Source organism: Thermoanaerobaculia bacterium, from assembly GCA_018057705.1.
Lineage (GTDB): Bacteria > Acidobacteriota > Thermoanaerobaculia > Multivoradales > JAGPDF01 > JAGPDF01.
The window spans coordinates 1-56,472 of sequence record JAGPDF010000025.1 but is presented as its reverse complement, the minus strand read 5'-3'; the positions used below and the strand labels follow the sequence as shown (position 1 = coordinate 56,472).

Genomic DNA, 56,472 nt, shown 5'->3' with positions numbered 1-56,472 from the left:
AGGCGATGGCGAGCACCAGGCCGAAGGGCCACCAGTAGAGACCGGCGCGCAGGGACTGCGCTCCCGCTGCGGAGTTGAGCGCGGTCAGAGACAGCGCCGGGTCGGTCGACGACTTGAGCATGGTCGGAAAGATGGATGCCGCGGTCGCCGCCAGGATTCCGAGCAGGAAGGCTGCAGAGCCGAGGAACGCCATGAGATCGCGTCCACTGCGCCGCGCGGCGAAGCTGGCGACGATCCCGGCGACCGCGAGCGCGGTCGCGAGCCAGGCGAGCGGGCGGCCTGGAATACCGGCAAAGACTTCGGGAGCGACGCGCGCCGTCGCCACACTCGCCGCCAGCCAGAGGACGACCGTCGCCGGAAAGAGGCGTCCGGCCCAGGCGAGGCTGCGCTCTCGCACCGCTCCGTCGGTCTTCCAGGCGAGGAACAGGGCACCGTGATGCGCGAGCGCGACGAGCGCGAGGACTCCGGCAACGACGGTGTACCAGTCGAGGATGCCGAGCGCTCCGGTCGGCGAGAAGGAGTCGAAGAGCGGCAACGCGAACCACCCCTTGTCGGAAAGCGGCACGCCGCGCAGGAGATTTCCGAGCGCGGCGCCGAAAAGGACCGGCGCGAGGAGCGAGGCGAGGGCGAGAGTGCCGTCCCAGAAGCTCCGCCACATGCCGTCGGCGACGTGCGAACGGAACTCGATCGAGATCCCGCGGAGAATGAGCACCCAGAGCACCAGCATGATCGCGAGATAGAGGCCCGAGAGACCCGAGGCGAGCACCTTCGGGAAAGCGAGGAAGAGGACGCCTCCAGCCGCGAGCAGCCAGACCTCGTTGCCGTCCCAGAACGGACCGATCGCGGCCAGCACCTGTCGGCGCTCGCGGTCGGTCCTGGCCACGTCGAGGTAGAGAGCGCCGGCGCCGAAGTCGAAGCCGTCCATCACCACGTAGACCGCCACCATCACCGCGGCAATCCAGAACCAGAGCATTTCCATGGGAATCTCCTCAGTGCCCTGCCACTGGCGATGGCGGCGACGTCGGCGCGCCGAGCGGGCGCGGGCCATGGCCGACCTCGCGCAAGACGAGCAGCACGAACAGGATGCCGAGCACGAAATAGAGCCCGGCGAAGCCGAGGGTGGTGAAGAGAGTCGAGCCGCCATGCACCGTCGGCGAGCCGCCCTCGGCCGTGCGCAGAAGGCCATACACCAGCCAGGGCTGGCGTCCCATCTCGGCGGTCATCCATCCGGCGGTGTTGGCGATGAACGGAAAGGGAAAGGCGAGGGCGAGCATCCAGAGCAGCCAACGGCTGGTCGCGAGCTTCCGGCGCGCGAGCTGGAGCGCGGCCAAAGCCATCAGCGCAATGAACAGCGACCCCAGCCCGACCATGACGTGGAAGCCGTAGTAGAGCAGCTCGATGTTGGTCGGCCACTCGTCTTCGGGAAAGGAGTCGAGACCCTTGACGTTCGCCGAGAAGTCGCCGTAGGCGATGTAAGACAGGAGCGCGGGCAGCTGCAGCGGATTGTCCAGCCTGCGCTCCGCGACGTTCGGCTGGCCGATGACGGCGAGCGGCGCGCGCGGCCCGCTCTCGAAGCGACCCTCCATGCCGGCGAGTGCTGCCGGCTGATGCTCGGCAACGAGACGTCCCTGGAGGTGGCCGGTGGGCATGGCGACGAGAATCGCGGCGGCGAGACCAACGACCACTCCGGTCGCGAGCGAGACCCGGGCGGCATCGCGGTGCTCGCCGCGCAGCGTCCAGAAGGCGCCGAGCGCCGCCATCGCGAACGCGCCCGTGACCACGGCGCCCATCATCGTGTGGGCATACTGGGCGACCGCCCACGGGTTGAACAGGAAGACCGAGAGATCGACCAGGTGAAAGACGCCGTCGGGGCCGATCTCGTGACCCACCGGGTGCTGCATGAAGGCGTTGGTGGTGACGATGAAGTAGCCGGAGAGCCAGCTTCCGACCCAGAGCGCGACCGCGGCGAAGAAGTGCCGGCGCTCACCCAGCCGGCGTTCACCCCAGATGAGAAGCGCCAGAAAGCTCGACTCGAGGAAGAAAGCGAAGATCCCCTCCATGGCGAGCGTCTGACCGATCACTTCGCCCGTCAGGGCGGAGAAAGCCGCCCAGTTGGTGCCGAACTGGAACTCCATCGGAACGCCGGTCACGACGCCCATCGCGAACGACAGCCCGAAGATCCGGATCCAGAATCGCGCCGCGTCGTTCCACTCCGGCCGACCCGTGCGCAGACCGATCCCCTTGAGGACGACGATCAGCAGGGCAAGGCCCATCGTGAGCTGGGGAAAAATGTAGTGAAAGGTGATCGTGAATCCGAACTGCAAGCGGTGCCAGAAGAGCGGATCCGAAACGGCATCGGTCATGACAGGCCCACTCCCTCAAGGCCGCAGATTCGCGGTTTCGGGCTTCGCGAGAGGTCTTCGCTGGACATGGATTTCTAGGCTCCCCTGCTCACCCGCGCTGGCCGCAGAGTCTCGCGCCAGGAAGGTGCGGCATTCCTTCGATAAGAGTCACGAAACGGCGCGAAAGTTCCCGGTTCCGGTCCTCGCCCCCCCCCGCAGCTCAAGGTCGTGTGGTCGCGAGAACCCGGTCGCGCAAGCCCTCCGGAAGCGAGTCGCGACCGAGCGCGCCGCAAACCGAAGCGGACAGGGCGAGGGTCGCAAAAACGGTCTGACACCGCTCGCACATCGACGCGTCGGAATACGAGAAGTCCACACCATGATCGAAAGCCGCGAGACGTGCCCGCAGGAGGTCGAGGCAGATCTCCTGCGCCTGCGAGGCCGGGCCGGCTTGGCGCTGCGGCAGCCCCTGGGCAAGAACGGCGCGCAGTTTCAGGCGGGCGCGGTGGACGCGGGTCTTGACCGTGGCCTCCGGGAGGTCGAGGATCGCCGCGATCTCGGCGAGCCGAAGGCCGGCGATATCTGCCAGCAGAAGCGGGATCCGAAAAGCCTCCGGTAGCGCCGAGATTCCCCTCTCCACGAGCTCGCGCGCCTCGGTGCGCAGGCTGTCGCCTTCCGGACCTGCCTTCTGCCCGGAAAAATCCGGAACGGTCGCTCCCGGATGCGGCAGCAGCTCGTCGAACTCTTCGAGGTGCTGCGGTTCGCCGGCTCGGCGCCGTCGCATCCGTGAGCAGGCCCGATGTGCGATGGCATAGAGCCACGGTCGTGGATTCGCCAGATCCTTCAACTGATCGATGGCCCGGAAGGCGTTGAGGAAAGTGTCCTGCACGAGGTCGTCGGCGTCACGGTCGCCGCAGAGCCTGCGAGCCAGCGCGTGGACCCGCCCGCCCTCGCTCTCGAAAAGAGCGGCAACGGTCGCTGCCCCGGAGCTGTTTTCTGAGCCTGACCTCTCCATCCTGCATACTCTACTTCGCCGGCCACGAGTCAGCGCCAGGCGGAGCCAATCGGCGCCAATCAGAGCCAGGCGGAACCTTCTCGTCCGAATCCGGCTCTAGCCCATAGGAACAGCGCGGCATCGACGTGCGGCCTGTCCAAGACAACTCCGAAGCCAGCCTGGGAGGGTCGTCCAGATGCCCGAACTGCACAGCACCTATGCGCTCTCGATCCGATCGACCGGAGGGAAACAGGCGATCGCAAGCTCGCCGGATGGACTGCCGGACCTCGGGCTCGCTTCACCGCCGCAATTTGGCGGCCCCGGCGGACAATGGACGCCGGAACACCTCTACGTCGGCTCTGCGGCGGCCTGTTGGATGACGACGTTCCTCGCCGTCGCGGAGCTCTCCAAGCTCGAGTTCCTCGGACTCTCCGTCGCCGCCGAAGGGTTCCTCGAGAAGGGAGACGACCGCAAGTTCTCGATCGCCAGGATCGTCCTGCGTCCGCTCGTCACCGTCGCTCTCGAGGCGGACCGCGAAAAGGCGCTGCGGCTGATCCAGAAGGCCGAGGATGCCTGTCTCGTCGCGCGCTCGATGCGCACGACCGTCGAGCTCGAACCGCAGGTTACGGTGGCAGTAACGGCTTAGGAGAGGGCAGAGAGAACTCTCGGCAGGGCGTCGCGCAGCACGAAGATCGCCAGCAGAACCAGCGCGACGGCGAACGCCCGGCGGAGCGCGCGATCGTCGAAACGCCTGGAGAGATGGCGGCCGGCGAGGCTGCCCACCATGCCGACCAGAGCGATCGCGCCGAGAACCGGCCAGTCGAGCACCCGGAGCAGTTGCGGGCTGAGCATGAGGTGCCAGGCGAAGCCGGTGCCGGCGTTGGCCGCGATCACGGCCAGACTGGTGCCGGTCGCGAGATACATCGGTAGCCCGCCCAGCAGCGTGAGAGCCGGTACGATGGCGAATCCGCCACCCACTCCGACGTAGCCCGTCAGGCCTCCGACCAGAAACCCGTCCAGCACCAACTTGCCGGCGGAACGCTGGCCGGAGAGCGATGCGCTTGCCGCGAGAACCTCGGAAGGCGATGGGACGCGACGCAAGGCCATCGCCACGGCGGCCGCGATGAGGACCAGGCCGAAGAGCGCCAACTGAATCGTCCCCGACGAGCGCGTACCCAGCAGGGCCCCCAGCGAGCTGCCGAAGAAGCCGGCACCGCCGAAGAGCACCGCCGCGCGCCAGGCGATCGCGCCACGGCGCGCGGCGTCGATGGCCCCCGCCGCCGCGACGGCGCCCACGACGGCGAGCGAGCCGGCGATCGCCACTTTCTCCTCCTGCCCCAGGAGATAGATCAGCACCGGAACGGCGAGAATCGAGCCGCCCGATCCCAGGAAGCCGAGCGCCAACCCGATCGCGAGCGCGCCGAGAGCGGCTGCGATCAAGCGCTGCCCGAGCCGCCGCCGAAGCGCGCCACCGGCCTGCCGGAGGCGGTCCAGGCCATGAGGCCGCCCTCGAGGTGCCGGACGGAGACTCCGGCATGGGCCGCGATCCGGGCAGCGGCATTCGCCGACCGGCTGCCGGAACGGCAGTAGAGAACGAGCTCGCCAGCCTCTTCCGACAACTGCTCGACCGGCAGGGAAGAGAGCGGCGCCAGCCGCGAACCCGCGATGTACGCCAGCCAGTGCTCGACCTTCTCCCGCACGTCGACCAGCACGATCGTTTCACTCGCCAGCAGGCGTTCCAACTCCTCGGGCGAGAGTCCGACGACGCCCGGGCTCTTCATCTCAAGGCACCTCCGGAGCGGCAGCCGCCGGAAACACCTTCGGCAACGCTACGCGCACGCTGACCGCGCCACGCAGGTCGCCGGCGGAATAGCCGGTCGCGAGGTCGCCCGGATAGCGCTCTGCGAGGATCGCGGCGACGCCCGGAGCGAGCTCCGCGACCTTGCCATGGCAACTGAGGCATGGCGCCGCCAGCACGATCGGCCGCAGGTAGCGCAGCTCCGACCCGCCGTCCGGGCCGGCCGTCACCTGGGCGATCTCGGCCGGCGGACTCCCCTGCCGCGCCCCCGCCGCCAGCCGTTCGAGCGCTGCGCGCTCGAATTCGTCCGGCGCATCGGCAGGATTGCGATATTGCAGCGAAACCCGCCGCAGCGCGACCCCGTGGCGGGCGGCTTCCTCAAAGGTGGCCTCCTGGGCCTGCGCGGCGCAGGCTTCGACCGCCCCCTGCGGGCCGCCACGCGCCAGTTCCGCCGTGAGCAGAGTGCGCAGGCGGGCGCCGAGACCGTCGGCCGCCGTTCGGGCGACCGCCAGTTGCGCCTCCGGCACCGCCGGCAGTTCGCCGGAAGTGCCGGGCGCGACGCCGATCACGATCGCCACCCATACCGTCGGGAGAAGCCGTCGCCATCGCCCCGAACGGATCCTCCGCGAACCCTCAACCGGCATTGGCTGCGCCGCGGTCCTTGTGCATCGGGCAGGCCATCCCGGCGCCGGCCCAGCGCGGCTTGCCTTCGGCATCGCGCAGCTCGAAAGTGGCGTCGCCCTTGCTGATCGAGCGCGCCAGGAAGTCGGCCGGCGCGGCGTTCGAGGGCTTCGCGCCGATGACCCGGATCTCGTCCTGCGGCAGGAAGGCGGCGCCGATGTCGGCGAGGTACTGGCTCGGTCCGAGCGCGACCTCGATATCGCCGTCCGCCGTCGTGAGGCGCAGATGCAGGCCACCGCAGGCACAGGGCTGGGGGAGGAGCTCGGCGACCCGGCCGGCCACCGTCGTCTCGGCAGCGCGGTCGTAGGCCGGCGGTCCGCCAGCGTGACGACCCTGACAGTTGTGCTGCCCGGTCCCGGATCCGGCCCCGGCTCCGGGGCCGCCCTGCGCAAAAACGACAGACGAAGCGACGACGGCGGCGATGGCAAGGGTTGCAAACGGGATGCGTACTTTCATGGGAGCCTCCAGCACGATGGAGCGGCATCGCACCAGGCGATGCCGGGCACTACACCTGCGAAGAGACCCGGCTCGGGGAAAAGGTTCCCGCACTCGACGGCCCCCATCGTCCTGGGCCGGTCAGGCCCTTTCCCAGGCGGAAATGTCCTGAAAGCTCCCGAGGGCGAAAGGAAAGAAACCGCGGGGTTGGAGCTGCCGCGCCCAGTTCTCCCGCAGGTAGGCCTCGGAATGGAATGCCGACTGTTCGTTGAACGGTCCGACGCTCGGGCGGAAGAGGAAGCCGGTCCGCTCGAGAAGCTCGAGCTCCGGCGCGGTGACTCCGGGGCTGGTGCGGGCGATCTCCGGGGCGTGGGTCGTCGCGAGAAGGAGTCCGCCGGGGCGCAGGAGGCGGGTGAGCTCGGCCAGCCAGGCGTCCTGCATGGCCTCGTCCAGGTGAGTGAAGACGGAGATCGTGAAGATCAGGTCGTAACTGCCGCTCGCCAAAGCCGTCGGGGGCGCCGTGGGAATGACCTCGAATCGGCCGCCGAGATGGCGCGCCGCCCAGTCGATCTGCGAGCGGTCCACGTCGACGCCACTGTAGTCGATCCCGGCCTGGCGAGAGGCTTCGTTTCCGATCAGATGCCGCGCGACTCGGCCGCACCCGCAACCGAAGTCGAGCCAGCGACGGTCGCCCTCGGCAGGCCGCCCCAGTTGCGCGTAGACCTTCATCAGGTCGGCGGCGCAGAGCGCTCCGACGTGCAGGAACTCGGCGCGCGAGCTGTTGGGCCCGACACGATGCCGGAGCCGGGCCGGGGGCAGCGGCAGACCGGGCGCGGGGAAAAGGCGCTCCCGCAGGTCGGGGACGAGGTCCCGCCGCCGGTGTCCCAGGTCGGCGACGGTGCGGCGCAAAGCCGCCCGCATCGGCCCGGGAACGATCCGCCGGACGAAAGCGCGCAGCCGTGGGCAGCAGTCGGCACTCCGCCGATTCAATTCACCGATCCGGGAACGGCGAGCGTGAACGGAGCGATTTCAGCCGGGAAGGTCTCGCCGGTGTCGACGAGACGCATCTCGTAGTGCCCTTCCATGGCGCCCACCGCAGTCTTGAGCGGGCAGAAGCTCGTGTACTCGAAGGTCTCACCGGGGGCGAGCACCGGAGTCTCTCCGACCACTCCTGGGCCCTCGACCGTCTGCACCTCGCCGTCGGAGTCGGTGATGATCCAGACCCGCGAGAGCAGCTGCGCCGTCGCCTCACCGAGATTCGAGATCCTCACATGGTAGGAAAAGAAGAAATAACTCTCGAAAGGCGAGCTCCGTTCGGGCTCGTATTCGCTCTCGACCTCGATGCGGATGCCGCGTGTCGTCGTATCGCTCACGGATTCTCCTGACAAACGAGGATAAACTCCCCTCTTGGGTTCGAGCAAACCGTCCCTGCCCGGGACCTGCGCCATCCGAGCCATCCGAGCCTTCCGAGCCATCTGAGCCTCCAGAGCCATGCCCGTCTCCGCCGATGCCTTCCGCGACGCCCTGCGTCACTTTCCCGCCGGAGTCACGCTCGTGACCCTGAAGTCGGGCGGGGAGATCCATGGCCTGACGGTCTCGGCCTTCGTCTCCGTGTCGCCGGACCCGCCGCTCATCGCGGTCATCATCGACCACAAGCATCGCGCCCACCAGTTCCTCGAGATCCCGGGAGCGGTGTTCGCGGTGAACATCCTCTCCGCTTCCGACCAGGCGCTCTCCGATCGTTTCGCCTGGGGGAAGGACTCGGAGCGCTTCGCGGCCGGTCGCTGGACCACCGCCGTGACCGGCGCGCCGGTGCTCGCAGACGCCGTCGCCTGGCTCGACTGCACGATCGACTCGCGCCACGCGGCCGGCACCCACACGATCTACATCGGCGCCGTTCAGGCGAGCGCGGTGCCCCGACCGGACGGAGCGCCGCTCCTCTACTGGAATCGCGACTACCGCCGCCTCGCACTCGGCGACCGTTGAGCGCCGTCCGAGACCGGGCCGGGACCTGACTGGAGTGAAGATGCGCTGGATAGCCACCTGCGGCCGCGGGCTCGAGGAGCTCCTCGAGCGCGAGCTGGGCGAGCTCGGAGTCGAGGTCCGTTCCCGGGAGACCGGCGGCGTCGCCTTCGACGGATCGTTCGCCGACGGCCTGCGGGCGAACTGGCGGTTGCGCACCGCGAACCGGGTCCTCGTCGAGCTCGCGAGCTGGCCCGCGGCAGACAACGACCAGCTCTATACCGGAGCCAGGGAGCTCGTCGAATCCGCTCCGGACGCCTTTCTGAAGCGCGACGGCGGGGCGACGTTGCCGCTCGCCGAGCTCTTCTCGCCCGATCGCACCTTCTCCATCCAGGCGACGTCCTCGCATTCGCAGATCCGCGACACGCGCTGGATCGCAATGAAGGCGAAGGACGGCATCGTCGATGCGCAGCGCGAGCGTTTCCAGGCGCGTTCCGACATCGAGCGCTCGAGCCCGGACGTCGCGCTGCGGCTGCGGCTCTTTCGCGACCGCGCGACGCTCCTCCTCGACACCTCGGGCGAGCCGCTCGACCGCCGCGGCTACCGCGTCAGCTCGACCGCGGCGCCGCTGCGCGAGCAGCTCGCTGCGGCGGCGCTCCTCGCCTCCGGCTGGAACGGGCACGGTCCGGTCGTCGACCTCATGTGCGGCTCGGGGACGTTTCTCGCCGAAGCGGGCGCCATCGCCCTCGGTCTGGCGCCGAACCGCCTGCGCAATCTCTGGGCCTTCGAGCGCTTGCCCGGCTTCGACCGCGAGCTCTGGCGGGGGATCCGCGAGGAGCCGATCCGGGCGCCCGACCCGGAAGTCCGGATGATCGGCGTCGATCTGGCGCGCGAGGCGATCGTCGCCTCGCAGCGCAACCTCGCCGCGGCTGGCCTCCTCGGGCAGACCGATCTCATCGAAGGTGACGCCTTCGCCTTCGACCCTCCGGCCGGTCCGGGCCTGGTGGTCGCGAATCCGCCGCACGGCGAGCGGCTGGTCGATTCGCCGGAGCTCTGGAAGGAGCTCGGCGACACCCTGAAGCAGAAATACCGCGGCTGGAAGGCGGTCATCTTCGCCGGCGGCGCGACGCAGGGCAAGCTCCTGGGCCTGAAACCCACGCGCCGCATCCCGGTCTGGAACGGACCGCTCGAAGCCCGCGTGCTGGTATTGGACCTGTGGTGAAAGGCTTCGCGAGCGGCGATCTCGAAGGGCTCGGCGATCTCCTGATCGACGCCGCGGCGCATCCCGAGATCGCCGACTGGTTCGCGGTCTGGGACACGATCCTCCCTCGGGGCCTCGCTGGAGAGCGGCGCGAGCCGCTCTTCGCCTCGCGCTTCGGCACGCTCTTCTACGCCCGCCAGGACGGCACCTGCTGCATGCTCGACGTCTTCTTCGGCGACGTGCAGGAGCTCGCGCCCGACAGCGCGACGCTCGCCGGGTTCGCCGCCAATCCCGCCTGGCAGGAGACCTACCTCCTGGCCGCCTCGGTGCGGGCTCTGCACGCCGCCGGTGTCGTCGCCCGCGGCACCGAGTGTTACGCCATCGCGCCCCATCCGGCGGTCGGCGGCCCCGATCCCTGGGCCGAAGACCGCCTCGATCCGGCCGCGATCATGGTCCTCGAAGGCGGCCCCTGGCAGGCGCTCTGCGTCGACTTCCTTCGCCGCGCCCGGCAGGCGAGCGGCGCGGGCGAGGTTGAGCACAACTGAAATCAGCGGCAGGCCCGGCCGCGCAAGAGGCTAGAATCGAGCCACGATGACTCTGACTGCCGACTTGCTCACCGCCGCCGTCGCGCTGCTGCACGTCTACTTCCTGGTTCTCGAGATGTTCCTGTGGGAGAGTCCAGCGGGCCGGCGCGCTTTCGGACTCTCGGCGGAGATGGCGAAGGCGACGCGGATGCTCGCCGCCAACCAGGGGCTCTACAACGGATTCCTCGCCGCCGGCCTCGGCTGGGCGCTCTGGCGCGGCGAGGCCGGCTTCGAGATGCGCGTCTTCTTCCTCGCCTGCGTCATGGTCGCTGGCGCGTTCGGCGCGGCGACGGCCAGCCGGAAGATCCTCTGGATCCAGGCCCTGCCGGCGGCGCTCGCTCTGGCCACGAGCCTGCTGGCTCGCGGCTAGCCCGGGCTCCCTCCGCGACGCGAAAAGCGCACACAATGAAAACAAGCACAGGCGTCGCTCTCGGGCTCGCTGCCGCTTTCGGACTTCTGTCTGCGCTTCACGTCGCCTGGGCGCTCGGCGGCAAGCTCGCGAGCGGCTCAGTGATCCCGGTCGTGGACGGAACGCCTGCCTTGCGGCCGTCGGCGGGCACCACCCTCGCCGTCGCGGGACTGCTCGCCGCCGCAGCGCTCGTCGTGCTGGTGCGCGCCGGAGTTCTCCTGCCCTCCTTCCCGCCCCGGCTCGCGACTTTCGCAACCATCGTCCTGGGAGCGATCCTGGTGCTCCGCGCCGTCGGTGACTTTCGCCTCGTCGGCTTCGGGAAGACGGTGCGCGGAACAGCTTTCGCGTATTGGGATTCCGTGCTCTATTCGCCGATCGCTCTCGTGCTCGGCCTCTCGGCGCTCTGGCTCGCCAGCACCGCGCGTCCGAAGTGATTCGAGGCTCCTTCACCCATGATCCGACTCACCGATCTCGCTCTTCCTCTGGGGCACTCGACCGCCGAGCTCGAGGCGGCGATTCGGCACCGTCTCGGTCTCGGCAGCGGAGATCTCACCGGCTACTCGATCTTCAAGCGCAGCCTGGACGCGCGACAGCGCCGCGGCATCCGGCTGGTCCATACCGTCGACCTCGAGAGCCCGCGCGAGTCCGAGCTGCTGCGGCGCTTCGCCGACGACCCGCATGTCGGCCCGACGCCCGATTCCACCTACCGCTTCGTGGCGCAGGCGCCGCCCGGCTTCGTGGGTCCACGGCCGGTGGTCGTCGGAGCCGGGCCCTGCGGCCTGTTTGCCGCGCTGACGCTCGCGCAGATGGGCTTTCGGCCGATCGTCCTAGAGCGCGGCAAAAGGGTCCGCGAGCGCACTGTCGACACCTTCGGCTTCTGGCGCAAGGGGATCCTCGATCCGGAGTCGAACGTGCAGTTCGGCGAAGGTGGCGCCGGGACCTTCTCCGACGGCAAGCTCTACAGCCAGGTGCGCGATCCCCGCCATCTCGGGCGCAAGGTCCTGACCGAGTTCGTGGCGGCCGGTGCGCCGGAGGAGATTCTCTGGATCCACCGGCCGCACATCGGCACTTTCAAGCTCGTGAAGGTGGTCGAGAGCCTGCGCGCGAGGATCGAAGGCCTCGGCGGAGAGATCCGGTTCCAGAGCCGCGTCGAGCGCCTCCATCTCGAGGACGGTCGCATCCGCGGCGTGCAGCTCGCCGGCGGCGAGCAGATTCGCACCGACCAGGTCGTGCTTGCGGTCGGCCACAGCGCGCGCGACACCTTCAGGACGCTGCTCGACCAGGGCGTCACCATCGAACCCAAAGCCTTCTCGATCGGCTTCCGAATCGAGCATCCCCAGGCCATCATCGACGCCTGCCGGTATCGCGCCGAGGCCGGAAACCCGTTGCTGGGCGCCGCCGACTACAAGCTCGTGCACCACTGCACGAACGGTCGCACCGTCTACAGCTTCTGCATGTGCCCGGGCGGCACGGTGGTCGCGGCGGCGTCGGAGCCGGGACGGGTGGTGACCAACGGCATGAGTCAGTACGACCGCAGCGAGAGGAATGCCAACGCCGGAATCGTGGTCGGCATCACACCGGCCGACTTTCCCGCTGGCCCCCTCGCCGGGATCGAGTTCCAGCGACTCTGGGAGCAGCGCGCGTTCGAAGCCGGCGGTTCGGACTACGACGCTCCTGCGCAGCGCGTCGGCGACTTTCTCGCCGGGCACCCCTCGACGGCTCTCGGCAGCGTCCTGCCCTCGTACACTCCGGGAGTGAAGCCCGCCGATCTCTCGACCTGCCTCCCGGACTGGGCGATCACCGCGATCCGCGAGGCGATTCCGGCCTTCGATCGCAAGATCCCCGGATTTGCGATGCCCGATGCCCTGCTGACCGGCGTCGAAACCCGCACCTCGTCACCGATCTCGATCCGCCGCGACGCCCTGAGCTTGCAGAGCATCAGCACTCCCGGCCTCTACCCCGCCGGCGAAGGCGCCGGTTACGCCGGCGGCATCCTCTCCGCGGCGATCGACGGCATCCAGGTCGCCGAAGCCGTCGCCCTGGCCTGCCTCGGTTCCACGGCCGGCGCTCACCCCTGATGTGTCCCGGGATCGAAGCCCCGAGCCCGCGCGCGCGCCGCCTCGAACACCGCGCTGGCCGAAGTTTCGAACGATATGTGGCGATCGGCGACAGCTCGACCGAAGGCCTCGACGATCCGTCCGGCGACGGCAGTTTCCGGGGCTGGGCGAACCGGCTGGCCGAGCATCTCGCGCGCGTCCAGGCCGGCCAGGGAGGCCTTCTCTACGCCAACCTCGGCGTGCGCGGCAGAAAGACGCGCGAGATCCGCGACCAGCAACTGGCCTGCGCACTCGCCATGCGCCCCGACCTCGTCACCCTCTTCTCCGGCACCAACGACGTGGTGTCTCGGAGCTTCGATCTGCCCGCGGTCGCCGCCGACCTCGAGGAGATGATGGCGGCGGTGCGCGCGACCGGCGCCGCCCTCCTCACCTTCACCATGCCCGACCTCGTGCCGGTGATGCCGATGGCACGCCGACTCGCGCCGCGCCTCGCGGCGCTCAACGCGGCGATTCGCGCCGCCGCCGCGCGGACCGATACGTTGCTGGTCGATTTCGCCGTTCACCCCGTCGCCTCCGATCCGCGCCTCTGGAGCCCAGATCGGCTGCACGCCAATGCCCTCGGGCACGCGCGCATCGCTGCGGCGCTCGCGCATGCGCTCGGGATCCCGGACGCCGACGAGGATTGGCGCCTGCCGCTGCCGCCGGCCGCGCCGCGCTCTGCGGCGCGCCGCCTGCGTGACGAGCTCGTCTGGGGCAGGGACTATCTCCTTCCCTGGCTGCTCCGGCACTCGCTCGGCCGGTCGTCCGGCGATCGGCGCCAGCCGAAGCGCCCCGTGCTCGCCCCGGTCGAGGTGAGGGCGAGCGGCGAGGTCACGGCATGAGCCGCACCCCGACGCTGCTCGGCCTGCCCTACGACGCGAGCTCGTCGTTCTTGCGCGGACCGGCGGCCGCCCCACAGCTCATCCGGAAGCAGCTCTGGTCGGAGGCGACGAATCCGTGGAGCGAAGCGCTGATCGACATCTCCGTAGCGGGAGCGCTGGCCGACGCCGGCGATCTCGAGCTGCCGCCCGACAGCACCGGAGCGCGCGAACGCATCCAAGCCGGCGTCGCCGCGGTTTACGCGGCCGGCGGCAGGGCGATCGCTCTCGGCGGCGACCACTCGGTGTCTTTTCCCGTGCTGCGCGCCGTCGGACCGCGCTTCCCGGAGCTCACGCTGGTCCACGTCGACGCCCATCCCGATCTCAACGACATCTTCGAAGGGGATCGCTTCTCGCATGCCTGCCCCTTCGCGCGCATCCTCGAGGAGGGTCTCGTCGCGCGACTGGTCCAGATCGGCATTCGCACGATGAGCGGCCACCAGCGTGCCCAGGCCGACCGATTCGGGGTCGAGGTGATCGACATGCGCGCCTGGGAGGAGGGCCGGCGCCCTGCTCTTGGAGGGCCGGTCTACCTCTCTCTCGACCTCGACGGGATCGACCCCGCCTTCGCCCCCGGAGTGTCGCACCAGGAGCCGGGGGGACTTACGGTGCGCGACGTGATCTCGCTGATTCAGCGTCTTCCCGGTCCGATCGTCGGCGCCGATGTCGTCGAGTACAACCCGCTCTGCGATGTCGGCGGGACGACCGCCCGGGTCGCGGCGAAGCTGGTGAAGGAGATCGTCGGCCGGATGCTCGCCACGGGGGCCGCCGCGCCGGATCGCTAGCGGCCGTACACTAGGCGCGCCATGGATCCGCTCCCCGCATTCGCACGGCGCCGCGTTTCGAAGATGATCCGTTGGCTTCAGCTGCTGGCGATCCTGGCGATCCTGGCGATACCGGCGACGACGCCGGGGATCCTCGCGGCGCTCTCGACGCCGGGGATCCTCGATCCCCTGCCGACGCCGCACTCCCCGCCCCTGTTTCCGGGGGTGCAGTCGGTCCTCTGGGTCGCCGCCCATCCCGACGACGAGGTTCTGGTCGCGCCAGCAATCGCCAAGCTCTGCCGCCTCGAGCGGCTCGCCTGCCACTTCCTCGTGTTGACGCGCGGCGAAGCCGGGGTCTGCCTGCGGCCGGAGGGTTGCCTGCCGGATCTCGCCACGGTGCGCACCCAGGAGATGCAGCAGGCGGCGGCCCTCTTCGGCGCCGAGCTCACCCTGTGGACACTGCCGGACGGCGGCGGACTCGCCGGGTGGGACGCAGCTTCGGGCGGCCACGGGGCGCTCGTCACGCGGCTCGAAGGCTTCCTGCGCGGCTTGGCTCCCGACCTCATCCTGACCTTCGATCCCCGGCACGGCGCCACCTGCCACGGCGACCACCGGGCGGCGGGCGAACTGCTCCTCGCGGCGCGTGACCGCCTGGACCCGATGCCGGCGACTTTCCTGCTCGAGACCCTTGTCGAGGTCACCGCGGCGCCGCCCTTCATCCGCTACTCCCCAGCGGCGGGCGCGCGCGCCGGCACGTTCGGCTATACGGCGACACCGGACATCGCCGGAGTTCCGGGCACCTGGAGCTACTCGGTCGCCGCCGCCCGCCTGCATCGCAGCCAGTTCTCGGCGGCGACCGTGCGGGCGCTCGCCCGCCGGCCCGGCGTCGAGCGCGTCGTCTATCTGGCCCCGGCGGAACCGGTTCTCGCGGACGACAACGTCGCGACCTGTCCGTAGGTCGCGTCGAGACGGGAAAGCGCGCCGGCGCTACTCTTCCGGCAGGACGTCGGGCCACCACTCGTTCGGCACGCTGAGTGACCAGGGGCAGGTCGCCTGCAGTCCGAGATCCTCGAACATCGGCGAGGCGGCGCGCAGGGGGATGCCGACGGCTGCCCGCCCTCCGCAGCGGAAGTTGTGGCCACCGACGGCGAGCGCGATGTGCAGCAGGAGCGCCGCGGTCGCCGTCGCCGCGAGCGCACGCCGGGCAGCGAGGGCGTGGACGGGAGCGTCGAGCTTGCGCCCGAGCCAGAAGACGACCGGCAGGACGGCCGCCTGGAAGAGCGGCACCGCTTGCCAGCTCTGCGGCGTCGTCGGCGCCGCCGCGAAGACCACCACCGCCGACACGAAGCACCAGAAGGCGTAGTCCTCGACGAAACGGCGCGGATCGGGATGGAGCGGCCGGGCGAATGCCGCGCGCGCGCCGGCGGCGAAGCGGCGGCGGAAGAAGTCGATGTTCGCCATCAGCACGGCGAACATCGACGCCGCTCCGGCGACGCCGACGAACCCCTTCGCGAGCGGCGCCAGCAGGCGGTCCGCGCCGGCGCCGAGCAGCGCGCTGAAGTCGAAGATGGCACTCTGCTTGTTGATCAGCAGCGAGGGGTAGCGCAGCCAGTAGGAGAGCCCCTTGATCCACGGCTGGAACCAGATCAGGCCGCGGAAGGGGAAGCCTTCGCCGGCGGCGACGATCGCCGGCTCCGCGGCCGCCGCCTGCCACCAGGGAACGAGCAGGAGGACGGTGACGAAGACACCGGCCGAAACTCCGCCCCAGTGCACGTGCACGGCGCCGCGCCGCCAGAGCAGGAGCGAGGCGACGATGAGCAGCAGCATCGCCGGATGCAGCTGCGCACCCACCCCGAGCGCCAGGATGTGCAGGAAGGAGGCGCCGAAGCGGGCCCGCTCGCGCTGATCGAAGCCCGTGGCGAAGTGCAGCGCACCGGCGAAATAGAGGAAGTTCGGATTCCAGAGATAGGCCGACGCCTCGAGGCGCCAGGGATTGAGCCAATAGACGACGGCGAATGCGGCGCGCTCCCAGGGCGTGAATACCGTACGCAGCCGCCGGTCGAGCATCACCCAGGCCGCGAGATGGAGGATCCAGAGGAGGACCACCGGCGCACGGTGATGCGACCAGACGTAGAGCGGCGCGGCGACGGTGAGGGTGGTCGCGATCCCCGGTCCGTCGCCGCCCGAGGAAAGTGGATTTCCATACGGAATGAGCTCGCCGCGCTCGGCGAGCAGCCAGCCGCGCGCCAGCAGATTGAGCTGGTCGCCGCCGGCCTGCGACCGCGCGACCATGACGATGGAGACGAGCAGGCCCAGGACCACCGCGAGGCGTCGCAGCAGATCGGGCGAGAGAGCCTTCCGTAGGGGCATGGGGCGTCGGTCGGCGGGTGGAGGCGTCGCGTCAGGCGTCTCGCGAAGCGATCGGGGATTCAGTCCGCGAGCGGCTTCGAGATCACGCAGGCGTTGATGCCGCCGACTCCCATCGAGAGCTTGCCGGCGGCGCCCGGAGGCACGGGACATCCCTCGTTGAAAGCAAAGCGTTCGTGGACGCGGGCAATCTCCGGATTGAGCTCGGTGCGAGCGAGCGGCGTCGGAAAGATCACGCCCCGTTGGTAGCCCAGGTACTGGGCGGTGAGCTCCCAACCGCCGCTCGCGCCCATGCCGTGGCCGAAGGTCCCCTTGCGCGCCGTGACCAGGACGTTCTCGTGCAGGACGCTGCGCATGTTCTCGACTTCGAGGAAGTCCCCGGGCGTCGCGGTGGCGTGCAGGTCCCACGACCCGATCTCTTCGGGCGGCACCCCCGACTCCCTCAGGGCCTGCAGGATCGCCGTCGTCGGCCCCGTCTTCGAGGGCGTGATGATGTGCTCGGCGTCCGACGAGACACCGACCGCGAGCGGCTCCATGCCGATCGGGTGGAAGCCCCGGGCGCGCAGGAAGTCGAGGTCACCGACGATCCAGACCGCCGCGCCACCGCCGGCGTGAGTGCCGCGCAGGCCGGTCATCGGTTTGGAGACCGACCCGTCGGCCGCCCCGACCCGCGCGTTGTGGAACGCCCCGACCATCAGGCGCAGTGGCGGCGGATCGGTGGCACCGATGACCACGGCCTTGGCCTCGCCGCGGCGGATGGCATCCATGGCGAGCTTCAAGGTCACGCCGAAGGTCGCGCAGGCGGCCACGGGAGCGAAGGTCAGCCCGGTGATCCGGCCCATCATCGAGATCTGCGCCGCCGGTGCGTTGTGGATGTTCCACAGCAGGTTCGCCGGTACTTCGCGCCAGGGCGGCGACGGACAGGCCCAGGCCTTCAGCATCCGCTGAATACGCCGCTGCTTCTCCTTGATCAGGCCGAGCTTGCCGGTCTCGACCGTGCCCTGCACGGCGAGCGACTCGATCTCTCGCATCTCGACGAGAAAGGCCCGGAGCTCGTGCGAATGTCCGGCCCAGAAATGCCACCACTGCTCTTCCACTTCTTCGCGATCCTCGTCGGGGAGGGTCGCCGGATCGACCGGCGGAAGGCTGCCTTCCGGGGCACCCTGACCGGCGAGGAAACGGCGCAGCGGCTCGTTGCGCTCCGGCGCTGCCCAGAAGCGGTCCCAACGGCGCTGCGCGCGGTGCAGCTGCAGCGAAACCGACTCGATCGTGCCGAGCGCTCCGAGGCCGGTGCCGACATAAACGTGGGCCTGCGAACCGAGCTCGTGCAGGAGCTGCTCGATCCCGGGGTTCTGCGCGAGCGCCTGAATGAAGGCGCCGACCGCGAACAGGGTCGGCAGGTCCATCTTCTCGGTGAGCTGCGCGAAGCGGCTGGGCGGGAATCGGGCGTCGATCCACGGCTTGTAGTCCGCGAAGTCGAAGTCCGGCTGCCCGACGAGGAAGTTCGAGGGGCCGAAGCCCTCGAACGGCGTGAGCCAGCTCTCCTTCGACTGCAGGTGGTGCTCGAACGCCTCGATGTTCTTCGAGAGCGGCGCGACGACTCCCCAGCCGAAAACTCCGATCCGCGTCACGATTCACTCCTCACGGGCTGCGCTCCGCCGCCGGAGAGCAGGAAGAGCAGGTCCACGACCCGCTGCGAATAACCCCACTCGTTGTCGTACCAGGCGACGACGCGGGCGAAGCCGTCGCCAAGGCTCTGGGTCGACAGGGCGTCGAAGATGGACGAATGCGCGTTGCCGATGATGTCGGTCGAAACCAACGGTCGCGTGCTGTACTCGACGATGCGCACGAGGTCGGAGGCGGCCGCGCGCTCCACGGCAGCGTTGATCTCGGCGACAGTCGGCCGCTTCGCCAGCCGGCAGCTGAAGTCGACCAGCGAGCCGTCGGGCACCGGCACCCGCAGCGCCACGCCGTCGAGCCTGCCCTTGAGCCGCGGCAGCACCTTGCCGACGGCCCGCGCCGCGCCGGTCGAGGTCGGGATGATGTTGGCCGAGGCTGCACGGCTCCGCCGCAGGTCCTTGTGCGGGACGTCGGCGAGCCGCTGGTCGTTGGTGTAGGCATGGACGGTCGTCACGAAACCCTCCTCGATGCCGAAGGCCTCGTCGAGGATGCGGGCAATCGGCGCCAGGCAGTTCGTCGTGCACGAGGCGTTCGAGACGATACGGTCGGTCGGCTCGAGCTGCCCCTCGTTGACTCCCATCACGATCATCCGGTCGATCTCGTCCTTGGGCGGCACGGTCAGGATCACCTTCCTCGCGCCCCCTGCGAGGTGCCGTTCGAGCTTCTCACGGCTCCTGAAGACGCCGGTCGCCTCGATCACGACGTCGACTCCGAGCTCGCCCCAGGGGATCGCCGCCGGATCCTTCTCCGCCGTCATGCGGATCGAGTGCCCGGCCACGACCATCGTTTCGTCGTCGAAAGTCACCTGCTTGCCGAACGGTCCCATTACCGAGTCGTACTCGAGCAGGTAGGCGAGGTGCTCGTTCTCGAAGAGATCGTTGATGCAGACCACCTCGACGTCCGCCCGGTCGCTCAAGATCCGGAAGACGGAGCGCCCGATACGTCCGAAGCCGTTGATCCCGACCCGAATGGTCATCGCTGCTCCCCCGCGGCGAAGGTCGAGAGCCGGCGCAGGAGGTCGATCACGCGATGGCAGTAGCCCCAGCCGTTGTCGTAGAAGGTAAGTGTCTTCGACACTTTGCCGCCGATGACCATGGTCGACAGCGAATCGAAGGTGCCCGAATAGGTCGAGCGCAGAATGTCCGAGGAGACGATCGGCTCGGTCTCGTAGGCGAGGACACCGTAGAGGCCCTGATCGGCCGCGCTCTTCAGGGCGGCGTTGATCGCCTCGACCGTGACCGCGCCGGGGTGCCAGCAGGTGAGGTCGACGATCGAGCCGTTCGCCACCGGCACATTGACCGCCAATCCCGAGATTTTCCCGGCGAGCTCGGGCACCAACTCGGCGATCAGCTCGTCGGCGTTGGTCGGCTGAGGAATGATGTTCTCGGCCGCCGCGCGCCCGCTGCGCATGTCCTCCGCGGGCACGTCGGCGAGGCGCAGGTGGTTCGAGTAGGCGTGCACCGTGGTCAGGAAGACGCGCTCGAGGCCGAACTCCGCGGCCAGGACCTTGAGGACCGGCGCGGCGCAGTTGGCCGTGACCGAGCCCGCCGAGACGATGCGGTGCTCCGCCGCGAGGCTCCGGTCATTGACCCCGATCACGATCGTGGCGTCGGGCGGCTCGACCGGCGGCGAGCAGAGGAGCACGCGCGACGCGCCGTTCGCGAGATGAGCTTCGAGTGCCGCCCGACTCTGCAGACTCTCGCTCGCCTCGATGACGATGTCCACGCCGAGCGCCTTCCAGTCGGGCGCCCCCGCCCCACCGGCGCCCACCGGCGGAGCGAGCAGGGCGACCTCGCGGCCGTCGATCTCGAGTATGCCGTCACGCCGGGAGATCGGCGCCGGGAACCGTCCGAGAAGGGTGTCGAACCGGAGCAGGTATTCGATGCCCTCCGGATCGGCCGGATCGATGATCGCCCGCAACTCGATCCCGGAAGAGCGTCCGAGAATACGCACCAGGTTGCGACCGATTCGACCGCAACCGACGATACCCACCCTGATTGCACCCATGTATCGAAGATCCTCGAGAGCTCGCGGAGGGGCCCGCATCCATGGACTCCGGTTCGAAATCCCACCTGGAATCCGTCCTAGAATCGTGATTATGGCAAAACTGACCCCATTCCGCGCGTTGCGTCCGACTCCACAGGGGGCACCGCTGGTCTCCTCGGTGCCCTACGACGTCGTCAGCACCGCGGAGGCGCGGGCGCTCGCGGCCGGCAATCCCCTCTCCTTCCTGCACGTCACACGTTCCGAAATCGACCTGCCCGAAGAGACCGACGTGCATTCCGACGCGGTATATGCCCTGGCGCGAACGAACCTCGACGCCCTGCGCCGAGCCGCGCCGCTCGAGACCGAGGCTGAGCCTGCGCTCTACGTCTATCAGCTGAAGATGGGAAATCACACGCAGACGGGGGTCGCCGGTACCTGGAGCGTCGACGAGTACGAGAACGGCCGGATCAAGAAGCACGAGAAGACCCGCAGGGACAAAGAGGACGACCGTACGCACCATATGTGCGAGCTGCGCGCCCAGACGGGAAAGGTCTTCCTTACCTACAAAGCTTCAGCAAAGGTAGACGACATCGTGACGCAGGTGGCCGCTTGCGAGCCGTTGTTCGACTTCACCGCCGCCGACGGCGTCGCGCATACCGTCTGGCGCGCCTCGGGCGCCGACCGGGACGCTCTGGTCGCCGCGTTCGCGGGGATTCCCGAGCTCTACATCGCCGACGGCCACCACCGCGCTGCTTCGGCCTGGCGAACCCGCGCCGAGATTGCGGCCGGCCACTCGCCGCATGCCCCGAGCCCCAACGCCGGCAGCGCCGAGAACTTCCTCGCCGTCGCCTTCCCCGACGACCAGGTCCAGGTCCTGCCCTACCACCGCCTGGTGAAAGACCTCCAGGGCAAGACCGCCGAGCACCTGCTCGCTGAGCTCCGAGAACGATTTGCGTTTGTCGACGGCCCCCCGCAGCCGGACCACAAAGGTCACGTCGGCCTCTACCTGGGCGGACGCTGGCAGACGTTCGTGCTGCCCACCTTTACTGGAGCTTCTCCGCTCGAGAACCTCGATTGCAACGTCCTCCAGGAGAATGTGCTGACCCCACTGCTGGGCATCGGCGACCCCAGAACCGACCAGCGGATCGACTTCGTGGGCGGCATCCGCGGCACAAAGGAGCTCGAGAAGCGGGTCGACGCCGGCGAAGCCGCCGGCGCCTTCGCCATGTTCCCGGTCTCCGTCGCCGACCTCATCGCGGTCTCCGACGCCGGCCAAATCATGCCCCCCAAGTCCACCTGGTTCGAGCCCAAGCTCCGCGACGGACTGCTCGTCCACGAAATCTAGCGAGGACTATCGGCGGCACCGCGAGGACTCCAGGTGGGTCTGGACCTCGGAGAGCGATTCTCGCGGCTCGGCTTCGCGCAGCTTCGCGAGAAGGCAATCGTAAATCTCGTCCCAAAGCTGCCCGTGCATACGCAGGTCGAGCCGAACTGCCGTTGGCTTTCCGGCGGTGTCGCGCACAATCTCGACGCCGCGAATCTTCCGGTGGGTCATTCATCCAACCTCGGTCGACATGCTCTCGATTTCACAAGAGTGCGGAGCGCGACGCCGACTCTCATGGAGTCTCCGCGCCTCATGACCTGCGAGTCCATGGCATCCAAAGAGCAAACTCAGGAATAGAGAATCGACAGCTCTCCCGCATCGACGAAGGCGCGGAAGTCCCGGTCACGAGTAATGAGCTGAATCTTGTGGTCGATGCACAGTTGCGCGATGAGGGCATCGCCGAGCCGCGCGCGGCGGCCTTTTTCGATGATCTTCGCGCGCAACCCGCCGGCGCGCACCCAGTAGCCTGGCGTGGGCTCGAGGAGCGGCAGCTCGAGTAGGTCCTGGACCGTTCCTTCATCCAGTCTTGGATTGCTCAACAACTCAGTCAGTACCGGCACCGGCACGCAGACCTGACCTTGTTCGAGGGCACGATCGAGCATCGTAACGTCTTCGCCTGCTTCTCCTGAAAGATAGCTGATCCAGCTGCTCGTGTCCGCCGCGATCACTCCCGCCTACTCCCGATCGTCGCGGAGAGTCGCCAGCGTCTGGGAGAACTGGACCTTGCCGCGCTTCGCCCGCAGGTTCTTGAATGCCTGTCCCGCCGCGACCAGTCTCAGCCCTTCTCGCACCGTCGCCGTCAAACTTTCGCCGCTGGCCGCCCGCGCTTTCGCCAACAACTCTGCCGGTACTTCCACAGTGATCTTCTGCACTTCGCTCATGCCGCAAAGCGTACCATACTCGATACCAGCTTTATGGCTGGCCTCTAGATGAGAGGGCTCAGCCGGCAGCACGGCGCTGCCGCTTTTTTCGCATGTAGTGCAGTTTGGCTCGAATCGTGGCCACCGAGCGCCCTAGGCGCTCGGAAAGAGCCTCGAGCGAGAGTCGGCTCCGCAGGAGCTTCACTTCCCCGGCCGCCCAGCGCCGCTGAGGTCGGGAGGGCGGGCGCTGCGCGGCGAGCCTTCGACCGCGGACGGCAGACAGGCAAACGCCCAGCTCGGCGGCGAGCCGGGCATCCGGGACTTTGCCCAGCCGAGCGATCGCCTCGGGGGTCCACGGAGTGTCGATGAAGTTCGGCGGCGCGGCGATCCCGACTTTCTCGCGCAGATCGTTGATGGTCTCGTTCTTGAGTCCCGTGCGCGCATGCACGACGGTGTTCGGCGACCGCAGTAGGCGCCTGAGCTCGCGCGTAACCACGACCGGGCCCTTCGCGACCCAGGCGGCGATGCCGAGCTCCAGGCGTTTGCGCTGCACGGAAGAGGAATGAACCCCGAGCTCGCGTGCAATGGCATCGTCAGTGTCCTTGCCCAGGCGCACGAGCCGCCGCTTCGTCCAGCGGATCTTGATCGGCCCCGGTTTCGAAGACCGAATTCCCAACATCCGCCGCCGCAGGTATACGGCCGCTCTCGAACGCCCGAGGATCTCGGCAAGTTGTGCGTCGGAGACCTTGCCGAGCATCGCCTCCTCGTCGGCAGTCCAATTCACTGTGTGTGCGTCGTGAGGCGGAGCATTGAAGGATGGAATGCCGAGGATTCGGCGCTTGATCGTCACGACGGGTCGCGACACTCCGAGCTCGGCCGCTACCGCCGCGTCGGAGGCCGTTCCCAAAAGGGCCAGCTCGCGCTCGGTCCAGGCGTGCGATCCGCTTCGAGGAGCGAAGGGCGGAATGCCGCGACGCACACGCTCCGCCTGCACGATGGTGCGCGAAGAGCCGATGCGGAGCGCCACCTCGTCGTCGGAGAGATTGCCCAGGAGCTTCACCTGCGCCGCCGACCACTTCCGCCGGTTCACCGCCCGGCCGCGCCGCACGGCGATGCGCGGCCCCTCCTTCTCGAGTTGCCGTCGACTCCGGATCTCGCCCCGCTTCATCGCTTTCGCTTCCCCCAGGGCCCGGGCTCCGGCGAGAAGCGACTATTGCCCGGGCCTGACTTCGAACTCATGCAGCCCAGAGGAATCAACTGACGATTCCACGCAGAGCCCACTCGCGGACGAAGGCCACCGATCGGTCACGGATCTCGTTCCAGGAGAGCGGCAAGGAGGTCTCCTCGATGAAGGCGCCTGCAGTGAAGATACGACAACTCCGCGGCACCGGCCACACGCTCCGGGCGGCGATATGATTTGCTCTCGGCCATGCCTCGCCCGCAACCAGTTGCACCTCGCCGCACGCAGGAATCGATCGAAAGCGTCTGCGAGGTCTTCCGGTTCGGCGGCGATGGGCCGGCCGACCTCCTGATCGAGCTGCCGCATGGCGCGACGGAGCGGGAGCACTTTGACGCGGTCGCGGCGCGGGTCGCGAGCCCGCTGCCGGCGCGGCTCGAGCAGTTCTTCCACGTCAATACCGATTTCGGGGTGCCGGAGCTCGCCCGCGAGGTCGCGGCTCGGCTGACGGGCTCAGCGCGAAAGGCTTCGGTAAAGGGGGTCGTGGTCGTTCGGGCGCTGGTGCCGCGCACCTTCATCGATCTCAACCGCGAGATCGCCGCATCGGCCGCGAGCGGCATGACCCCCGGTCTCCCGCCTTACATCACCGAAGCACGCGACCAGCAGATGCTGGTTTCCCTCTACCAGCAATACCACGCTGCGGTTGCGAAGCTGTACCGGGAGACCTGCTCTGCCAAGGACGGTGGCGGGCTCGCCGTGGCGCTGCACAGCTACGCCCCGCGGTCGGTCGAGGTCGCGGTCGACGCCGACATCGTCACCGCGCTGCGTGAGGCCTATCAGCCCGAAGCCTACGCCCGCTGGACGCAGCGGCCTGGAGTGGACTTCATCACGCAGGATGCCGCGGGGAACGATCTGGCTCCGACGGGACTGGTTGCGGAACTTCGAGCCGCCTATGGCGGGCTGGGCCTCGCGACCGGCGAGAACGCCACCTATCACCTGCATCCGGCGACGATGGGCTACCGGTATGCCCTCGCCCATCCCGGGCAGGTCCTCTGCGCCGAGTTCCGCCGCGATCTGCTGGGCGCCCCTTGGGGACCCTTCACCCCCTCGCCGGTCGGTTCGCGCAAGGTCGCCCGGCTGGCGCGACCGCTGGCCGAGGCTCTGGCGCGCCGGCTCGCCCCACGTTGATACAATTTGCTCCTACGCAGGTCCCTCCGGAGATTCCTCCCATGACGACTGTCCACCGCATCTTCAACTTCTCCGCCGGTCCGGCGGTGCTGCCCCTGCCGGTGCTCGAAGAGGCACGTGAGCACCTCCTGGCGCTGCCCGGCGTCGGCATGTCGATCCTCGAAATCAGCCACCGCTCGAAGCCGTTCGAAGAGATCTGCTTCGGCGCCGAGGCCAACCTGCGCAAGCTCGCGGGCGTCCCCGACGGCTACCAGGTGCTCTTCCTGCAGGGCGGAGCGACGCTGCAGTTCGCGATGCTGGCGATGAACCTCCTGCCGGCCGGCGGGACCGCCGACTACATCGAGACCGGCGTCTGGTCGGAGAAGGCGATTGCCGACGCGAAGAAGCTCGGCACCGTGCACATCGCCGGCAGCTCGAAGGCAACGAACCACGACCGCATCCCGCTACAGAGCGAGATCCGCTACAGCGCGGCGCCGGCCTACGTCCACATGACTTCGAACAACACGATTTTCGGGACCCAGTGGCACCACCTGCCCGAGGTCCCGGAGGGCGTCCCGCTGGTCAACGACGCCTCGTCCGACATCTTCTGCCGGCCGGTAGAGATCGAGCGCTACGGGATGATCTACGGCGGGGCGCAGAAGAACCTGTCGATCGCCGGCCTCACGCTGGTCGTCGTGCGGGAGGACCTGCTCGGCAAGGCGCCGGCGTCGACGCCGGCCTACTTGAACTACGCCACTCACGCCAAGGAGCGCTCGCTCTACAACACGCCGCCCGCGTTCGGGATCTACATCCTGCACCTGGTGCTGAAGCACCTCCTGGCAGAGGGCGGTCTTCCGGCCGTCGAGGCGAAGAATCGGCGCAAGGCGGCGAAGCTCTACGCGGCGATCGACGGCGCCCATGGCAACGCGGGCTACTACCGCGGCCACGCCCAACCGGAGAGCCGCTCGTGGATGAACGTGACTTTCCGGCTGCCTTCCGAGGAGCTCGAGAAGAAGTTCGTCTCCGAGGCGACCGCTGCCGGCCTCGACGGCCTCAAGGGTCACCGCTCGGTCGGCGGCATCCGGGCCTCGATCTACAACGCCTTCCCCGAGGCCGGCGTCGACGCCCTGGTCGCCTTCATGGCCGAATTCGCGCAAAAGAACGGCTGATCGCGGGCCGGCCTTCGCCGGTCGCGCGAAGCCCGTTTGTCGGGCCGGAGCGCTAGCTCTCCCAGTGGCGCTCGGCCTGGAGGATCGCCCGCCGCTCGGCACGCCGCCAGAGGAGCGACATCACCAGGCCGGCGAGTGTCCACCCGACTACCTGATCGATGAGCTCGCCCAGGATGAAGGCGAAGGGAAAGCCGTACCAGTTCCAGTGCGGGACGCTGATCGAGATCCAGGCAAAGACCCCCGCCACCATCGCAATCCGCACCTGTTTCGCCATCCGCACTTGCGCGCCGGTGCTGCCACCGATCGCCACCAGCAGGTAAGCGAGGAGGACCGCCGCCGCTACGTCGGTCGCGAGCTCGAGCCCGAGGTTCTTCGGCGACATCGGTTCGCTTCCCGTCGGGTGAAAGAGCAGCAGGCCGGTCGGGCCCATCCGGTACTTCGTGGCCCACACCGCGTCTTCGGCTTCGGTCTGCTTGCGCCCGGCCTCCTTGCCGGGGAAGAAGTAGAGCCCATCTTCCGCGAGGTGGCTCTTCATCGACTCGAGGAGCGGCGAGTTCACCGGCATGGAACTCAAACCCATTTCACCGACCGGGAGGAGGGCGTGCGAGACGAAGCCCCACAGGAACACCACCAGTCCACCCGCCAGGCCCGCGCTCAGGATCCTCTTCATCGCAGCTCCCCTCGCTTTCGTTCCATCGTCTCTCTCGTGGACTATTTGCCGGAGGCGAGCTCGCCGGCGCGCACGCTGGCCACTTCGACGGCGCGCGACAGGACGCTGCGGATCCGGCCGTCCTCGAGTGCCAGGATCCCGGCGATCGTGCACCCGGCCGGAGTCGTCACATCGTCCTTCAGCGCCGCCGGGTGGCGGCCCGTGGCGAGCACCATCGAAGCGGCGCCGTAGACCATCTGCGCCGCCATCTCGATCGCCGTCTGCCGGGGCAGGCCGCGCGCCACTCCGCCGTCGGCGAGCGCTTCCAGGATCACGTAGACGAAGGCCGGACCGGAAGCCGAGAGCCCCGTCACGGTATTCATGTGCTTCTCCTCGAGCTCGAGGACCCGGCCGAGCGGCGCGAAGATCCGGCGCGCCGTCGCGATGTGCCCCTCTCCGGCCCGCTTGCCGGGCGAGAGCACGGTCGTGCCGCAGCCGATGCTGCACGGCGTGTTCGGCATCGCCCGGACGACCACCACCTTCGGTCCGAGAATCTCCTCGAGCTGGCCCGTCGTGACCCCGGCGGCGATCGAGATCACCAGCGTCCGCGGCGCCACGGCACCGGCGGCGGCGAGCTCGCGGGCGACCTCGAGCACCTGCATCGGCTTGAGCGCGAACACGATGACGTCTGCCCCGGCCACCGCCCCGACGTTGTCGGCGCCGACTGCGATGCCGAGCTGCGCCCTGAGCCGCGTCGCGCCAGCCCGGGTGCGCGTCGTCCCGGAGAGAAGGCGCTTGGCGTGATGCCCCTGGATCAGTCCGCTGGCGATCGCCTGGCCCATCATGCCCAGGCCGAGGATGGAAATCTTCGTGTTCTTCATCGTCGTCATCCCCGAATCGCAGCTATCTGGGTCACCGCCGGCGTCCGTCCCGCCTCAAGGCCGCTTCACGACGAGGCGGTCATAGGCGAGCATGGCGAGAGTCGAAACGATGCCGATCCCGCCGACCCAGAACCACATCCGGCCGGCATGCGCGAACTCCGGGCCGGGTGTGAAGATGCCGTCCTGCCGCACGCCGACGTAGCGCTCGACCAACGGACCGGCAATCGCTCCGGCGACGAAGGTGCCGATCGCCACCGGCAGGAAAGCGAAGCCCATGTAGGTGCCCACCTGCTCCTTGGGCGCGAGGTCGGCGACGTACTCGTAGTAGCGCGGCGCCTGCAGCCCTTCTCCGATCGCATAGATGGCGATCGCCACGATCGTCGCGGTGAGGGTCGGAATCGCCCCCATCAGGAACCAGGAGGCCGAGGCGATGGCGAAGCCCAGGGTCATCGCCGCCAGCGGCTTCACCCGCTTGGCGAGCGCCGTGATCGGAATGGTGATCAGGATGATCGTCCAGGCGTCGACGGTTTCGATGATCTCGAACTTCTCGAAATGCAGGACGTCGCGCACATAGAACGGCAGGGCGTAGAAGATCTGCCAGAACATGATCCAGAACCCGGAGAAGATCACCAGGAAGCTCATGAACTTCAGGTCCTTGAAGACCATGAACATGTCGGCCAGGACGCCGGCCATCGACTTCGCCGGCGGGGCGTCCGCGGGCCGCGGCGGTTCGCGGAAAAAGAAGAACGTGCCGGCGATGAGGCAGAGGCTGACGATCGACGACATCACCAGGACATAGGCGATGCCGAGATTCTCCCGCACCTGCATGGCGAGCAGCGGACCGATCGCGCCGCCGAGATTCACCAGGGTGTAGTAGATCGAGTAGCCGAGCGACTTGGTCTCCGGCGTCGTCGTGCGCGCCACGGTGCCGACGATCGAGGGCTTGATGAGCGAGCCGCCGATCGCGGTGATGACGAGCGCCACGATCATGTAGGTGGCCCCGCCGAGCGCGTCGACCAGGGGCTTGCCCTGCGGCAGGCCGCCCAGGCCGATCAGGAAGTAGCCGACGCTGAAGATCGAGAAGCAGGCGAGGAGGCTCTTCTTGAAACCGTAGCGGTCGACGATCGTTCCGGCGAGCGGCGGCAGGAAATACAGCAGCGTGTTGAAGAGGCTGCCGACCAGGAATCCTGCCTTTCCCGGTCCCAGGCCGACCTGCTCGGCGATATAGACCGCCAGGATCGCCTTCGAGCCGTAGTACGCGAAGCGCTCGAACAGCTCGATGATGTTGGCGATCCAGAAGGTGCGCGAGAAACCGGTCCTCGCCAGCTCGAAAAAGGCCCCAATTCCACTCATGTCGACTCTCCGGTTCCCGGGATTCGGCCGGATCCTACCAGCCGAGACGCGGCGCGAGCGGAAAGGCGCCAGGGAGACCCCGGCTCGAAACCTGCTGAAATGGGGGGCGATTGCGCGAAAAGCGCGCTGGAAGGGAAAAAATGGTCGGGGCGAGAGGATTTGAACCTCCGGCCTCACGGTCCCGAACCGTGCGCTCTACCAAGCTGAGCTACGCCCCGTTTTGTGGCGCTGCGGCTGTCGTCGCCTCGGGATCGCGACGGATTGCGGAATGACTCCGCGAAGGATCGGGAGAATACCTTCGCGATGCCTGAACGGTCAAGCGCATCCTCCGATACAATTCCGGATGCCTCTCGAAGGAGTCGAATTCATGGCCATCCGGACGCTATCCGAGCTCTTTCTCGTCGCCGCGGGCTACGAGAAGGAAGCTTGCCTGATGCACAAGGTGGGCGGGAGCTACGTCGCCGTTTCGACCGCCGAGCTCACACGACAGGTACGGCAGATCGCCCGGGCGCTGGTCGAGTGCGGCGTCCGCCCCGGCGACCGGGTCGCGCTCATGGCCGAAAACGGACCTCACTGGCCGGCGGTCGACTTCGCGACGCTGTGCATCGGCGCGGCGCTGGTGCCGATCTACCCCACTCTGCTCCCCGAGGGGGCTGCCTATGTCGCGCGCGACAGCGGCTCCCGGATCCTCTTCGTGCAGGGGCAGGAGCGCCTGGAGGGCCTCCTCGCCGTGCGCGGCGAGATGCCGACGGTCGAGCGCATCGTGGCCATTGGAGCCAGTGGAGCGAGCGGCGATGCGGCTGCGGGCGACGCCGGCGGAGTCGAGTCCCTCGAAGAATTCATGGCGCGCGGCGCTGGAGCCGACATGGCCTGGCTCCAGGAGATGGCCGCGCACGCCAAGCCAGAGGATTTGGCGACGCTCATCTACACCAGCGGCACGACCGGCGACCCGAAAGGGGTCATGCTGACGCACGACAACCTGGTCTCGAACGCGCTCACCGGCTGCGAAGTTCTCGGCCTCGAGGGGAGCTTCACTGCCCTCTCCTTCCTGCCGCTCTCGCACTCCTTCGAGCGCCTGGTGGACTATTGCTACTTCCTCAAGGGCATCACCATCGCCTACGCCGAGTCGGTGCAGACCGTGGCGGCGAACCTCGTCGAGGTGCGTCCACACGTCTTCGTCGCCGTGCCGCGGGTCTACGAGAAGGTCATGGCACGCGTTCTCGAGAACGCCACCGCCGCCGGCGGTCTCAAGGCAAAGATCTTCCGCTGGGCGATCGGCGTCGGGCGCGAGGCGCTGCCGAAGCGCCTGGCTTTCGAGCCCGTGGGCCTCAAGGTCCGGATCGCCGACAAGCTCGTCTTTTCGAAGATCCGCGAGCGTCTGGGCGGCCGGTTCGCCTTCGCGATGTCCGGCGGCGCCCCGCTCGGCCGGGACGTCGCCGAGTTCTTCTGGGGCGCCGGTATCCCGATCTACGAAGGCTACGGCCTGACCGAGACCTCGCCGGTCATTTCGGTGAATACCCGCCGCGCCACCCGCCTCGGAACGGTCGGCCGGCCGATGCCGCGCATCGAAGTGAAGATCGCCGAGGACGGCGAGATCCTCTCCCGGGGCCCGAACACCATGCGGGGCTACTACGGCAAGCCGCAGGCGACTGCCGAAGTGATCGACGACGACGGCTGGTTCCACACCGGCGACATCGGGCATGTCGACGACGGCGGCTTCCTCGTCATCACCGACCGCAAGAAAGAGCTCATCGTCAACGCTTACGGCAAGAACATCGCGCCGGCGCCGATCGAGAACGCCCTCAAGGCGAGCCGGTGGATCTCTCAGGCCGTGGTGATCGGCGACCGCCGGCAGTATCTCGCGGCGCTGGTCGTGCCCGACTTCGACGTCCTCAAGGCCTGGAGTGCCTCCGAGAAGGTCGGCGGCACGGTCGAAAAGCAGCTCCAGGACCCGCGGCTGCGCGCCCTTTTCCAGCGCGAAGTCGATGCGGTGAACGAGCACCTCGCGCGCTACGAGCAGATCCGGGTCTGGGAACTGGTGCCGGCCGAGTTCACCCTCGAAGGCGGCGAGCTCACTCCCACACTGAAGGTCAAGCGGCGGGTGATCAACATCAAGTACAAAGCGATCCTCGACCGCCTCTATGCCGCCGGTGACGCCGGGGGTGGCAACTAAGTGTCGCAGGCCTTCCACCTCGAGGTCGGCGAGGACCACCTCGCCACGCTGACCTTCGACCTGCCGGACAGGAAGGCCAACATCTTCACCCGCGAGGCCCTGGCGGAGTTCGATACCTTGCTGGTCGAGCTCTCCGGCCGGGATGACATCGGGTGCCTCGTCCTGCTTTCGGCGAAACCGGGGATGTTCATCGCCGGAGCCGATGTCGCGGAGATCGCCGGGGTCGCCGACCCGGATCATGCCGAATCCGGGTCGCGGTACGGCCACCGGCTCTTCTCGGCATGGGAGCAACTCCCCTTCCCCACGGTTTCGGCGGTCTCCGGGACCTGCCTGGGGGGCGGGACGGAGCTCTCCCTGGCCTCGTCCTTCATCATCGTCTCCGACCGAGCGGACCTGCGGATCGGCCTCCCCGAGGTCAAGCTCGGCATCGTCCCCGGCTGGGGCGGCTGCGTTCGCCTGCCGCGCCGGGTCGGCCTGGTCGCGGCACTCGACATCATCCTGGCCGGGAAAGCAGTCTCCGGGAAGCAGGCGCTGCGGATGGGCCTCGCCGATGCTCTCTTCCCCGAAGCCGGGTTCCTCCACCATGTGCGCGACTTCGCAAGGTCCAAAGTCGGCCGCCGGCGCCCTCGCCGGCGCCTCCCGGGAGGCCTGAAACGCCTCCTGCTCGAAGGACCGGCCGGGCGCTGGTTCATCTTCGACCAGGCGAGAAAGAAGACCCTCTCCGCCAGCCAGGGGCGCTATCCGGCCCCTCTCGCGGCGCTCGACGTGGTGCGGACCGGGATCGAGAAGGGCCCGTTCGCCGGCTATGATGCCGAAGCGCGAGCGGTCCGCGAGCTCGCGGTCTCGCCCACTGCGAAGAACCTGATTCACCTCTTCGGCCTCATGGAGGCGGCAAAGAAAGACGGCCCCGCCGACGCCGCACCGCCGCCAGCGGTCCGCCGGCCGGCGGTCCTCGGCGCCGGCGTCATGGGCGGCGGCATCGCCCAGCTCATGGCCGACAAGGCGGGACTCCCGGTGCGGATCAAGGACATCCAGCCCGGGGCGATCGCAACCGCCCTGCAGCATGCCGCGGCGCTCTTCGAGAAGCTGGTCCGCCGACGTCGGCTCGAGCCCGCCGGGATGCGCCGCAAGATGGGGCTCCTGCAGCCGACGCTGGAAGAGGCCGGCCTCGACAGCTGTGATTTCGTGGTCGAGGCCGTGGTCGAAGACCTGGCAGTGAAACAGAAGCTCTTCGCCGATCTCTCGCGCCGGCTCGCGCCGGGCGCGATCCTCGCGACCAACACCTCGTCGCTCTCGATCGACGACATCGGTCAGTCGGCGAGCCGGCGCGAGCGCATCGTCGGCATGCACTTCTTCAACCCGGTGGACAAGATGCCGCTGGTCGAGGTGATTGCCGGAAGCCTGACGGGCGAGAGCGCAGTGCGCACCGCGAGCGCATTCGCCCGGCGCCTGGGCAAGACGCCGGTCATCGTGCGCGACGGGCCGGGGTTTCTCGTCAACCGGCTGCTCGCCTTCTACTCCGCGGAAGCGATGTGGCTGCTCGACGAAGGCCACCGGGTCGAGGCGATCGACCGCGCCATGGTCGACTGGGGCATGCCGATGGGGCCTTTGCGGCTCGCCGACGAGGTCGGGCTCGACGTCTCGGCCAAGGTCGGCAAGATCCTCCACGACGCCTTTCCCGACCGCCTGCTCTTCCCTTCCTGGATCGACCGCATCGGCGTGGACAAGAGCCGCCTCGGCGCGAAGTCCGGCAAGGGCATCTTTCGCTACAAGGACGGGCGCGAGCAGGAGGCCGATCCGGCGATCTACGCCATCCTGAATCTCACGCCCGCAGCCGGGCCAGCGCCGCCTCAAGCCGAGCGCCCGATCCTCGCGATGGTGAACGAAGCGGCGCGCTGTCTCGCGGAGAGCGTCGTCGAGGGACCCGGAGCGCTCGATCTGGCGCTCGTTTTCGGCATCGGTTTTCCGCCCTTCCGCGGCGGCCTCTGCCGGTGGGCTGACGAGCAGGGGCTCGACAACATCGTCCAGCAACTGGAGTCTCTCGCCGCTGCGCGCGGCCCGCGCCTCGCGCCGAGCGACGCCCTGCGAAAATTCGCCGCTCGCGGTGGCTTCTATTCGAGTCCGTCTTCCTAGCATTTGTCCGCTGCGAGCTCGCCGCAACCGTGGCGCCCGCAACGCCGTATTTCAGTAAAGGAATAATACCCATGCCTCGAGAGACCCAGCGAACGGCACGCACCGGCACCCCCCTTTACTGGAGCTTTTTTGTCGCCACCCTCCTCGCATTCGCGCACCCGCCGGCATTGCGGGGGCAAGCGCCGGCGGTAGAGCCCACCTGGCAGCAGGAAGCCCCACTCCTGGTCGCTCCCTTTGGCGCCGAGATACTCGTGAGCGAGGTCCTGCTCGACGTTCTGGTGACGGACAAGAAGGGCAATCCGATCCTCGGGCTGGGGCCAGCCGACTTCCAGATCACCGAAGACGACAGGAAGGTCCAGGTCACCTCTGCAGCGTTCTACAGCAACCGGCGATACGCGGGCTCCGAAGCCGCGCCGGCCGCCGCGAACGCGCCGGCCGACAACACCGGGCCCGCCCCGCACTACTTCATCTTCCTGTTCGACGATCAGCGCCGCAACAGCGCCGACGTCCCCGGACTGCTGCAGCGGCAGGTCCGCGCCGGCAGGGACGCCATCGAGTGGCTGCGCGAAGGCCTCGCCCCGACCGACTGGGTGGCGGTGGCGGGCTACGACAACCGCCTCAAGCTCTTTCAGGATTTTTCGCGGGACCGCGAGGCGCTGGAGCGCGCGATTCAGAGCGCGACCACGGGCCGGAGCGGCCGGGAGAACTTTCCGTCGCGCCAGTCCCCTTCGACGCCCGGAGCCCCGGCTCTCGCGCCCGGGCTGCCGGTCGGCGACGCGCTCGGCCAGGAGACTCCCACCATCTACGAGGCGCTTACCGTGATCGGCGAGGCGTCGGCGTCGCTCGTCGGGCGCAAGAACCTCCTGATGTTCACGACCGGCTTCGGCCGGATGAACCGCTTTCGCCAGTACGAACCGGATCCGCGCTATTTCGAGCCGATGTCGGAGTCGCTGAACGACGCCAACGTCGCGATCTATACCTTCGACCTGACCGACACCGGCGCGAATCATCCGTTCGCCAATGCCATGAGCCACATCTCGGACGACACCGGCGGCCGCTACTTTCCCAACGTCCTGCACTTCAAGACGCCGATCGCCGACGTTGCCAGGGAGACCAGCGGCTACTATCTGGTGAGCTACAGGGCAGAGCACCTGACGGGCCTGCGCGGCTTTCAGCGAGTCGAGGTCACCCTGGCCAACCCCGAGCTCGAGGTCACGGCGCGCAAGGGCTATCGCTTCGGAGAATGAAGGACGGCGGCTGGCTCAGTCGACGCCGGCGGCGGTCTCTTCGTCGTTGAACGCGTCGCGGTCGGCCTCGATGCGCAGGAGGACGACGGAGATGTTGTCGAAGCCGCCGCGGGCGTTCGCGTCGCGCACCAGACGGCTGCAGATCTCCTCCATGCGCGCGCCCGGACGCAGACGCTCCAGAATCTCCGGATCGGAGAGCATCGTCGTCAGGCCATCGGAGCAGAGCAGGAAGAGGTCTCCGACCTGGACTGGCCACTCGCGCACGTCGACCTCGACCTCGCTGTCGCCGCCCAGGGCGCGGGTGACGACGTTCTTGAGCGGATGGACTCGGGCCTGCTCTTCGGTCAGGAAACCGGCGACCACCTGCTCGTTCACCCAGGTGTGATCCTGCGTCAGGAGCTCGAACTTGCCGTTTCGCAGTCTGTAGGCGCGGCTGTCGCCGACGTGAGCCACGGCCATGGTGTCGCTTTCGAGAACCATGCCGACGACGGTCGTGCCCATGCCGTGCAGCGAGCCGTCCTGCCGGATCGCCTTCAGCACGCGGTCGTGTGCGACCCGGATCGCCTTGCGGATCCGGTCGCCCTGTCGGCCGACCCCCTCGGGCCCGGCGCCCGGTGCCTCCTCGGAGCCGTCGCCGTCAGTGGCAATGCACTCACGAATCGCCTGCACCGCGATCCGCGAGGCGATTTCTCCGTGGCTGTGCCCACCCATGCCGTCGGCAACGACGAAGAGCTGGTGCACAGGATCGATCTCGAAGCAGTCTTCGTTGTGGCTGCGTAGAACTCCCACATCGGAGAGTCCGCAGGCCCTAGCGCGCAGCATCAGGTGCCCTTTCCGAAAAGACCGCCCCAGCCCTTCTTCTCGCTCTTGCGCAACTCTTCGAGAGCCTTGGATATGACCGGATCCTCGCCCCCCCAGATTCGCGCCTCATTGTAATAGTGCTCGGCCCGATCCACCAATCCCGCCTCCGCGTGCAGCTTCCCGGCGAGTTTGAGATAGGCGGGATTGATCGCCTGCAGCTCGCAGGCGCGGGCGATCGCCTCGACCGCGCGCGCCAGATGGCGCCGTTGATGTCCCAGCGCCTGGGCCAGGTGATGCCAGGCCTGGTGATTCTTCGGCTCGGCCTGGATCGCGCTCTCGAACGCCTCGGCGGCCTGGACGAAGTTGCCGTCGCGATAGAACTGCACGCCCGCCTCCATGTGGAACCGGCCGAGACGCGACGCGTCGCTGGCCGCCGACTGCGATTCGGGCCGGGCCAGCTCGAGATCGTGCTGACGGCGCCGCTCCGGATCGAAAAGGACATTGAACGCCTCGGTAATGTCCTGGAAGTCGAGCTCGGCTTTCTGTCGTTCGGCACCCTGGAAGCGGTCCGGATGGCGAACACGCGCCATCTGCCGGAAGCGATCGCGGATCTGCTCCCTGGTGGCGCTCCTGGCCGCGCCGAGAATGACGTAGTAGTCCTTTGCCATACCTATTTGGTCTTGATTCTATACAACCGCCCGGCGGCCGACCGCACACCGTCGGAAACGTTGCGATCCTTCGACAACATTCGCAGGTCGCGGACTCCCAGCTTGGGCAGGAGCTTCACCGCCACCCCGACGGGAATCCGCGGATTCTTGGTCAAGGCCAGGCAGATCTTGTACTTCGCGACCCATTCGCGGCGGCGATAGATCACGGCCAGGACCTCTTCGATCACCGACCGACTGGAGGCCACCATGGCGATCTCCTCGTCCGACATGGCGGCGTTGTTCACCACCGAGAGCGCCACTGACTGATTCGTATCCTTGATCAGAATGTTGCGCAGGGTTCGCCCCGCCCCCCGCGTCAGCTTGATTTTCACCGGCACCGGCAGGGCCCGGATCTGACTCTCCGACAGGCCGGTCTTCTCGTCCCGCTCGCCCACCGACGGCAGTTGGCGGACCCGGTCGATCGCCTCGAGCTCCTCCGGTTCGAGGTCGAGCGTCCGAAGGTCGACTCCGGCATCCACTTCCGGCTGTCGGTCGCGCGGCAGCAGGTGCTCCCTGTACTCGGTGATCTTGCGCCGCGAGTAGACCGAGAGCTCGGGATTCGCTTCGAGCGCGACGAGAATCTCCGGCTCCTCGATGATCGCGTCCTGGCGCAGCAGGAGGTTCTCCTGCAGGTCGGCTCCCAGCCGCGAAGCGAGTTCGACGAGCAGCCGCCGCGGGACGTCCCGGCGCCGCAACAGTGCCTCGAGCACGAACGGATGGGTTGGGTTGACGGCGAAATACTCGAGGACCTCCTCGCTGGCGTCCGTCGCGACGAAGGTCGCGGCGAGCTGGGGATCCAGCTCCTCCAGCGAGGACCTCGCGTAGCCTGAGATCTCGGGGCTCTCGGACGCAACCAGCTCGACCTGAAGCGGGATCAGATCCTGCGCCGAAAGCGGCAGAATCCCCTGCGCGGCGAGCAGTTGCAGCTCCCGGCTCTGGCCGGACCGGACCTGCTCGACCAGCGGGTGGGTCGACGCCACGGGCGTCAGGGTCGAACCGGCGAAGGATTCGGCGGGGAGGCTGGGCGGGCTGGGGTGGAAGGAGGAGCGGTCGACGGCAGCTGGATCCGCGGCTCCGGAGACACCCGGACGGGGCGCTCGATCCTCAGCTCGCGGACGACCCGGGTCGAGTTCTCCGGCAGCAGGAACGGCTGACCGTCGACCTCGACAGTCACAGCGCGCGAGTTTCCGAGCGTCAGAAGTACCGATTCGAACGCCTCGAGTTGGACAGTCTCCCCGGCGGCCTTGAGCTCGCTGGTGCGGCGGTTGCCGTCGACGACCGATTCCATCCAGCAGTCCTGGGAGAAGTTCAGGACCACCCGGTAGGGTCCGGCCGGCGCTCCGGCGGTGAGGACGCCGGGAGCCCCTCCAGCCTCCAGCGCGGGCGGATCCGGGTTCGCAGGCGCGGTACCGACTTCGCCGGCGACCGCGCCCGACAGGCCGGCCGGCGCCCCGGATCGGCCCGAATCGGACGATTCGACCGCAGATTCGGCCAGCGGCAGGGCGGCCGTACCGCCGTTGGCCGGCTCCGCGGCAGCCGGCGCGGCCATCGTCGCCGGAGCCACGAGTCGGGAATCGACCGGCGCCGCGCGGCGCCGTTCGGCGAGGAACGAGAGCAGCGCTGCGATGCCCACGAAAAGGACGACCGCGAGCCCCAGCAGCAACCCGTAGCCGAGCGAGGAGGGCGCCGATCTCGAGCTCTCGGGACGCGCCGGCTTCGGGCGCTCCAGCCGGCGATGGCCCTCGGCGCGCTCCTCGATCGCCACCAGATAGAGATTCACGACTTCGTCGGGGTTGAGGCCCACGACCCGGGCGTACTCGCGCAGGAAGCCGCGCGCGAAGACCGGCGCCGGCAGAACGTCGAAACGATCCTGTTCGAGCGCTTCGAGATAGCGCAGGCTGATCTTGCTGTTGTCTGCGATCTCCCGCATCGACACGCTGCGCGCCTCGCGCTGGTGGCGCAGCCAGGAACCGAACGAGGCCCGCGGGGTTTCCGTGGCCTGTCCTTCGGCTGATTTCGACGTGTCTTCGGAGGGGGGCTGGCTCATGCCGGTACCGGAATGTCTGCTGCCGGACGGACTAGGGTATCGAGTCCCGTCGTCCGCGGTCAAATTCGCAGTTCCCCGCCTCCCCGAGCGAGGAGTTGGGCCCTGCGGCGCAGGGGGAGTCTGAGATGCAGATTTCCCGCGACGCTCTCCAGATCGGTGCGTTTGAGCAGCGGCAGCAGCACCAGTGCGCGGTCGAGCGGGGTGCGGGAGTTCTGGCACAGCGCGAGGCGGACGGGATAGCGGGCGCTCCATTTCGGGCTGGCGGCGACGACGGCCAGAACGGACGGCAGCGCAGCTTCCGAGGCCAGCAACGGCATCAGGAGGCCCTCGGTGAGGCGGGGGTTCTCGAGCAGGGCGGCGATCACCCTGGGGGTCGGATCGTGGCGCAAAGCGGCGATCACGGCCGGGCTGGCGGTCCTGGCAATCGCCATCTTCTCGCCCACGGAGAGTCCGGGGAGCCGCTCGACGAGCCGGGTCTCCGCAGCCCGGCGGACGATCGGGTGCAACCGCATGTCGACCCCGAGCCGCACCAGGTCGGCCCAATAGAGACCGGGTATGAAGCGCAGGGCCAGGATCTGAGAGGTACGCGGGTGTCGCGCCGCCTCCATCCGGACTTCGTAGGACGCGAGCAGGCGCTTCGAGCCGAGCAGGCGGTCGATCAGGACCGAGGTGAGGAACGGGTTCCGGAAGAGGTGACGCGCGACCGCCGGCTCGATCTCCTCGAGCCGTCCGGTGAGCAGCAGGTCGAGCTCCTCTTCGCTGGCTTCCCGCAGGAGGCGCGCCAGATCGTCCTGCCGCCCCTCAACCATCGCGCCCGCCCTCCGTCTCCAAGGACCCGAATGATAAGGTCCTACCCACATGACACCACGTTCGATCGAAGAATACCGGGCCCCGGGCTCCACGGCGAGCCTCGAAGACGACTGGATCGCCGCCGTCGAGGCCGATCCCGAGAACCTCGATTCCTTCCTCGATCTCGCGCAGGCTCTGGTCGCGAGCGACGAGGAAGATCGGGCCCGCGGCCTCCTCGAACTCTACGACGCCGAGCTCAAGAGCCGTGGCCTCCATCCCATCCGGCTCGAGCTGCTCCGCCGGGCCGGGCTCCTGGTCTTGAAGCCGAACAAGCTGCAGCGCGAGATCCTCGCGACGCTCGAGGGCATCTGGTCGGCGAAACCCAACTTCAAGTCGATCCTCGAGTATGTCGGCCTGCAGAAGCCCTCCGACGAGCCCAAGAAGATCTGGGACAAGGTCACACGGCTGCAGAGCCTGCTGCTCTACGACGTAGGCGAAGTCGTGGCGATGGCCAACCAGGGGGTCGGCCGCGTGGTCGAAGTGAACCTGCCGCTCGAAACCCTCAAGATCGATTTCGAGCGCCTGAGCGGCGTCACCGTCGGATTCCGCGCTGCAGCCAAGATGCTCACGCCGCTGCCGCCCGGGCACCTCCTCCGGCGCAAGCTCGAAGATCCCGAAGGCCTCGCGAAGCTCCGCGACGAGCAGCCCGCAGAGCTCCTTCGCGCCGTGCTCGAAGCCGCCGGGCGCCCGCTGCTGGGTTCCGAGATCCGCGACACCCTCGCGGGCATCGTCTCCGAGGCGCAGTGGACCTCGTGGTGGAACTCGGCGCGCCGGCATCCACAGATCATGGCCAGCACCGGCGGGCGGCAGCTCTATCGCTGGGAGAGCTCGACCGCCGGAGCACTCGCCTCGGTGAAGAAGTCGTTCGAGAAGGCTACGCCGCGGGAGAAGCTCGACCTCTTCCGGCGCAACGCCGAGCGCGACCCGGCGCTGGCCAGATTCATGGCGGGGGTACTCGGTCGCCTGGCCGGCGAGCGGCTGGAGAGCGAGCCGGCCTTCGCCTTCGAGACATGGTTCGCTCTCGAGCGTGCCGGATTCCTGCCCCCCGACCTGCCATGGTCGGTCGAGGACCTGCTCGGCTCGACCGCCGACGCGCGCAAGCTGCTCACCGGAATCGACGACCGCATGCTGCGCGAGCGCGCCCTGACGATGTTCCGGGAGCGGCGAGACGACTGGCCGACGATCTTCCGCGAGCAGCTGCTGCGCGAATCGGATCCACGGGTGCTGAACCTGCTGGCTGCCGCGATCGGCAAGGAAGCGCCGGCGGATCTCGACCGCCTCCTCGACGACGTCCTTTCTCAGCCGCGCAAGGGTCCGGCGGTCTTCACCTGGCTGGCGGAACGCGCGGCGGAAGACGAGGCGCTGCGCGGGCGGAACCCTCTGCGCCTGGCGCAGCAGATCCTCGCCGCGTTGGCGAGCGACGACTTCGGGCCGTACAAGGGCCGGCTGCGTGTCCTGGCCGATTCCGGCGGCACGCTGCCGAGGCTCTTCGCCCAGTTGACGCTCGAGCAGGCGGCGACCGCGCTGGAGGCGATCGTCCGCACGAACTCACTCGACTCGTTCCAGAAGGAGCCGCTCAAGAACGGACTCCTGCTGCGCTTCCCCACCCTGCGCGAAGAGACCGGCCATGCGCTCTACGCGACCGCGGAATCGATCGCTGCCAAGCGCCTCGAGCTCAAGCGCCTCGCCGAAACGGAGATTCCGGCCAATCGCAAGGCGATCGAAGAGGCGCGGGCGATGGGAGACCTGCGCGAGAACTTCGAATACAAGTCGGCGCGCGAGCGGCACGAGTATCTGAACTCCCGGCTGGCGGCGCTGCATCGCGACCTCGGGCGGGCCCGCCCGATCGATTTCGAGAACCTCGACCTCACCGAGACCCGGATCGGTGCCCGGCTGATTCTCCTCGCCCCGAACGGCAACGAGCGCGAGCTCGCGGTGCTCGGCCCCTGGGAGAGCCGACCGGAGAGCGGCGTCGTTTCCTACGAGTCCGAGCTCGGCAAGCAACTTCTCGGAAAGCGGGTCGGCGAAACGCTGCAGATCGGCGACGAGCTCTATTCGTTGTCGCGCATCGAACGGTGCGTCGCCCGCGCCTGAAGCGCCGCCGCCCGCGAGCTCATCGCCGGGCGCCGAAGTACCCCAGCAGACCATCGACGACGGACGCTGCCACGCGCTGCCGGAAGGCACGCGTGGTGAGCAGCGCCCGATCCTCGACGTTGGCCAGATTGCCCACCTCGAGAAGAAACTTCGCCGGCACGGCGTTGTAGCGCAGCACGGCCGGAACCCAGGCCCGGCGGCCACGGTAGATCCGGTCACGCACCGGCTTGAAGGGGTGAATCCCCAGGCCAGCGGTTCGAAAAGCGGCGATGACCCGCTCGGCGACATCGCGCGAGAGTCCTTCGCTGCGCTGGCGTTCCTGCAACGAGAACTTCACTTCGGGCTGTTCGCGAACCTCCTTGCGCGAGGTGAACGCCGAGCCGCTCTTGCGGGCGCTCCCGGCGGTCCCCGCGGCGTTCGGAATGTAGGCGGTGGCGCCGCGCAGCGTCGGGTGGAGCGAGTCGGCGTGGATCGAGATGAAGACCACCTTGTCGGAGCTCGAACCGTTCGCTTTCGCCTGGCGGTACTGGCTGTTCGCCAGATACCAGCGCAGATTGACGCCGACGATGGTGTCGGTGATCGGGAAAGGCGGCGTCGTCAGCACCGCGTGAGCGCGCGAGAACGGCAGCACGTCGCGATCGAGGATCGTCCAGGCGGCGCCGTCGCGTGTCGTCATCTTGACGGTGGCCCGGGTCTCGGCCTCGAGAGTCCGCTTCACCCGCAAGGCGATGTCGTAGACGTAGAGACTCTCCCAGACGCCCGCCATCGAAGCTCCGACATCGATGCCGCCGTGGCCCGCATCGAGGATGACGGTCACGCCGTCGAGCCCGCGCGCCTGGACCTCGTTCTTGTACTGCCCGGCGAGGCGCTGCTCGACCTCGTATTCCAGCCGCCGCGGGTCGTTGGTCGGCAGGAACTCCGGAAGCAGCACTTCGTAGGGAATCCGCACCGGGAAACCGATCGGAATGCTGGTGACGTCGGCGATGCCGCTGCGGGCGGCGATATCGCTCGCGATGGCGCGGACGTCCTCCGACTGCAGGCGGCCGGTGAACCGGATGACGACACTCGAATAGAGGGCCTCCCCCGCGTGCAGCGCATAGATCGCGAACTTGCCTTTGGCATCCTCCCCGTACTGCAGCGGTCCAGATGGCGCGGATGGCGCGGATGCCGCGGGCAGCGCGGCAGCCGGCCGCAGACCGGCACTCGCCGGGCCGGCCGAGATCGTGGGGCCGGAAGGGCTCGCCAGGACGACGGCGTCCGGCGCTGCGACCACGGTCCCGGACGGAGCGGGTAACGGCCGAGCACCGGTTCCGGTCTCGACTCCGGAGACGGGCGCAGCCGCCGGCGGCGGAGGGCTCGTCGGAGTCGTCCCGGAGATCGCCCCTGCTGGCGGCGCGCTCGGCGAAGCGACAGGCGGAGCGGCAGCCGGCGCGGTGGGCGGAGCTGCCGGGGACGAGCCCTCCGGCGGCCCGGCGGAGATCGTGGGAGCGGGCGACGGAAGCAGGACCGGGGCGACCTCCACGGGGGCCGGCGCTGCGGCCGGAGCAGGAGGCGGTGCCTCGGCGGCCGCCTGGACGGAGGGCGCCGCCGGAGCGCGAAACGGCGCCCGCAGGATCTCGTTCGGGATCCGGAGCGTGGTCTGTGCTGCGAGCTTTCCCTTGCCCAGCTTGTTTCTGCTGCGCAGCGTGGCCACCGCGTTCGCTCCGCTCGTGAACCATTCGGCGACCTTCTCCAGACTCTCGCCGCGCGTCCGATGGACCCAGCCGTCGGCTCCGCCCTTGTCGGTCGGATAGAGGGCGCGGATCACAGCCAACTGGCGCTCGGGCGGGATCAGCCCGAACGGTACGCGATAGCGCACTCCGGCGAGGAGACGCCGGGGATTGCCGTTCGCCTTGCCGACCGCGGCCGTGTGCTTCGGCGACCCGGTCACCCTCCGGCTGAAGGTGATGAGCCCTTCGCCGCGCTTCGGGACGGTCTCGAGAAAGAGATCGCGCTTGTCCACCAGGGCGGCACGGTCGCCGTTGGTCAGCCGGGCGCGTTCGACCGCCGCCGCCGCGGGGGTCGCGAGGCCCGTTCCGGCGGCGAGAAGAGCCCAGGCGAGCGCGATCGCGGCAGCGGTCCGGCGAGCTCCGCCCGGCTCTGCTTTCTCGGCACGCCGGAACCCGGCAGGCTCAGGCAGCGTCCGTCTCCGCACGCAGCTGCGGCGCGACGCTCCAGGCAACCTCGCGTTCGAAGGCGCGCGCCGAGCGCAGGAGCTTCGCCTCCTCGAAGGGTGCGGCCATGAGCTGCAGCGAGAGCGGCAAACCGGAGCTGTCACTGCCGCACGGGACGGCGACCGCGGGAAGTCCGGCGAGGCTCGCCGGGGTGGTGAAGATGTCGGACAGGTACATCGCCAGCGGATCGCTCGTCTTCTCGCCGATGCCGAAGGCCGCGCCGGGCGTGGTCGGAGTGGCGATCAGATCGACCTCCGCGAACGCGGCCTCGAACTGGCGCTCGAGCGCGCGCAGGACACCGCGAGCCCGGCCGTAGTAGGCGTCGTAGTAACCCGCCGAGAGGGCGAAGGCACCGAGCAGGATACGACGCTTGACTTCGTGCCCGAATCCCGCCGTGCGCGTCGCGACGTAGGTCTCTTCCAGCCCCTCCGCTGTCACGCGCAGCCCGTAGCGCACGCCGTCGAAACGCGCCAGATTGCTCGACGCCTCGCTGTTGGCGATCACGTAGTAGATGGCGATCGCCGCCGGGACGTTGGGCACCGAAACAGGAACCAGCTCGGCGCCGAGTCTCTCGAGTCGCGCCAGCGCGGAGCTCCAGCTTGCCGCCATGGCCGGCTCGAGTCGGTCCACCGGGACTTCGCGGAGAATGCCGACGCGCAGCCCGGCGAGGCCGTCCTCGATGCCGTCGAGCATCGACGGTACGGTGAGTCCGGAGGAGGTCGGGTCGCGCGGGTCGGCCCCGGCCATGATCTCGAGCGCCAGCGCGGAGCTCCTCACATCCCGCGCGATCGGACCGATCTGGTCGACCGAGGAGCCGAAGGCGACCAGGCCGTAGCGCGAGACACGCCCGTAGGTCGGCTTCAGGCCGACAAGGCCGCAGAATGCGGCGGGCTGGCGGATGGAGCCGCCGGTGTCCGAGCCGAGCGCGAAGGATACGGCGCCGGCGGCGACCGCGGCCGCGGAACCGCCGCTCGAGCCTCCTGGCACACGGCGCAGGTCCCAGGGATTGTGCGTCGTCTGATAGGCCGAATTCTCGCAGGACGAGCCCATCGCGAACTCGTCCATGTTGGTGCGTCCCACGAAGACCGCGTCCTCGGCGACCAGCCGTTCGATCGCCGTCGCGGTGATCGGCGAGAGGTAGCCCTCGAGGATGCGCGAAGCGCAGCCCGTGCGGCGCCCGGCGAGCCCGAGATTGTCCTTGCGGGCCACGGGTACCCCGGCGAGGCGCCCCAGACGCTCGCCTCGCCGCCGGCGTTCATCGATCGCTGCGGCGGCCTGAAGGGCCTCCTCGGCTTCGACGCCGAGGAAGGCTCCGAGCCGTGGTTCGACCTCGGCGATCCGCCCCAGACTGGCCTCTGCGACCTCCCGGGCCGAGAGCTCGCCGCCACGCACGGCGGCGGCGAGCGCTTCCGCCGGCAGGGCGAGGAGCTCATTCATCGAGCGGATCCTCCCCGGCCGCTCCGCCGGCGCCCGCGGTCATCCGCGCGACGGCGAAGAAGGCTCCACGGACCTCGGGCGCATTTTCGAGCAGGAGCTCGGCGCACGGGTAAGGCTGTGGCTCGTCCGATGCCTCGATCCCAGAGGCCGGAGCGACCTCCTCCACCAGCGTCTCGAACTCGCGAAGGTGGTCGATGTGGGCGACGATCCGGCCCAGCTGTTCTGCGAACAGCACCTCCTCGGCCGCCGTCAGGCGAAGCCGTGAGAGCGTCGCCGCCTGGCGTACTTCTGCGAGAGAGAGAGACATAATCGGTCGACCGGCATCCTAGCGAGGAAGCCGAAGATGGCGCAAACGAAATGACCTCCGCCCCCTCCATCCCCGCTGCCTGGCGCGAGCTCCTCGCCGATGCCCGCATCGCCGAGCTCGCAGCGGCAGCGCGCGGTGTGCCGACCCATCTCGTCGGCGGCGCGGTGCGCGACGCCGGCCTCGGCCGCCCGGTGAGCGACCTGGATGTCGTCGTGGCCGACGACGGACCGACGATCGCGCGACGTCTCGCCGACAGGACCGGCAGTCGTCTGGTAGCGCTCGGGGGGGACCGCTTCGGGGCGATCCGCCTGGTCTCCGGTACCCGGCACATCGACATCTGGGACCTTCGGGGCGGCGCCCTGTCGACCGACCTCTGGCGGCGCGACTTCACGGTCAACGCCGTCGCGCTTCAGGTGCCCGAAGGCGTCGTCACCGATCCGACCGGGGGCCTCGAGGATCTCTCGCGAAAGCGGCTGCGCGCGACCCGGGCGGGTGTCTTCGCCGAGGACCCGGTGCGGGTGCTGCGCCTGGCCCGCCTCGCGACGACCCTGCCCGGGTTCAGCGCCGATTCCGCGACCGTGGACTGGGCGCGCGCCGTCACGCCCCGGCTCGGCGAGATGCCGCACGAACGCCTGCGCGTCGAGCTCGAGCTCCTCTTTGGCCAACCCCGGATCGCACCGGCAGCGGCCTGGTGCGTCGATCTCGACCTGCCGACGCATTTTTTCGGTGGAGGGGCAGCCTTGGCGGCCGCCTCCTCGACGACTCTTCGCCCCGCGAGCAGGCTGGATGAATGGAGAGCCTCGCGCCCGGCGACAGATCCAGCGACCCCGCGGGCGGCAACCTCAGCCGCGAACTCGCCACAGGCGCTTCACTGGACTCTTTTCACCGAGCTCTTTTCCTCGTCACACGAGGCGACTTCGGCTCGGCTGCGCGACCTCGCGCGGCGCGGCCTCATGACCCGCGACTCGAGCGACGCCGCACTCGCACTGCTGGCGCCACCGTGGCAGGCGCCTCGGGACGTGCCCGGCCGCCGCCGCTGGCTGCACCAGGCCGGCGCAGGCTGGCGCGACTCTCTGGCCCTGCGCGCCGCGCTTGCCGGATCTGCCGCCGAGCTCGAAGCCTGGGCGAGCCTCGAGACGACGTACCTCAGCTGGCCAGAGGAGTTGCGGGCCGGGGTGCTGTCGCCGCCGGCCCTGCTGTCGGGAGAGGACGTTCAGGCGCTGCTGGGCATCGCGCCGGGACCGGCGGTAGGCGCGGCGCTGGCGCGCGTGCGGCGCGCGCAGGTCGAAGGTGCGGTGCGGGTGCGGGAGGAGGCCGAGGCGCTGTTGCGGTCGACGCCCGCAGCGGACGGATGAAGTCCGGCGGGGGCCGGCGAACCGCGCTTCAGCGGAAGACGCCGGACTTCTTGTCGTCGCCGCCGCCGTTGCCCATCAGGCGGTTGTTGAGCTCTTTGATGCGGTCCATCAGCTTGTCGATCTTCTCCTGCGCTTCGGTGCGCAGGCGGTTGTAATCGCCACGCATGCGCTCCATCTCCTGATGCCCCTCCTGGAGGCGCTTGTCGATCTCACGCAGCTGGGTGTCGCGCGCCGCCATCGCGGCCTCGAGATCGGCGATGCGCTCGTCCTTCTCCACGATTCGGAGCTTGTTCTTCTCCTCCTGCTCCTCGTAGAGCTTGCGGTACTGCTGCAGCATGAGAATTTCGGAAAAGTCGGCAGTGGACGGATTCATCTCTCCTCCTCGCTCCTCGATGCCCGGGAACATCTTGCGCAGCTTGAGCGACAGATCCTCGGGGTCGCTACTTTCCTTCATCGCCTCGGCGTACGTGATGACTCCGTGCACCAGCAACGCGAGCAGCGAGTGGTTCATCGACTGCATGCGGTAGAAGGCAACCGAGGACTCGAGCTCTTCGAGGAGCTGTGAAGTCTCGCCCTTTTCGATGAGCTGCGACATGCGCGGCGACGACTTGAGAATCTCCAGCGCGGCGACCAGACCCTGGCCGTCGCGGCGCTCGACGAGCTTCATCGAGACCACGCCCTTGAGCACCTGGGCTACCTGCGCACGGACCTGATTCTGCTGGTCCGGAGGGAAGGCGTCGAGGATGCGGTCGACCGTCTGGGTCGCGCTGTTGGTGTGCAGCGTCGAGAAGACCAGGTGGCCCGTCTCGGCGGCGGTGATGACGGTGCCGATCGTCTCCGGATCGCGCATCTCGCCGACCATGATGACGTCGGGATCCTGGCGCATGACGTTGCGCAGCGCCTCCGGGAAGGTCGGCGTGTCGGTGCCGACCTCACGCTGCGAGATCGAAGCCACGCCGTCGGTGAACAGGAACTCGACCGGGTCCTCGATGGTCACGATATGCACCGGCCTCCGGCTGGTGATGTACTTGACCAGAGCCGCGAGCGTCGTCGACTTGCCGCTGCCCGTCGGGCCGGTGATCAGCACCATGCCCATCGGCAGGTCGCAGAAGTCGAGCAGCACCGAGGGCAGATTCAGCGTCTCCACATCGCGGATCTCGTACGGAATGCGCCGGAACGCCACCGCGATCGTGCCGCGCTGAATGTAGACGTTGCACCGGAAACGCGCCAGTCCGCGGACACCGTAGCCGAGATCGACCGACATCCGCTCTTCGAGCTTGCGCTTCTGGTGCGGCGCGAGGATGGAGTCGACCATCCCGTGGATCTCGTCCGGAGTCAGAGGCTCTTCCTCGAGCGCCACGAGTTTGCCGTGTACCCGGATCAACGGCGGCCGCGTCGGCTTCAGGTGAAGATCCGAAGCCGATCTGGCGCTCATGGTGCGAAGGAGGGTATCCAGGTCGCGCATCGCGGCGCCATTCTAGACCCGAAATCCGACGAAGGTTGTGAAACGCGGCAGCAGCTCGGTACTCGAGCTCAGTACTTGCGCATCAGACCGACGACGATGCCCTGGATGCGCAGGTCGGCGGCGGGCACACGGATCGGTTCCATGGCCGGGTTCGACGGCTGGAGACGGACGATTGCCCCCTCAGGGTAGAACCGCTTGAGCGTCACCTCGTCGCCCACCAGGGCCACGACCATCTCGCCCGGCTGGGCGCGCTCGCGGCGCTCGACGACGACCCAGTCGCCATCGTGGATGCCCTCGCCGATCATCGATTCGCCGGCCACGCGGAGAACGAAGTGCTCGTCGATCCGGGCCCCGAAGAGCGCCGCCGGAACGGTGAGCGTCTCGTCGCCGACGACGGCCTCGATCGGCCGGCCGGCGGCGATCCGGCCGAGAAACGGCAGCTCGCGACCGGCGGCGGTGATCGAAGCGATCGGAGCGATCGGGGACGACTCCGCACCCTCGCCGTCGAGCAGCTCCATGCCTCGCCGCTGATGGCGATCGCGCTTGAGGAAGCCCTTCTCCGAGAGCAGCTTCAGGTGCTTGTAGGCCGTACCGTAGGAGGAGAAACCGAAGCGCTCGCAGATCTCCCTGTGGGTGGGCGCGAGCCCCTTCTCCTTGCGGAACTGGTGAATGAACTCCAGAATCTCCTTCTGCCGTGCCGTCAGGTACGAAGCCATGGCGAAAGCCTACGGCGGTAACGCGGCGTAAGTCAACCCGGGCGCTCCCCGATCGGGGCCCATCCTCCTTGACAGGGTCCCACCCGCTCCCTACACTGCGCCCTCTTTGACCACGCCCACTTCATCGTCCGACCTTGCCCCGCCGGCAGGCAGGCACCTCGCACGCCACCAGCTCGCGAATGGCCTCCGGATCGTTCTGCATCGCGACGCCACGCTGCCGCTCGTCGCCGTCAATCTCTGGTACCACGTCGGTTCCAGGAACGAGCGGCCCGGCCGGACCGGCTTCGCCCACCTCTTCGAGCACATGCTCTTCCAGGGCAGTGCGAATGTCGGCACGAACGACCACTTCCGCTATCTGCAGGAGGTCGGCGGCGTGGCCAATGGTTCGACCTGGTACGACCGCACCAACTACTACGAAACGCTCCCGTCGCGCCACCTGGAGCTCGCCCTCTGGCTCGAATCCGATCGCATGGGATACCTGCTTCCCGGCCTGACCTCGGAGAAGCTCGAGAACCAGCGCCAGGTCGTGATGAACGAACGCCGCCAGCGGGTCGACAACCAGCCCTACGGGCGCGCCATGGAGCGCCTGTTCGAGCTGCTCTTCCCGGCGGACCATCCCTATCGCTGGCCGGTCATCGGCTGGATGGAAGACATCGAGGCCGCGACGCTCGACGACGTCCGCGACTTCTTCTCGACCTGGTACGGCCCCGGCAACGCGGTCCTGTCGCTCGCCGGCGACTTCGATCCGGAGGCAGCTCTGGTGGCGATCGAGCGCTGGTTCGGCAGCCTGCCCCCGGGGCCGCCCGTGACACGCACGGCTGCGCCCCTGCCTCCGCTGGCAGCTGCCGTGCGCGATTCGATGACCGACCGCGTGCAGTTGCGCCGGATCTACCTCGCCTTTCGCACCGAGCCGTTCGGAACTCCCGGCTGGTGGACCGCGGCGGTCACCGCGAATCTGCTCACCGACGGCAAGTCGAGCCCGCTCGTGCACGATCTTGTCGTCGACCGCCAGCTGGCGCAGGACGTCTCCGCCTACGTCTATCCGACCGCGGAGGTCGGAGTCTTCCTGCTGGTCGCGACGGCCCGCCCTGGCGTCGAGGTCGACCGGCTCGCCGACCGCATTCGCGAGCACCTCGACGGCCTGGCAGCGCCGGCGGCGGGAACGCCCGCGCCCACCTGGCTCGACGCCCTCGATTCCGAGCTCGAGCGCGCCCGGCGCCGGACGGTGGCGGGGATCTACTCGGAGCTCCAGACGCTCGACCACCGGGCCGACCTGCTCTCCCAGTACACCACCTTCTTCGACGCCCCCGAACGCGCCTGGAGCGAAGCTGCGGCCTACCAGGCGGTCGACATCGCAGCCGTCCGGGATTTCGCGGCCGCCCGGCTCGGGGCTGCGAACTGCGCGCTGCTGGTCGTCGAACCGGAAGGGGGCCGCCCCTGACCCCGTCCCCGCAAGTGCCGGACCGCGGCGGACCTCCGGCCCCCGGGCCGGAGAGCGCCGTCCCGATGCCGGTCTTCGAGCGTTTCACGGCAGCGGGCGGCGGGGAATCGCCGGGCACACCGGTCTACCTGGCCGCACGCAGTGGGGTTCCTCTGGTCGAGCTCGAGGTCCTGCTCGCGGCCGGAGGCGAGCACAACCCGGAACAGCGGCCGGGACTCGCGGCGATGACGGCGTCGATGATCGACGAAGGCACCGCGCGCCGCTCCGGTCCGCAACTCTCCGCCGAGCTCGAGCGGCGCGGCGGCACGCTCTCCTGTCACGCCGACTGGAACGCTGCCAGACTTCGGCTGCACCTGCTGTCCTCGGACCTCGAGTACGGGCTGGAGCTCCTCGCCGAGCTGCTGTTCGAGCCGGCCTTTCCGGAGCACGAGCTCGCGCGGCTCCGGCAGCAGACGCTCGCGGAGTTGAAGCGCCGGGCGGACCAGCCGGCTGCGCTCGCCGACGAGGCCTTCGCGTTCCACCTTCACGCCGGGACGGTCTTTGCCCATCCGCTGGCCGGGACTCCTGCGGCGCTCCAAGCGCTCCGCCGCGAAGAGCTGCTCGACTTTCATCGCCAGCACTATCGCCTCGACCGGGGCTCCCTGGTCGTCGCCGGCGATATCGACCCTCGCCGGCTGGCGGCGGCGATCGCGGCGGCGTTTCCCGCCGGCGGCGCGCCGATCGGCAGCCCGGCAGCGGCCGCAATGTCCGGACCCGGCGCACTCGCGGCATCGTCCGGCAGCCAGCGCATCGTCATCGTCGACCGGCCCGGCGCCGAACAGACCGAACTGCGCATCGGCCACGCCGGCGTCCCCCGCCGCCACCCGGACCGGGTCGGCCTGGGCGTTCTGAACACGCTCCTGGGTGGCAAGTTCACCAGCCGGATCAACCTCAATCTTCGCGAACGGCACGGTTTCACCTACGGCGCGTCCAGCCGCTTCGTCGATCGCAAGAGCCGCGGTCCGTTCGTGGTCTCGACGGCCGTCACGACCTCGGCCACCGGGCGCGCGACCGCCGAGGTTCTGGGCGAGCTCGTGCGCCTGCGCAGCGAACCCGTGCCGGCAGCAGAGCTCGAAGCCACCCGCAACTACCTGCTCGGGGTCTTTCCTTACGGCCTGCAAACCGTGGAGGGGCTCGCCGCCCGTCTGGACGAGATCGCGCTCTACGACCTGCCTCTCGACACTCCAGCGCGCTACCTCGCGGAAGTGGCGCGCCTGCAGCCGGAGGATCTCGCCCGCCTCGCCGAAACGTACCTCTTCCCCGAGAGCGCGCTGATCGTGGCGGTGGGACCGGCAGAGGAGCTCCGGCGCGAGCTGCGGGAGCTGGGTGAGCCCGAGCTGTGGAGTTCGCCTCAGGCGATCGCCTGAAGCCGCGGGCAGTCCGAGCCCAGGATCGGCCTCGCGCCTCTCGAAGATCGCGGAGCGCGCTACTCCAGCCCGGCAGTGACGCGCGCGTCGCCATCGACGCGAATGACCAGCCGGCGCGTCGTACCGCCGACGAGGTTGCCCTCGACCACGATCGCTTTCGTCGGCTTCCCGGGCAGCGTGACATAGACCCGCAGCGCCGCTGCGCCTGCCGGCAGCGTCCGCTGGGCGCCCAGAGCGCCCGGAATCTTCTCCTTGCTCAGGAAACCGGTCTTCTTGACGAACTTGAACGGCTCGCGGAGGATCTGGCGCTCGCCGGAATAGACCGTGAGGACGCCTTCCGAGAGCTCGGAGTAGAAGTCGATCTCGACGGTGGCATCGGCCGGAACGGGGGCCGGAGCCTCGGGCTGCGCCGTGGTCTGGGGAATCGCCACCGGCGCTGGCGCGCTCGCCGCCGCGACCTGCGCCGCCTCCCGGGCCGACTTCTGCGCGCGCTCGCGCTCCTTCTGGCGCGCCAGCGCGCTCTCGGAGTCGGCGGCCAGCTTGACCGCTTCGGGGTGCTCGGGCACCAGGGCCAGCACGCCCTGCGCCGCCGCGATCGCCGCTTCGTAGCGCCGTTTGGCGTACTCCTCCCGCGCCGATATCAGCCCTTCCGAGACGCGCTGCTCGCGCTCGGCCGCCGAAGAGAGGTCGAGCGAGACGCGCTCGATCTCGGCGCGCATGTCGCGCGCTGCAGCGCTTGCTGGATCGGCCTGCTGGGCGAGCGCCAGCGCGGCCAGGGCCCCCTGAAGGTCGCCGCTGTCGAGCCGTTGCCGGGCATCGACGAGTGCCGCCGCGAGATCGAGCTGGCGGCGCTCCTCTGCGGTCGGCCCGGCCGGCGGCGGGGGCTGCGAGTCGGTCCTGCCTGTGGCCCAGAGGGCGAGAAGTGTCACCACGGTGGCAGCGGCCAGCCCGAGGAGAACGTACTGCACCCGGCGCTGCGAGCGCAGGCGCAGCGGTGCCTCGGGTGGCGGCGTCGCGCCGGCGGGAGAACCCGCGGGGGGCGAGGGGACGCCGGCAATCGGAGGGGTCGGAGGGGTCGGAGAGGTCGAAAGCGCCGGCGGGGTCGGCGGACTCGGTGGCGTGGAGGGCGCGGCCGGCGCCGGCCACCGCGGCATTGCAGTCGTCGCGGCCATCTCGGCCACCGCAGCCATCTCGGCTACTGCTGCCCTGTCCGCCACCGCCGCGAGCTCGGCCATATCCACCATCTTCGCCGTCTCGGCCACTGGCGTCGCCGCAGCCCGCTGAGGGAGCGGCTCAAGGGCGGCGGCCTTCGGCGCGGCGTCCACCGTCCGCGCTGCGGTGCTCTCGGGCGTCTCTTCCGGGACCTCCTGGGTGGCCGAAGTGTCGTCATCCTCGTCGTCCGGCTCGGCGGAGAGCCGGGTACCGCTGCGCCGCAGCTCGGCGGCGATCTCGGCGGCCCTCGGATAGCGCCGGTTCGGGTCCTTCTCCAGGCAGCGCGTCATGATCGCGGTGAGCCCGGGCGGCAGGTCCTTGATGATCTCTTCTGCGGGGGTGAACGGCTCGTAGACGATCTTGTGGGTCACCGCGGTCAGGTTCTCGCCCTGAAACGGCTTCTTCCGGGTCAGCATCTCGTAGAAGACGACGCCGAGCGAGAAGATGTCGGCGCGGTGATCGACCTCCTTGCCCTGGATCTGCTCCGGTGCCATGTAGTTCGGAGTGCCCAGGAGCTGGCCTTCCATCGTCAGGTTCGAAGTGTCGAGCCGGGCAATGCCGAAGTCCGTGATCTTGACCTTGCCGTCCTGGGCGATGAGGATGTTCGCCGGCTTGATGTCGCGGTGGACGACGCCGCGGGAGTGCGCGTAGTCGAGGCCCTCCGCGATCTGCGACAGGATGTCGATGAGACGGTCGTAGCCGAAAGTCTCGGGGCGCTGCATCAGCTGCTTCAGGTTCGTGCCCTTCACGAACTCCATCGCGATGAAGCACGTGCCCTCGCCGCCCTCGTCCACGACGTCATGAATCGTGACGATATTGGGGTGGGAGAGAATTCCGGCGCTCTGCGCCTCGCGCACGAAGCGGCTGCGGAACTGCGCGAGCTCCTGATCCTTCGCCGAGAATCCGACGCGGAAGGTCTTCAAGGCGACCTGGCGGCCGATGAGCGGGTCCCGCGCCAGGTAAACAACCCCCATGGCGCCCTTGCCGATCTCCTCGAGGATCTCGTAGCGACCTAGTTTCTGCGGCGCGTTGGTTGTCATCCGGATTGACCCCGCGGAACGGGAGAAAGCATTCTAGGCGCGCGGCACGGGACGGTCAATCGAAAGAGTCACGGTGCCGGGAAATACCGGTGCCGGCGGGCGGGAAAGGACCGGGAAATGCCGGTTTTCGCCGTCCGCTTTGATATGGTGCAGAGGCCGTTCGAAGCGACTCGAAAGGAGATTTCGCCCGATGCAGGTCGACAGTCCAGGCAGGATCCGGAACATCGCGATCACCGGTCACAACGACACCGGGAAGACCACTCTGGCCAGCGCCCTTCTGTTCACCGCCGGCGCGGTCCCTCGATTCCTGAAGATCGAAGACGGCAACACGGTCACCGACTTCGACCCCGAAGAGGGGGAGCGCGGCATCTCCATCGGCCTCGGCGTCTGCCACCTGCCCTGGAAACAGCACAAGGTCAATCTGCTCGACTCCCCCGGCTACGGCATCTTCTTCTCCGAGACGCGCGCCGCGCTGCGGGTCGCCGACGCCGCCCTGCTCTGCGTCAGCGCCGTCGCCGGTGCCGAGGTCAACACCGAGAAGGTCTGGGAGGCCGCTGACGATCTCGGACTGCCGGTCATCCTGCACTGCAACAAGATGGACCGCGAACGGGCGGACCTCGGCCGCTGTCTCGAGAGTCTGCAGAAGACCTTCGGGCGACAGGTGCTGCCGGTGCAGTTGCCGATCGGGACCGAGAAGGACTTCACTGGAGTGATCGACCTCGTCCGGCAGAAGGCCTTCCGGTTCGACCGGGACGGCAGCGGCAAAGCCAAAGAGGAGGCGATCCCCGCCGACCTCGCCACCGAGGCCGCGGAGGCGCGCATTCGTCTCGTCGAGGCCGTTGCCGAGGCCGACGAGCACCTGCTCGAGAAGTTCTTCGAGGAGGGCAATCTCGATGCCGCGGATCTCGAGGCCGGCCTGAAGAGCGCCATTCTCAGCCGCAAGCTCTTTCCGGTCACGCTCGGCTCCTCTCTCCATCTCGTCGGCTGCTCCACCCTGCTCGACTTTCTGGTCGACTTCGCTCCCTCGCCCGTCGATCATCCCTATCCGGCGAAGAGCCTCGACGGCAAGACGACGATGCTCGAAGCCGATCCCGCGAAACCTGTCGTCGCCATCGTCTTCAAGACGCTGAACGACCCGTTCACCGGACGACTGTCGATCCTGCGCGTGCTCTCCGGCACCCTGCACAACGACGCTCAACTCTGGAACGTGCGGGCCGAGGAGAACGAGAAGGCGCACGGACTCGTGCACCTCCAGGGCAAGCAGGGCACCGCGACCCCGAAGCTCATGGCCGGCGACATCGGCGGCGTTCCGAAGCTGCGACTCGCCACTTCGGGCGACACCCTCGCCGCCAAGGAGCAGGCCCTCGCGGCCGAGTGGATCCAGCTCCCCGAGCCGGCGATGTCGTTCGCCGTCGAGCCCAAGTCGAAGGGCGACGACGAAAAGATCGGCGACGCGCTCCACCGGCTGATCGAAGAGGATCCGAGCCTGCGCGCCGGGCGGGATCCGCAGACCCACGAATTCCTGCTCTCCGGCAGCGGCCAGTTGCACGTCGAGATCGCGCTCGCCCGGATGAAGCGGCGTTCGAACGTCGAGGTCATCCTGCATCCGCCGAAAGTCCCCTATCGCGAAACGATCCAGAAGCCGGCGGAGGGGCACGGGCGCCACAAGAAGCAGAGCGGCGGCCGCGGCCAGTTCGCCGACTGCCGGATCAAGATCGAACCGCTGCCGCGCGGCGAGGAGTTCGAGTTCAAGGACGAGATCTTCGGCGGCTCGATTCCCCAGAACTACCGCCCGGCGGTCGAGAAGGGGATCCAGGAGGCCCGGCTGCGCGGCTTCCTCGCCGGCTACCCGATGGTCGACTTCCGGGTCCGCCTGCTCGACGGCCAGTACCACGACGTCGACTCCTCCGAGCTCGCCTTCAAGATCGCCGGCTCGCTCGCCTACAAGGACGCCATGGAGCGCGCCGGGGCGACGCTGCTCGAGCCGGTGATGAAGGTGGAGATCCACACCAGCGAGGAGTTCATGGGCGACATCATGAGCGACCTCTCCCATCGCCGTGGCCGCCCGCAGGGAATGGACGTCAGGAACGGCGCGCAGATCGTGCAGGCGCAGGTTCCGATGGCGGAGATGTTGAACTACGCGCCGGCACTCCGGGCGATGACGCAGGGGCGCTCCAGCTTCATCATGGAGTACTCGCATTACGAGGAGGTTCCTCGCCTCGTGCAGGACAAGATCGTCGCCGACGCGCGAAAGAAGATGCACGAGGAACATGAAGCTTGATCCCACTCTTACCTGAGGAGTACGCCTGATGCAGGCCAACGCCTTGCGCGCCGGAATGTGCGTGCTGCACAACAACGAAGTCTGCTCCATCATGTCGGTCACCCACCGCACGCCCGGGAACCTCCGGGCCTTCGTCCAGGTGCGGATGAGGAACTTGAAGAACGGCAACAGCTTCGAGCATCGCTTCGCCTCGACCGAATCGGTCGAGCGCGCCATCCTCGACACGATTCCGATGGAATACCTCTACTCCGACGGCGACATGCACCACTTCATGAGCCAGGAGAACTACGAGCAGGTCACCCTCTCGAACGACGCGCTCGGCGACACCTTGCTCTACATCCTGCCCAACAGCGTGATCAAGGTCGACTTCTACGAGGGAATGCCGGTCGGCGTCGAGCTCCCCAACACGGTCATCCTCGAAATCGTCGACACCGAGCCCGGGATGAAGGGCGCAACGGCCTCGTCCAGCTACAAACCCGCCAAGATGCAGACCGGACTGGTCGTCCAGATCCCGCCCTTCGTCGAATCCGGCGCCAAGATCGAGATCGACACCCGCGAGAACAAGTACCTGCGGCGGGTCTGAGGCGGGCCCCGGGGAGCCCTCCACCCCGCGACCCGACATGCGCGCGAACCGGGCGGCTCCCCTCCTCGCTCTTCTCCTCCTCCTCGCCGCTGGAAGGAGCTCGGGCGAAACCCTTCCGGCGTCCACCTGGCCGGAAAAGCTCAGTAAAGAG

52 protein-coding genes and 1 tRNA gene (1 of these 53 only partly in view) are annotated in these 56,472 nt (G+C 68.6%); 22 read left to right on the top strand and 31 right to left on the bottom strand.

The genetic code is table 11. From position 1 onward, the window contains the following. From cydB to KBI44_10250, 3 genes are all read right to left on the bottom strand, one after another. Nucleotides 1-979: the 5' portion of a cytochrome d ubiquinol oxidase subunit II gene (gene cydB, locus KBI44_10260; protein MBP9144856.1), read on the bottom strand. 68 nt of this gene lie to the left of the window's left edge; only the first 979 of its 1,047 coding nucleotides appear in the window; its start codon is at nt 977-979; its stop codon lies off the left edge, out of view. A gap of 10 nt (nt 980-989) precedes the next feature. Then, a complete protein-coding gene (locus KBI44_10255) occupies nt 990-2,363 on the bottom strand; it encodes a cytochrome ubiquinol oxidase subunit I (GenBank protein ID MBP9144855.1) in 1,374 nt (457 codons plus the stop codon). A gap of 199 nt (nt 2,364-2,562) precedes the next feature. Further along, nucleotides 2,563-3,354, bottom strand: a complete 792-nt coding sequence (locus KBI44_10250) for an RNA polymerase sigma factor (protein MBP9144854.1) — start codon at nt 3,352-3,354, stop codon at nt 2,563-2,565. Between the two features lie 175 nt (nt 3,355-3,529). Here KBI44_10250 and KBI44_10245 point away from each other — a divergent pair, with 175 nt between their 5' ends. Continuing rightward, nucleotides 3,530-3,979, top strand: a complete 450-nt coding sequence (locus KBI44_10245; protein ID MBP9144853.1) for an OsmC family protein — start codon at nt 3,530-3,532, stop codon at nt 3,977-3,979. Here the strand turns inward: KBI44_10245 and KBI44_10240 are convergent. The 6 genes from KBI44_10240 to apaG form a co-directional block, all read right to left on the bottom strand. After that, complete coding sequence (locus KBI44_10240) at nt 3,976-4,773, bottom strand: sulfite exporter TauE/SafE family protein (GenBank protein ID MBP9144852.1); 798 nt, start codon at nt 4,771-4,773, stop codon at nt 3,976-3,978. The two genes, KBI44_10245 and KBI44_10240, sit on opposite strands and share 4 nt — an antisense overlap. Beyond that, nucleotides 4,770-5,114 carry a rhodanese-like domain-containing protein gene (locus KBI44_10235; protein ID MBP9144851.1) on the bottom strand — a complete coding sequence of 115 codons (345 nt, stop codon included), beginning with the start codon at nt 5,112-5,114 and terminating at the stop codon, nt 4,770-4,772. Before KBI44_10235 ends, KBI44_10240 begins: the two co-directional genes overlap by 4 nt. A gap of 1 nt (nt 5,115) precedes the next feature. After that, nucleotides 5,116-5,709, bottom strand: coding sequence for a DUF3365 domain-containing protein (locus tag KBI44_10230; protein ID MBP9144850.1), 594 nt, complete (start codon nt 5,707-5,709; stop codon nt 5,116-5,118). Nucleotides 5,710-5,764: 55 nt separating this feature from the next. Continuing rightward, a complete protein-coding gene (locus KBI44_10225; protein ID MBP9144849.1) occupies nt 5,765-6,268 on the bottom strand; it encodes a hypothetical protein in 504 nt (167 codons plus the stop codon). Nucleotides 6,269-6,388: 120 nt separating this feature from the next. Further along, nucleotides 6,389-7,237 (bottom strand): class I SAM-dependent methyltransferase, encoded by an 849-nt coding sequence (locus tag KBI44_10220; GenBank protein MBP9144848.1) that lies wholly within the window; start codon nt 7,235-7,237, stop codon nt 6,389-6,391. Then, nucleotides 7,234-7,620 (bottom strand): Co2+/Mg2+ efflux protein ApaG, encoded by a 387-nt coding sequence (gene apaG, locus KBI44_10215; GenBank protein MBP9144847.1) that lies wholly within the window; start codon nt 7,618-7,620, stop codon nt 7,234-7,236. The genes KBI44_10220 and apaG overlap by 4 nt, the downstream gene beginning before the upstream one ends. 118 nt (nt 7,621-7,738) lie before the next feature. Between apaG and KBI44_10210 the strand changes: the two genes are divergently transcribed. The 9 genes from KBI44_10210 (at nt 7,739) to KBI44_10170 (ending at nt 15,098) form a co-directional block, all read left to right on the top strand. Next, the gene (locus KBI44_10210; protein ID MBP9144846.1) at nt 7,739-8,233 is read left to right on the top strand and encodes a flavin reductase family protein; all 495 of its coding nucleotides are present in this window, start codon (nt 7,739-7,741) and stop codon (nt 8,231-8,233) included. Nucleotides 8,234-8,273: 40 nt separating this feature from the next. Beyond that, the gene (locus KBI44_10205) at nt 8,274-9,431 is read left to right on the top strand and encodes an RNA methyltransferase (protein MBP9144845.1); all 1,158 of its coding nucleotides are present in this window, start codon (nt 8,274-8,276) and stop codon (nt 9,429-9,431) included. Further along, entirely contained in the window at nt 9,428-9,955 is a 528-nt protein-coding gene (locus KBI44_10200; GenBank protein MBP9144844.1) for a hypothetical protein, read from the top strand. Before KBI44_10205 ends, KBI44_10200 begins: the two co-directional genes overlap by 4 nt. A 46-nt stretch (nt 9,956-10,001) precedes the next feature. Then, nucleotides 10,002-10,364 carry a DUF1304 domain-containing protein gene (locus KBI44_10195; GenBank protein MBP9144843.1) on the top strand — a complete coding sequence of 121 codons (363 nt, stop codon included), beginning with the start codon at nt 10,002-10,004 and terminating at the stop codon, nt 10,362-10,364. Nucleotides 10,365-10,399: 35 nt separating this feature from the next. After that, nucleotides 10,400-10,837: a DUF3995 domain-containing protein gene (locus tag KBI44_10190; GenBank protein MBP9144842.1), complete on the top strand. Its 438-nt coding sequence runs from the start codon at nt 10,400-10,402 to the stop codon at nt 10,835-10,837. Nucleotides 10,838-10,855: 18 nt separating this feature from the next. Next, complete coding sequence (locus KBI44_10185) at nt 10,856-12,481, top strand: NAD(P)/FAD-dependent oxidoreductase (protein MBP9144841.1); 1,626 nt, start codon at nt 10,856-10,858, stop codon at nt 12,479-12,481. Further along, nucleotides 12,481-13,341: an SGNH/GDSL hydrolase family protein gene (locus KBI44_10180; GenBank protein MBP9144840.1), complete on the top strand. Its 861-nt coding sequence runs from the start codon at nt 12,481-12,483 to the stop codon at nt 13,339-13,341. The genes KBI44_10185 and KBI44_10180 overlap by 1 nt, the downstream gene beginning before the upstream one ends. Continuing rightward, nucleotides 13,338-14,162, top strand: coding sequence for an agmatinase (gene speB / locus KBI44_10175; GenBank protein ID MBP9144839.1), 825 nt, complete (start codon nt 13,338-13,340; stop codon nt 14,160-14,162). The genes KBI44_10180 and speB overlap by 4 nt, the downstream gene beginning before the upstream one ends. A gap of 63 nt (nt 14,163-14,225) precedes the next feature. Beyond that, complete coding sequence (locus KBI44_10170) at nt 14,226-15,098, top strand: PIG-L family deacetylase (GenBank protein ID MBP9144838.1); 873 nt, start codon at nt 14,226-14,228, stop codon at nt 15,096-15,098. A gap of 30 nt (nt 15,099-15,128) precedes the next feature. Here KBI44_10170 and KBI44_10165 read toward each other — a convergent pair whose 3' ends face one another. Genes KBI44_10165 through KBI44_10150 form a run of 4 tightly spaced genes read right to left on the bottom strand, consistent with a single transcriptional unit; the run spans nt 15,129 to nt 20,195 of the window. Next, the gene (locus KBI44_10165; protein MBP9144837.1) at nt 15,129-16,511 is read right to left on the bottom strand and encodes a hypothetical protein; all 1,383 of its coding nucleotides are present in this window, start codon (nt 16,509-16,511) and stop codon (nt 15,129-15,131) included. A 59-nt stretch (nt 16,512-16,570) separates the two neighbouring features. Then, a complete protein-coding gene (locus tag KBI44_10160) occupies nt 16,571-18,139 on the bottom strand; it encodes a beta-ketoacyl synthase (GenBank protein ID MBP9144836.1) in 1,569 nt (522 codons plus the stop codon). Continuing rightward, nucleotides 18,136-19,164, bottom strand: coding sequence for a type I glyceraldehyde-3-phosphate dehydrogenase (gene gap / locus KBI44_10155; GenBank protein ID MBP9144835.1), 1,029 nt, complete (start codon nt 19,162-19,164; stop codon nt 18,136-18,138). The genes KBI44_10160 and gap overlap by 4 nt, the downstream gene beginning before the upstream one ends. Continuing rightward, nucleotides 19,161-20,195 (bottom strand): type I glyceraldehyde-3-phosphate dehydrogenase, encoded by a 1,035-nt coding sequence (locus KBI44_10150; GenBank protein MBP9144834.1) that lies wholly within the window; start codon nt 20,193-20,195, stop codon nt 19,161-19,163. The genes gap and KBI44_10150 overlap by 4 nt, the downstream gene beginning before the upstream one ends. 91 nt (nt 20,196-20,286) lie before the next feature. On the opposite strand from KBI44_10150, the gene KBI44_10145 reads away from it, so the two are divergent. Next, nucleotides 20,287-21,519, top strand: coding sequence for a DUF1015 domain-containing protein (locus tag KBI44_10145; protein MBP9144833.1), 1,233 nt, complete (start codon nt 20,287-20,289; stop codon nt 21,517-21,519). A 326-nt stretch (nt 21,520-21,845) separates the two neighbouring features. Here the strand turns inward: KBI44_10145 and KBI44_10140 are convergent, their stop codons facing one another. The 3 genes from KBI44_10140 to KBI44_10130 are packed head-to-tail and all read right to left on the bottom strand — an operon-like array spanning nt 21,846 to nt 23,586. Next, entirely contained in the window at nt 21,846-22,226 is a 381-nt protein-coding gene (locus tag KBI44_10140) for a PIN domain-containing protein (protein MBP9144832.1), read from the bottom strand. A gap of 6 nt (nt 22,227-22,232) precedes the next feature. Then, complete coding sequence (locus tag KBI44_10135) at nt 22,233-22,439, bottom strand: hypothetical protein (GenBank protein MBP9144831.1); 207 nt, start codon at nt 22,437-22,439, stop codon at nt 22,233-22,235. A 58-nt stretch (nt 22,440-22,497) separates the two neighbouring features. After that, on the bottom strand, nt 22,498-23,586 hold the full coding sequence (locus KBI44_10130) for a hypothetical protein (protein ID MBP9144830.1): 1,089 nt from the start codon (nt 23,584-23,586) through the stop codon (nt 22,498-22,500). A gap of 261 nt (nt 23,587-23,847) precedes the next feature. Here KBI44_10130 and KBI44_10125 point away from each other — a divergent pair, with 261 nt between their 5' ends. Together KBI44_10125 and serC are read left to right on the top strand one after the other, a co-directional pair. Further along, complete coding sequence (locus KBI44_10125; protein MBP9144829.1) at nt 23,848-24,783, top strand: N-formylglutamate amidohydrolase; 936 nt, start codon at nt 23,848-23,850, stop codon at nt 24,781-24,783. A 41-nt stretch (nt 24,784-24,824) separates the two neighbouring features. Further along, nucleotides 24,825-25,931 carry a 3-phosphoserine/phosphohydroxythreonine transaminase gene (gene serC, locus KBI44_10120; protein ID MBP9144828.1) on the top strand — a complete coding sequence of 369 codons (1,107 nt, stop codon included), beginning with the start codon at nt 24,825-24,827 and terminating at the stop codon, nt 25,929-25,931. 52 nt (nt 25,932-25,983) lie between these two features. On the opposite strand, the gene KBI44_10115 is transcribed toward serC, so the two are convergent. The 4 genes from KBI44_10115 to KBI44_10100 all read right to left on the bottom strand — a co-directional run bounded on the left by KBI44_10115 (nt 25,984) and on the right by KBI44_10100 (nt 29,032). Beyond that, nucleotides 25,984-26,601 carry a hypothetical protein gene (locus KBI44_10115; GenBank protein MBP9144827.1) on the bottom strand — a complete coding sequence of 206 codons (618 nt, stop codon included), beginning with the start codon at nt 26,599-26,601 and terminating at the stop codon, nt 25,984-25,986. 41 nt (nt 26,602-26,642) lie between these two features. Further along, nucleotides 26,643-27,461, bottom strand: a complete 819-nt coding sequence (gene proC, locus KBI44_10110; protein MBP9144826.1) for a pyrroline-5-carboxylate reductase — start codon at nt 27,459-27,461, stop codon at nt 26,643-26,645. A 54-nt stretch (nt 27,462-27,515) separates the two neighbouring features. Beyond that, nucleotides 27,516-28,814, bottom strand: coding sequence for an MFS transporter (locus KBI44_10105; protein MBP9144825.1), 1,299 nt, complete (start codon nt 28,812-28,814; stop codon nt 27,516-27,518). A 141-nt stretch (nt 28,815-28,955) separates the two neighbouring features. Continuing rightward, nucleotides 28,956-29,032, bottom strand: a tRNA-Pro gene (locus KBI44_10100). Nucleotides 29,033-29,181: 149 nt separating this feature from the next. Between KBI44_10100 and KBI44_10095 the strand changes: the two genes are divergently transcribed. From KBI44_10095 to KBI44_10085, 3 genes are all read left to right on the top strand, one after another. Then, nucleotides 29,182-30,987 (top strand): long-chain fatty acid--CoA ligase, encoded by a 1,806-nt coding sequence (locus KBI44_10095; GenBank protein MBP9144824.1) that lies wholly within the window; start codon nt 29,182-29,184, stop codon nt 30,985-30,987. After that, nucleotides 30,988-33,120 carry an enoyl-CoA hydratase/isomerase family protein gene (locus KBI44_10090; GenBank protein MBP9144823.1) on the top strand — a complete coding sequence of 711 codons (2,133 nt, stop codon included), beginning with the start codon at nt 30,988-30,990 and terminating at the stop codon, nt 33,118-33,120. 251 nt (nt 33,121-33,371) lie between these two features. Further along, the gene (locus KBI44_10085) at nt 33,372-34,367 is read left to right on the top strand and encodes a VWA domain-containing protein (protein ID MBP9144822.1); all 996 of its coding nucleotides are present in this window, start codon (nt 33,372-33,374) and stop codon (nt 34,365-34,367) included. A 15-nt stretch (nt 34,368-34,382) separates the two neighbouring features. Here the strand turns inward: KBI44_10085 and KBI44_10080 are convergent, their stop codons facing one another. From KBI44_10080 to KBI44_10060, 5 genes are read right to left on the bottom strand one after another with little or no spacing between them, the layout of a single operon-like run. Next, on the bottom strand, nt 34,383-35,189 hold the full coding sequence (locus KBI44_10080; GenBank protein MBP9144821.1) for a Stp1/IreP family PP2C-type Ser/Thr phosphatase: 807 nt from the start codon (nt 35,187-35,189) through the stop codon (nt 34,383-34,385). Beyond that, on the bottom strand, nt 35,189-35,836 hold the full coding sequence (locus tag KBI44_10075; protein ID MBP9144820.1) for a DnaJ domain-containing protein: 648 nt from the start codon (nt 35,834-35,836) through the stop codon (nt 35,189-35,191). The genes KBI44_10080 and KBI44_10075 overlap by 1 nt, the downstream gene beginning before the upstream one ends. A gap of 2 nt (nt 35,837-35,838) precedes the next feature. Continuing rightward, on the bottom strand, nt 35,839-36,855 hold the full coding sequence (locus KBI44_10070; protein MBP9144819.1) for a hypothetical protein: 1,017 nt from the start codon (nt 36,853-36,855) through the stop codon (nt 35,839-35,841). A gap of 5 nt (nt 36,856-36,860) precedes the next feature. Further along, nucleotides 36,861-37,922: a helix-turn-helix domain-containing protein gene (locus KBI44_10065; protein ID MBP9144818.1), complete on the bottom strand. Its 1,062-nt coding sequence runs from the start codon at nt 37,920-37,922 to the stop codon at nt 36,861-36,863. Between the two features lie 59 nt (nt 37,923-37,981). Continuing rightward, on the bottom strand, nt 37,982-38,731 hold the full coding sequence (locus KBI44_10060) for a hypothetical protein (GenBank protein MBP9144817.1): 750 nt from the start codon (nt 38,729-38,731) through the stop codon (nt 37,982-37,984). Between the two features lie 49 nt (nt 38,732-38,780). Between KBI44_10060 and KBI44_10055 the strand changes: the two genes are divergently transcribed. Next, the gene (locus KBI44_10055) at nt 38,781-40,865 is read left to right on the top strand and encodes a GreA/GreB family elongation factor (protein ID MBP9144816.1); all 2,085 of its coding nucleotides are present in this window, start codon (nt 38,781-38,783) and stop codon (nt 40,863-40,865) included. A gap of 19 nt (nt 40,866-40,884) precedes the next feature. Here KBI44_10055 and KBI44_10050 read toward each other — a convergent pair whose 3' ends face one another. From KBI44_10050 to KBI44_10040, 3 genes are read right to left on the bottom strand one after another with little or no spacing between them, the layout of a single operon-like run. Then, entirely contained in the window at nt 40,885-43,059 is a 2,175-nt protein-coding gene (locus KBI44_10050; GenBank protein MBP9144815.1) for an N-acetylmuramoyl-L-alanine amidase, read from the bottom strand. Continuing rightward, nucleotides 43,037-44,515 carry an Asp-tRNA(Asn)/Glu-tRNA(Gln) amidotransferase subunit GatA gene (gatA, locus tag KBI44_10045; GenBank protein ID MBP9144814.1) on the bottom strand — a complete coding sequence of 493 codons (1,479 nt, stop codon included), beginning with the start codon at nt 44,513-44,515 and terminating at the stop codon, nt 43,037-43,039. The genes KBI44_10050 and gatA overlap by 23 nt, the downstream gene beginning before the upstream one ends. Further along, the gene (locus KBI44_10040; GenBank protein MBP9144813.1) at nt 44,508-44,822 is read right to left on the bottom strand and encodes an aspartyl/glutamyl-tRNA amidotransferase subunit C; all 315 of its coding nucleotides are present in this window, start codon (nt 44,820-44,822) and stop codon (nt 44,508-44,510) included. Before KBI44_10040 ends, gatA begins: the two co-directional genes overlap by 8 nt. Before the next feature lie 50 nt (nt 44,823-44,872). On the opposite strand from KBI44_10040, the gene KBI44_10035 reads away from it, so the two are divergent. Continuing rightward, entirely contained in the window at nt 44,873-46,177 is a 1,305-nt protein-coding gene (locus KBI44_10035) for a CCA tRNA nucleotidyltransferase (GenBank protein ID MBP9144812.1), read from the top strand. 28 nt (nt 46,178-46,205) lie between these two features. On the opposite strand, the gene KBI44_10030 is transcribed toward KBI44_10035, so the two are convergent. Beyond that, on the bottom strand, nt 46,206-47,612 hold the full coding sequence (locus KBI44_10030) for a PilT/PilU family type 4a pilus ATPase (protein ID MBP9144811.1): 1,407 nt from the start codon (nt 47,610-47,612) through the stop codon (nt 46,206-46,208). Between the two features lie 98 nt (nt 47,613-47,710). Continuing rightward, a complete protein-coding gene (gene lexA / locus KBI44_10025) occupies nt 47,711-48,358 on the bottom strand; it encodes a transcriptional repressor LexA (protein ID MBP9144810.1) in 648 nt (215 codons plus the stop codon). A 106-nt stretch (nt 48,359-48,464) separates the two neighbouring features. Between lexA and KBI44_10020 the strand changes: the two genes are divergently transcribed. Beyond that, nucleotides 48,465-49,799, top strand: coding sequence for an insulinase family protein (locus KBI44_10020; GenBank protein ID MBP9144809.1), 1,335 nt, complete (start codon nt 48,465-48,467; stop codon nt 49,797-49,799). A gap of 65 nt (nt 49,800-49,864) precedes the next feature. Continuing rightward, on the top strand, nt 49,865-51,205 hold the full coding sequence (locus tag KBI44_10015; GenBank protein ID MBP9144808.1) for an insulinase family protein: 1,341 nt from the start codon (nt 49,865-49,867) through the stop codon (nt 51,203-51,205). A gap of 59 nt (nt 51,206-51,264) precedes the next feature. Here the strand turns inward: KBI44_10015 and KBI44_10010 are convergent, their stop codons facing one another. Then, complete coding sequence (locus tag KBI44_10010) at nt 51,265-53,457, bottom strand: protein kinase (protein MBP9144807.1); 2,193 nt, start codon at nt 53,455-53,457, stop codon at nt 51,265-51,267. Between the two features lie 190 nt (nt 53,458-53,647). On the opposite strand from KBI44_10010, the gene fusA reads away from it, so the two are divergent. Both fusA and efp read left to right on the top strand, forming a co-directional pair. Beyond that, nucleotides 53,648-55,738 carry an elongation factor G gene (gene fusA / locus KBI44_10005; protein MBP9144806.1) on the top strand — a complete coding sequence of 697 codons (2,091 nt, stop codon included), beginning with the start codon at nt 53,648-53,650 and terminating at the stop codon, nt 55,736-55,738. Nucleotides 55,739-55,766: 28 nt separating this feature from the next. Further along, nucleotides 55,767-56,321, top strand: coding sequence for an elongation factor P (gene efp / locus KBI44_10000; protein MBP9144805.1), 555 nt, complete (start codon nt 55,767-55,769; stop codon nt 56,319-56,321). Nucleotides 56,322-56,472: the final 151 nt, after the last annotated feature.

Bases quoted from the DNA above. Each gene is read 5' to 3' on its own strand.
- KBI44_10055 (MBP9144816.1), top strand. From the start codon at position 38,781: ATGACACCACGTTCGATCGAAGAATACCGGGCCCCGGGCTCCACGGCG.
- KBI44_10135 (MBP9144831.1), bottom strand. From the start codon at position 22,439: ATGAGCGAAGTGCAGAAGATCACTGTGGAAGTACCGGCAGAGTTGTTG.
- KBI44_10015 (MBP9144808.1), top strand. From the start codon at position 49,865: ATGCCGGTCTTCGAGCGTTTCACGGCAGCGGGCGGCGGGGAATCGCCG.
- KBI44_10065 (MBP9144818.1), bottom strand. From the start codon at position 37,922: ATGAGCCAGCCCCCCTCCGAAGACACGTCGAAATCAGCCGAAGGACAG.
- efp (MBP9144805.1), top strand. From the start codon at position 55,767: ATGCAGGCCAACGCCTTGCGCGCCGGAATGTGCGTGCTGCACAACAAC.
- KBI44_10170 (MBP9144838.1), top strand. From the start codon at position 14,226: ATGATCCGTTGGCTTCAGCTGCTGGCGATCCTGGCGATCCTGGCGATA.
- KBI44_10180 (MBP9144840.1), top strand. From the start codon at position 12,481: ATGTGTCCCGGGATCGAAGCCCCGAGCCCGCGCGCGCGCCGCCTCGAA.
- serC (MBP9144828.1), top strand. From the start codon at position 24,825: ATGACGACTGTCCACCGCATCTTCAACTTCTCCGCCGGTCCGGCGGTG.
- KBI44_10235 (MBP9144851.1), bottom strand. From the start codon at position 5,114: ATGAAGAGCCCGGGCGTCGTCGGACTCTCGCCCGAGGAGTTGGAACGC.
- KBI44_10225 (MBP9144849.1), bottom strand. From the start codon at position 6,268: ATGAAAGTACGCATCCCGTTTGCAACCCTTGCCATCGCCGCCGTCGTC.
- lexA (MBP9144810.1), bottom strand. From the start codon at position 48,358: ATGGCTTCGTACCTGACGGCACGGCAGAAGGAGATTCTGGAGTTCATT.
- proC (MBP9144826.1), bottom strand. From the start codon at position 27,461: ATGAAGAACACGAAGATTTCCATCCTCGGCCTGGGCATGATGGGCCAG.
- KBI44_10145 (MBP9144833.1), top strand. From the start codon at position 20,287: ATGGCAAAACTGACCCCATTCCGCGCGTTGCGTCCGACTCCACAGGGG.
- KBI44_10010 (MBP9144807.1), bottom strand. From the start codon at position 53,457: ATGACAACCAACGCGCCGCAGAAACTAGGTCGCTACGAGATCCTCGAG.
- KBI44_10130 (MBP9144830.1), bottom strand. From the start codon at position 23,586: ATGAAGCGGGGCGAGATCCGGAGTCGACGGCAACTCGAGAAGGAGGGG.
- speB (MBP9144839.1), top strand. From the start codon at position 13,338: ATGAGCCGCACCCCGACGCTGCTCGGCCTGCCCTACGACGCGAGCTCG.
- fusA (MBP9144806.1), top strand. From the start codon at position 53,648: ATGCAGGTCGACAGTCCAGGCAGGATCCGGAACATCGCGATCACCGGT.
- KBI44_10105 (MBP9144825.1), bottom strand. From the start codon at position 28,814: ATGAGTGGAATTGGGGCCTTTTTCGAGCTGGCGAGGACCGGTTTCTCG.
- KBI44_10245 (MBP9144853.1), top strand. From the start codon at position 3,530: ATGCCCGAACTGCACAGCACCTATGCGCTCTCGATCCGATCGACCGGA.
- KBI44_10255 (MBP9144855.1), bottom strand. From the start codon at position 2,363: ATGACCGATGCCGTTTCGGATCCGCTCTTCTGGCACCGCTTGCAGTTC.
- KBI44_10125 (MBP9144829.1), top strand. From the start codon at position 23,848: ATGCCTCGCCCGCAACCAGTTGCACCTCGCCGCACGCAGGAATCGATC.
- KBI44_10095 (MBP9144824.1), top strand. From the start codon at position 29,182: ATGGCCATCCGGACGCTATCCGAGCTCTTTCTCGTCGCCGCGGGCTAC.
- KBI44_10150 (MBP9144834.1), bottom strand. From the start codon at position 20,195: ATGGGTGCAATCAGGGTGGGTATCGTCGGTTGCGGTCGAATCGGTCGC.
- gap (MBP9144835.1), bottom strand. From the start codon at position 19,164: ATGACCATTCGGGTCGGGATCAACGGCTTCGGACGTATCGGGCGCTCC.
- gatA (MBP9144814.1), bottom strand. From the start codon at position 44,515: ATGAATGAGCTCCTCGCCCTGCCGGCGGAAGCGCTCGCCGCCGCCGTG.
- KBI44_10205 (MBP9144845.1), top strand. From the start codon at position 8,274: ATGCGCTGGATAGCCACCTGCGGCCGCGGGCTCGAGGAGCTCCTCGAG.
- KBI44_10250 (MBP9144854.1), bottom strand. From the start codon at position 3,354: ATGGAGAGGTCAGGCTCAGAAAACAGCTCCGGGGCAGCGACCGTTGCC.
- KBI44_10080 (MBP9144821.1), bottom strand. From the start codon at position 35,189: ATGCTGCGCGCTAGGGCCTGCGGACTCTCCGATGTGGGAGTTCTACGC.
- KBI44_10040 (MBP9144813.1), bottom strand. From the start codon at position 44,822: ATGTCTCTCTCTCTCGCAGAAGTACGCCAGGCGGCGACGCTCTCACGG.
- KBI44_10210 (MBP9144846.1), top strand. From the start codon at position 7,739: ATGCCCGTCTCCGCCGATGCCTTCCGCGACGCCCTGCGTCACTTTCCC.
- KBI44_10195 (MBP9144843.1), top strand. From the start codon at position 10,002: ATGACTCTGACTGCCGACTTGCTCACCGCCGCCGTCGCGCTGCTGCAC.
- KBI44_10035 (MBP9144812.1), top strand. From the start codon at position 44,873: ATGACCTCCGCCCCCTCCATCCCCGCTGCCTGGCGCGAGCTCCTCGCC.
- KBI44_10165 (MBP9144837.1), bottom strand. From the start codon at position 16,511: ATGCCCCTACGGAAGGCTCTCTCGCCCGATCTGCTGCGACGCCTCGCG.
- KBI44_10115 (MBP9144827.1), bottom strand. From the start codon at position 26,601: ATGAAGAGGATCCTGAGCGCGGGCCTGGCGGGTGGACTGGTGGTGTTC.
- KBI44_10190 (MBP9144842.1), top strand. From the start codon at position 10,400: ATGAAAACAAGCACAGGCGTCGCTCTCGGGCTCGCTGCCGCTTTCGGA.
- KBI44_10075 (MBP9144820.1), bottom strand. From the start codon at position 35,836: ATGGCAAAGGACTACTACGTCATTCTCGGCGCGGCCAGGAGCGCCACC.
- KBI44_10185 (MBP9144841.1), top strand. From the start codon at position 10,856: ATGATCCGACTCACCGATCTCGCTCTTCCTCTGGGGCACTCGACCGCC.
- KBI44_10060 (MBP9144817.1), bottom strand. From the start codon at position 38,731: ATGGTTGAGGGGCGGCAGGACGATCTGGCGCGCCTCCTGCGGGAAGCC.
- KBI44_10030 (MBP9144811.1), bottom strand. From the start codon at position 47,612: ATGAGCGCCAGATCGGCTTCGGATCTTCACCTGAAGCCGACGCGGCCG.